This is a genomic window from Sulfitobacter sp. HNIBRBA3233, assembly GCF_040149665.1.
Taxonomy (GTDB): Bacteria; Pseudomonadota; Alphaproteobacteria; order Rhodobacterales; family Rhodobacteraceae; genus Sulfitobacter; species Sulfitobacter marinivivus.
On the sequence record NZ_JBEFLP010000001.1, the window covers coordinates 56,639 to 113,427 of the forward strand.

Here is a 56,789-nt window from a genome sequence, read left to right on the forward strand (position 1 = left end):
GCCACAGAAATGAAACCGCCCGTGGAACAGGTCACGTGAGTGAAACCGGCCAGGGGTAAGGGTGAAACGGTGGGGTAAGAGCCCACCGCGCCGCTGGCAACAGGGGCGGCAGGGCAAGCCCCACCGGGAGCAATGCCAAATAGGGACCGCGCGCCCGATGCCTTCGGGCTAAGGGCGGGGCCGCTTTCGCCCCAGCAGGTCCGGGTTGGCAGCTAGAGGCGCGTCGGTAACGGCGGGCCAAGATGAATGACCATCCAGAGAGGTCTTCGGGCCTTTTGGACAGAATCCGGCTTACAGGCTTTCCGCACGCTTCACGCCCGAAGGGCGTGGTTTTGCGCGGGTTCGGGGGGCGAAACCGTAAATTTCGCACGGCTTGCGCCTTTGCGGGCGCCGACAGGGGTTGACTCGGCCCTTGGCAGCGGTAGAACGCAGCTTCAAAGGATTTCGGGCGTGTGTGCCACATCGGGCCGCCGCCGCACAGGAGAAGATAAGATGGCAAAGCCAACCACGATCAAGATCCGTCTGAACTCGTCCGCGGGCACAGGCCACTTCTACGTCACAAAGAAAAACGCGCGTACCATGACCGAGAAAATGGTCATCAAGAAATACGACCCCGTCGCGCGCAAGCACGTGGAATACAAGGAAGGCAAGATCAAGTAAGATCGCCTTTCGACCGGAGTTTTGAAAAGCCGCGCAGCTCTGCGCGGCTTTTTGCTTTTTGGGGGATGTGGTGCCGGACGCCGGCCGTGGTTCTGGTGGCGATGGCGGATATGAGTTTAAGGGCAAAATGGAGAAGGGCGCGGCGGGCGGGGGGCGCCCTTGCTGGCGGGGTCAGCGATGCTCCGGGGGCACCTCGCGCAGCTGTGCGCTGAATGCCGCGATCTGATCGGCGCTCCATCTGAGGCTGCGCCGCCTTGTGCCAGCGGGATCGTGGCCGAGGCCGGTGGTCGGGCGGTGGGCGGTCCTGGGGCGGATCGGGCGCGGGGCGAAGCCGCCGCCGCAATTGGGGCAGACATTGTGCAGGACCTGCGCCACGCAATCGGCGCAGAAGGTGCATTCATAGCTGCAGATACGCGCAAGATCGCTGTCAGGGGGCAGATCGCGGTCACAGCTTTCACAATTCGGTCTGAGTTCGAGCATCTGGGTACCTTCTGTGGATTAACGAAAAAAGCCGCCCGGTGAGGGGCGGCTTTGGCTGTCTTTACTCCGCTGCGAGGTTACTCGCGATTGCCAAGCAGCTGCAGCAGGAACATGAACATGTTGATGAAGTCCAGGTAGAGCCGCAGGGCGCCCATGATGGCAGCCTTGCCCAGCCATTCGCTGTCACCGTGCTGCGCATGGGCGATATACTCTGTCTTGATCTGCTGCGTGTCGTAGGCGGTCAGGCCCGCGAAGATCAGAACACCGATCGCCGAGATCGCGAAGGTCAAGGCGGGGTTGGGGAAGAAGATGCTCACGATGGAGGCGATGATCAGCCCGATCACACCCATGATCAGGAAGCTGCCCCATGCGGAGATATCCTTCTTCGTGGTGTAGCCCCAGAGCGAGAGGCCCGCGAAGGCGATGGAGGTGATCAGGAACACCTGCACGATCGAGAAACCGGTATAGACCAGGAAGATCGAGCTGATGGACAGGCCCATGACCAGCGCGAAGGCGTAGAATACGACCTGCGCAGTGGCCGCCGACATGCGGTTGATCGCGGCACCGAAGCCGAAGACGAACGCGAGAGGTGCGAACATGATGACCCACTTCAGCGGCGACGCGTAGATCGCGTAACCGAGGGACGTCAGATATTGCCCTTCACGCAGCTGTACCGATGCGGCAGCAGGATCCGATGTCACTGCAAGACCGGAAATCGCCCAGGCGGCGGCGAAGGTAATCAACATGCCTACGGACATCGTGCCGTAGACTTTGCTCATATGTGCGCGCAGGCCCTCATCAATCGCGGCTGTGCGGCTTCCGGCACGCGTCCGGATTGTATTCACGTCTGCCATCTAGTTCTCCCTAAAGCTGGACCGCAGGCGGAACGCACTGCGGCTTCGCCTAGTATATCGGAAGAGACCCCTGTCTTTTCAAGCCTCTTCGGTGTGGTTTCGCCCCGGTGCTGGCACCGCGAATGGACGGGTGGGGCCCGCATAGTCCGCTTTGCCTGTTTTCGGGGCTGTTCCGGGGCCGATTGGACGCCTCGACTGCAATCGCGGCGCAGAGCGGCCACGGTGCATCTGCTGCGGGCAAGCGATGCCTGATCACTGTCCATGATGTGGTTTATTTCTTTGAAAACAAGCCGTTTCGACGCATGTGCCGTGGCAGGCCCTCAGACATCCGTCATATTTTCGACCGGATGCATGCGTCCGATTGATCTCTGGCACCGGTCAAAACATAATCAAATCGAATGTATATTGCGAAAGAAATCACGGGTTTTGATGAATGCGGAATCTTGATCTTGCGACCCTGCGCTCTTTCGTCGCTGTCGCCGAAACAGGCGGTGTGACCCGCGCGGCGCGTTTCCTGCATCTGACACAGTCGGCGGTGTCGATGCAGCTCAAGCGGTTGGAAAACGTTCTGGACGCGGAACTGCTCGACCGCAGCGGTCGCACGATCGCGTTGACCACGTCGGGAGAGCAGCTGTTGGCCTACGCGCGGCGGATGATTGCGCTGAACGACGAGGCGATCACTCACCTGTCCACCCGCAGCCATAGCGGCACGCTTCGTCTGGGGGTTCCGCATGATATCGTCTATCCCGCTATTCCGCGCGTTCTGAGGCAGTTCAACGCGGCATTCCCGGGAGTTCGGGTGGTTCTGGAAAGCAGCCACACCCGCGTCCTGCAGGAGATGTTCGGCCGGGGCGAGTGTGACATCATCCTGACGACGGAAACCGACATCGGCAACGGCGGGCGAACGCTGGCCAAGCGTCCGCTCGACTGGGTCGGGGCACCGGGTGGCGCGGCGTGGCGCCAGAGGCCGCTCAACATCGCGTTCTGGCGCATGTGCCTTTTCCGGTCCTCGGTGATCGGTGCTCTGGATGCGGAAGGGATCGCTTGGCAGGTCGCGGCCGAAGCGGATAACGACAGCACGATCCACGCGACCGTGGGGGCCGACCTTGCGGTGCACGCGATGATCGAGGGGACGCAGCCGCCGCATCTGGCCCGGATCGAACACGACGGCACATTGCCCGATTTGCCGGTGCAGTACATCAACCTCTACAGGCGCGCCGGTGAGCTCGCCGCGTTCGAAACCCGTATGGTAGATTTGCTGGGGGAGGCGTTCACGTCTGGGTAGAGACGGATCCGCGCTAAAACCCTATCGGCGGTTTTTCGCCTATTGCCGGTGGGCCAGCGGGCGTTGGCGCCAGAGGCGCAGGCGCGACGAAAACGCACGAAGTCCGGATTCGCGATTGGCGGGAAATTTTATTGATAATCTGTGTGATGCCGGGAAAAAGCGGACGCTTTCCCGCTTGGATATGCGGATAAAACAACGCCCGATCATGGCGTCTGGTTCCCGGATTTTAGTATTTTTTCGGGCTGCTGCCGATTTTCTCACAAAATTAACACATTGATGAAGGTGCATGGTATATTATCTACGAAAGGAATTGGGGTGGAGGCGTGGCAAGCAGAGCTGGACATGCAAACACCAGCCGAGGCTGGCCGCCTATTTTTGAAAGTGAAAGTGAAGTACGAATGCCCCATATCGTTGATACCCATGTTGGTAAGAAGATACGTCAGCGCCGCTGGCTTATCGGTATGACCCAGCAGAAACTGGCAGAGCTTGTCGGCATCAAGTTCCAGCAGATCCAGAAATACGAGACTGGCGCGAACCGCGTCAGCGCATCCCGGCTCTGGGATATCTCCGAGGCGCTTGGCGTACCTGTCTCTTTCTTCTTCGATGGGGTGAATGCCGGCGACGCCGGTGTGGCGCCGAAATCGGACAACCTGCCCGAAGACCTGATCGCGGACAAGGAAGCGATGGATCTGGTGCGGTCCTACTACGCGATCCCCGAAAACCAGCGCCGCCGTCTGTTCGAACTCGCACGGGTGCTCAGCGACGTCGCCTGACCCCCATGCACATCATCTGGTCAGACCGGCACACCCCTGTCCTTTCGGGCGGGGGTTTTGCGTTCGGCCACTTGCGCGACCGGCACTGTGGTGACACCACTTCGGGATGAAAATTGATCCTGACCTTCTGGGCGAGTTGGAAACAGTCGCCCATCAGATGGCGGATGCAGCCGGTGCTGTGATCCTGCCGTATTTCCGTGCGCCGTCTCTCGACGCTGAAAACAAGCTGAGCGAGGGTTTCGATCCCGTCACCGTCGCCGATCGCGCGGGCGAGGAGGCGATGCGCGAAGTGCTCGCCCGCCACCGTCCCGACGACGCGATCTTCGGGGAGGAGGCGGGGCATACACCCGGCAGCAGCGGCCTGACCTGGGTTCTCGATCCCATTGACGGGACGCGGGGGTTCATCTCGGGGACGCCGACCTGGGGGGTATTGATTGCCGTTGGCGACGCATCCGGGCCGGTGCTGGGCATCGTGGATCAGCCCTATACGGGCGAGCGGTTCATCGGCACCCCTGCCGGTGCGGCACTGCTGCGGGCGGGCCAACGCAGGCCCATCCACACGCGCCCGGCGCGCCCGCTGCGCGAGGCGACGGTTTTCACCACCTTCCCCGAAGTCGGGACCGACATCGAAGGGTCGGCGTTCCGCGCCGTGGCAGAGCGCGCGAATCTGACCCGCTATGGCATGGATTGCTACGCCTACGCGCTGGTTGCATCGGGGCAGGTGGATCTGGTGATCGAGGCGGGATTGCAGGCCTATGACATCCAGGCCCCCCTGGCGCTGGTTCGCGCGGCGGGAGGCATTGTCACCGATTGGCAGGGTGGACCGGCGCACGATGGCGGCCGCGTGATCGCGGCGGCGAACCCACAGATCCACGCCGAGGCGCTGGAGATCCTGCACACCACGCCGGACGGCGCGGCGTGAGCGCGATCCTGATCAGCAAGGCACAGCTGATCCTGACAATGGACGATGCCCGCCGCGAGATCGCGGATGCCGACATCCTTATCGAGGCCGGCAGGATCGCGGCCCTTGGGCCGGATCTGCCGGTGCCGGAGGGGGCAGAGGTTGTCGACGCCACGGGCTGCCTCGTGACGCCGGGGCTGGTCAACACACATCACCACCTCTTCCAGACGTTGACACGGGCGGTGCCTGCGGGGCAGGACGCGCCGCTGTTCGGCTGGCTCGGCGCGCTTTACCCGATCTGGTCCCGGCTCACGCCGGATCACATCTTTACCTCCGCCCAGATCGGCCTTGCCGAACTTGCGCTGTCGGGGTGCAGCCTGAGTTCGGATCACCTGTATCTCTATCCCAACGGCACGCGGCTGGAGGACACCATCGAAGCGGCGCGCGAGATCGGGCTGCGGTTCCACCCCACGCGGGGCGCGATGAGCATCGGCCAGAGCGCGGGCGGGCTGCCCCCCGATGCGCTGGTCGAACGCGAGGCGGACATCCTGAAGGATTGCATCCGCGTCATCGACGCCTTCCACGACCCCGCCGAAGGGTCGATGTGCCGTGTCGGGGTGGCACCCTGTTCGCCCTTCTCGGTCAGCCGCGAACTGATGCGCGATGCCGCGGTGCTGGCACGGGACAAGGGCGTGATGATGCACACGCATCTGGCTGAAAACGACGAGGACGTTGCCTATAGCCTTGCCACCTTTGGCTGCCGTCCGGGCGAATATGCGCAAAGCGTGGGCTGGGTCGGGCGCGATGTGTGGCACGCCCATTGCGTCAAGCTTGATCCGGCAGAGATCGACCTTTTCGCGAGTACCGGCACCGGTGTCGCCCATTGCCCGTGCTCGAATTGCCGCCTTGGCAGCGGGATCGCGCCGGTGCGTGCGATGCGTGACGCGGGCGTGCCGCTGGGCCTCGGTGTCGACGGATCGGCCAGCAACGATGCCGGAAGCCTCGTGGCCGAGGCGCGGCAGGCGATGCTGCTGCAACGGGTGGCGCGGGGCGCAGATGCCATGAGCGCCCGAGAGGCGCTGGAGATCGCCACCCGCGGCGGTGCCGATATTCTGGGCCGCCCCGATTGCGGGCGGCTCGAAGTGGGGAAACGTGCCGATATTGCCCTGTGGGACACCCGAACGGTGCAAATGGCCGGATCATGGGATATTGCATCCATACTGCTCGCCGGGCCGGGCGTTGTGCGTGATCTCTTTGTAGAGGGCCGCGGCGTGGTGCGGGACGGGCAGGTGACCGGTGTCGATCTGGCCACACTGGCCGCCCGGCAGAGAGCATACGCAAAGGCCCTTATGGATACATGATACGTATTGTTGCAATTTTTGCAGTGCTTGCCGCGCTGTCCGCCTGCGGCGACATGCCTGCGGCAACCTCGCCAAACGGGCCGGTCCCGGCACCGGAGAATGCGACAACCGCCCGCCTGAAAGGCAAGAGCCCCAGCGCGATCGTCAGCGCGATCCGCGCGAAAACCGGGCTCGGGCCGGTGCGAAGGTCGGCGCGGCTCGACCGTGTGGCACTGATGCAGGCGCGCGATATGGCGCAGAACGACTTCTTCTCGCACAGCGGCAGCGACGGATCGAGCGTGGGCAACCGGGCAAGGCGCGGTGGATACGACTGGTGCGTGATCGCCGAGAACATCAACAAGGGCTACCCCGACATCCGCTCCGCGATTCTCGCATGGGAAACATCGCGCAGCCACTACCGCAACATGACGCTGCGCGGCGCGAAGGAGTTCGGCATCGCCTCGGTCGGCAGCTATAACGTGATGGTGCTGGGCGCGCGCGACTGCTGACACAGCCGGGGTGGGTCAGACCTCGTCGGCCTGTCGCCCCGCGATCCACGTGGCCCGCACGGCGCGGTCGTCCCCCATCATCACGGTGGTAAAGATGTCTTCCCAGATGTCGTGCGCCCGGTTGGCGCGCTGGGCGATGTCCGGTGTCGATTTCAGGTCCAGCACCGTGATATCGGCGAAATATCCACGTCGCAGCGATCCGATTTCATCTTGAAGATGCAGCGTCCGGGCCGAACCGGCCGTCGCCAGCCAGATCAGCTGCGCCGCGTGCAGCGGCCGGCCGTGATGCTGCGCCGCCTCGTAGGCCGCTGCCATGGTGCGCAACATCGAAAACGACGATCCGCCGCCGGTGTCCGTGGCAAGCCCCACGGGGATGCCGCGTTCGGCCAGCGCGGGCAGGTTCATCCGCCCAGATCCGATAAAGGCGTTCGAGGTCGGACAATGGATCGCCGCCCCCTGCACATCGGCCAGCCTGTCGATCTCGCGCGGCTCCAGATGGATCGCATGACCGTAGAGCCCGCGTGGCCCCAGAAGCCCGTGCGCCTCGTAGGTGTCCAGATAATCGCGCGCCTGCGGAAACAGCTCGCGCACCCATGCGACCTCGTCGGGCTGTTCGCTCAGGTGGGTCTGCATCAGGCAGTCGGGGTACTCGGCCCAGAGCGCTCCGAGCGCGGAGAGCTGATCGGGCGTGGAGGTGGGCGAGAACCTTGGCGTGATCGCGTAGCGCGCGCGCCCATGCCCGTGCCATGCCTCGATCAGCGTCTTGCTGTCGTCATAGGCCGATTGCGCCGTGTCCAGCAACGCCTCGGGGGCGTTGCGGTCCATGCAGGTCTTTCCGGTGACGATGCACTGCCCGCGCGCGGCACCCGCTTCGAAGAGGGCCGCGGCGCTGTGCGGGTGGATCGTGGCAAAGGACGCGACCGTCGTGGTGCCGTGCGCCCGTGTCAGATCGAGGTAGCGCGCCGCCAGCTCTGCGGCCCAATAGGGGTCGGACAGGCGGATTTCCTCGGGGAATGTATAGGTCTGCAGCCAGTCGATCAGCCGTTTGCCCCAGCTCGCGATCATGGCGGTCTGCGGAAAATGGACGTGGGCATCTACGAAGCCGGGGCAAATCAGATTGTCGCCGTACATGAACTCGGTGGCCTCGGGATGCGCCTCGCGCAGGCCTTCGGCCGGGCCGACCGCCGCGATCCTGTCTCCCAGAAGCAGCACGCCACCGGAGCTGTCGACATGCACGCAGTCCTCCCACGGAAGGACCAAAGGATCCCCCGAAAAGAGAAGTGTCTGGCCGGTAAGAAGCGTTTTCTGGGTCATGCACGCCGTTATGAATATCTTCACCGAAAGGCGCAATGGGGGCATCTGTCTTCGACAGGGCGGGCCGCGTATTTCGCGCCATTGTGCCTGACGGCAGGCACGATTAAGGTCCGCTGAAACAGGGGGCGCGCGCGATGTCAGAACAGCTTTTGGACGAAAAAACCGAAGAGCCGGACACCGAGAAGGAAGCCTACACCCTGTCGCAGCGGGACGTGTCGGCAATTCTCTACGCGGTCGAAATCGACGACCGCGAAAAGCTGGTCGAGCTGATGGAGCCGCTGCACGCCGCCGACATCGCAGACCTTCTCGAACAGATCAGCGGGTTCGAGCGGATGCGCCTGATCCGGCTCTACGACCGCGAATTCGACGGCGAGATCCTGTCCGAACTCGACGAATCGATCCGTAACGAGGTGGTCAGCCTTCTGACGCCCTCGGTGCTGCAGGATGCGGTGCGCGAACTCGACAGTGATGATGTGGTCGATATCATCGAGGATCTCGAGGACGCGCAGCAGGAAAGCATTCTCGGCGCGCTCGAAGACAGCGACCGTGCGGCTGTCGAACAGGCGCTGACCTATCCCGAATATTCCGCCGGTCGCCTCATGCAACGCGAGGTCGTCATGGCGCCCGAGCACTGGACCGTGGGCGAGGCGATCGATTTCCTGCGTGCCACGCCCGAAGAGGATCTGCCGGACCAGTTCTACCATATCATCATGGTCGATCCGCGGCTGCATCCGGTTGGCAACATCACTCTGGGCAAGCTCATGCGCTCCAAACGCGCGACGCCGCTGAAGGATCTGCTGGAAAGCACCTTTCAGGTCATTCCGGCCATGCGGGACGAAGGCGATGTCGCCTATGCGTTCAACCAGTACCACCTGATCTCGGCGCCGGTTGTGGATGACGAGGGCCGCCTGATCGGGGTTATCACCATCGACGATGCGATGGCCGTGCTTGACGAGGAACACGAAGAGGACATCCTGCGCCTCGCCGGTGTCGGCGACGGGTCCTTGTCGGACCGCGTGATCGAGACGACGAAACAGCGTCTGCCGTGGCTTGCCGTGAACCTCGTGACCGCCATTGCCGCGTCGCTGGTGATCGCTCAGTTCGAAGTCGCCCTTGCGCAAATCGTGGCGCTGGCGGTGCTGATGCCGATTGTCGCATCCATGGGCGGCAACGCCGGCACCCAGAGCCTGACAGTGGCCGTGCGCTCACTCGCCACGCGCGATCTGACCGGCTCCAACGTCTGGCGCGTGATCCGCCGTGAAGTGCTGGTCGGGTTGATCAACGGGCTGATTTTTGCCGTGGTCATGGGCATAGTCGGTCTGATCTGGTTCGGCTCGCCCGCGCTGGGCTACGTCATCGCCTCGGCGATGGTGATCAACATGGTGGTGGCGGGGCTGGCGGGCACCGGCATCCCGATCATCCTCGAAAGGATCGGGATCGATCCGGCGCTGGCCTCGGGCGCATTCGTGACGACGGTGACCGATGTGGTCGGCTTCTTCGCGTTTCTCGGGCTTGCGGCACTGGTGCTGCTGTGACCCTTGCCGCGCGCAAGGACGCCGCGCGCAAGGCGGCCTTTGCACGGCGCAAGCCGCTGTTCGATAACGCCCCTGCGGCGCAGTCTGGCTACCTCAGCGAGGTGCTGGCAGGATACCGCGGCGTGCCGCTGTCGGGCTACATGCCGATCCGGACCGAGATCGACCCCCGCGATGCCATGGCCGAAGCGGCGGCACGCGGGCCAGTCGGAGTGCCGGTGATCGTTGGTGCGGGCCAGCCCCTGCGCTTTGCCCGCTGGGAGCCGGACATGCCCATGCGCGACGGGCCGTTCGGAGCGTCCATCCCGCAAGAGCCTGCGTATTTCGAACCGGAAATCCTGATCGTGCCGCTGCTGGCCTTCTCGCGGGCGGGGGGGCGTCTGGGATACGGCGGCGGGTTCTACGACCGTACCCTCGAGGGGCTGCGCGCGAAACGCGCCACGCTGGCCATCGGCTTTGCCTTCGCGGGACAGGAGGATCCGTCGCTGCCGCTCGAACCTCTGGACCAGCCGATGGATCTGATCGTGACCGAAGCGGGCGTGATCGAGGTTGCCTCCGCCGCCGCGCGATGAGCTCTTTGTCGCGGCCAAAGCGGCCTGCGCGGGGGTTGCCGTCGGGGGCGGGACACCGTACCGCTTGAACCTATGAAAATTCTGTTTCTTGGGGATGTGATGGGCCGCGCGGGGCGTCGGGCGATCACTGAAAATCTGGCACGGCTGCGCGACGAGTGGAAGCTCGATTTCGTCGTGGTCAACGGTGAAAACGCGACCTCGGGCATGGGCCTGTCGGGCGCACATGCGAAAACCCTGCTGGACGCGGGGGCCGATTGCCTGACGCTGGGCGATCACGCGTTCGACCAGAAGGACATGCTGGCCTTCGTCGAACAGGACAGCCGCATCGTGCGACCGCTCAATTTCTCGAAAACCGCGCCGGGCAAGGGCGCGCGCATCTTCCAGACGCGCACCGGCAAGAAAATCCTCGTAACACAGGCGCTGGGCCAAGTGTTCATGAAACGGCCCTACGACGATCCTTTCTCGGCGCTCGATCAGGTGCTGAAGACGCATCCGCTGGGCGGCATGGTGCAGGCAATCGTTGTCGATATCCATTGCGAGGCGACCTCCGAAAAGATGGCGGTCGGGCATTGGTGCGACGGGCGCGCATCGCTTGTCGTGGGCACCCACACCCATGTGCCCACCTCGGACGCGATGATCCTGCCGTCGGGCACCGCCTATCTGAGCGATGCGGGCATGTGTGGCGACTATAACTCCGTCATCGGTATGGAGAAAACCGAGCCGATGCGCCGGTTTATCACAGGCATGCCGAAGGACCGGTTTACCCCTGCGACGGACGAGGCAACCCTGAGCGGTGTCTACATCGAAACCGATGACCGCACCGGTCGCGCCACCCGGGTACAGCCGGTCCGCGTGGGCGGGCGGCTTCAGCCCAGCCTGCCATGACAAGGGCTGACGTCCTGTTTTTCAGCGCCATTCTGGTGCTGATGGGGGCGGGGTGGGGGTTGTCCCAGCCACTGACAAAGATCGCGGTCAGCACCGGCTACGGCCATTTCGGCCTGATCTTCTGGCAACTGGTGCTTGGTGCGGTCCTGATGGGGGCGGCGTGCCTTCTGCGGCGCAGGCCCCTGCCGCGCGGACGGGACGCCCTGCGCGCCTACATCGCCATCGCGCTGATCGGCACCGTCTTTCCCAACACGATCTCCTACCAGTCGGCGGTGTATCTGCCGTCCGGCATCATGTCGCTTCTGCTGAGCGTCATTCCCATGTTCGCCTTTGCCATCGCGCTGGTTCTGGGAACCGACCGGTTCGCGTGGCGACGGCTGATCGGGCTGGGGTTCGGGCTGGTCGGTGTGCTCATCATCGTCGCTCCGTCGGTCGATATGGGGGCGGATGTACCGGTGGGCTGGGCAGCCTTCTATGTTCTGGTCGCGCTCTTTTACGCGTTCGAGGGAAATTACGTCGCCCGCTGGGGCGTGGCGGGGCTCGATCCGTTCCAGCTGATGCTGGGGTCGTCCATCGTGGGGCTTGCACTGGTGCTGCCGCTGATGCTGTGGAGCGGCCAGACGATCGCGCCGGTCTGGCCGTTGCCGCCGGCGCAGGCGGCCCTGATCGGCAGCAGCGTCGCGCATGTTCTGGTCTACGCGACCTATGTCTGGGTCGTGGGCCGCGCGGGCGCGGTCTTCGCCGTGCAGGTCAGCTATCTGGTGACGGGGTTCGGCCTCTTCTGGGCATGGGCCATCCTGGGCGAGGCGTTTTCGTCGGCGATCTGGCTGGCGCTTGCGGCGATGTTCGCCGGCATGTACCTCGTACAGCCCCGCCCCAAGGCGGCTCTTGCCGCAGAGCCGCCGATGCGCGATAGCTGATCGGACGGGGCCTGTCGGGGGATACCATGGCGCTATTCGAATTTTCGCAACTGACGCAATCGCTTCTGGCGCTGGGTGTTGTGGGTGCGATGTTCGCATTGTTCCTGCGCGAGACGCTGCCGACCGAAGTGGTCGCGCTGGCCGGCGCGGCGGTGTTGCTGGCCCTGGGGCTTTTGCCCTACGAGGACGCCCGCGCGGTTCTGTCCAACTCCGCGCCCTGGACGATTGCGGCGATGTTCATCGTGATGGGGGCACTGGTGCGTACCGGTGCGCTCGAGGTTCTGACCCAGCTTGCCGAACACTATGCCCGCACCAACCCCAGACTGGCTGTCATCGGTGTGATCCTGTCGGTCATGGGCGCCAGCGCGATCATGAACAACACGCCCGTTGTGGTGGTGATGATCCCCGTTGTCGTCCAGCTGAGCAAGACACTGGGCACCGCCGCCTCAAAACTGCTGATACCGCTCAGCTATGCGGCGATCATGGGCGGATCCCTGACCCTCATTGGCACCTCGACGAACCTGCTGGTTGATGGTGTCGCCCGGTCGCAGGGGATGGAGCCTTTCGGCATTTTCGAGATCCTGCCCATCGGTCTGGTCGTCTGCGCGTGGGGGCTGATCTATATGGCCACCATTGGGCGGCGCCTGCTGCCGGTGCGCGACAGCCTCGCGGGCCGGCTGGGCGACAGGTCGCGGATGAAATTCTTTTCCGAAGCGGTGATCCCGCCCGACAGCAACCTGATCGGGCGCGAAGTGCTGGATGTGAAGCTGTTCAAGCGTCAGGGCGTGCGGCTGGTCGACGTGATCCGCGGCGATGCATCGCTGCGGCGCGACCTCAAGGGGGTGACCCTGAAAGTGGGCGACCGCGTGGTCTTGCGCACCCAGATGGCGGAATTGCTGAGCCTGCAGGCCACGCCCGAGCTCAAGCGCGTCGATCAGGTATCGGCGGTCGAGACGGTGACCGTCGAAGCGCTGATCTCGCCCGGGTGCAAGATGGTCGGGCGCAGCCTGGGGTCGCTGCGTCTGCGGCGGCGCTACGGGGTCTATCCGCTGGCCGTCCACCGGCGGAACCAGAACATCGGCCTGCAACTCGATGAGCTGGTCGTGCGGGTGGGCGATACGCTTTTGCTGGAAGGGGCAGAGGCGGATATCCAGCGCCTTGCCACGGACATGGACCTGGTCGACGTCAGCCAGCCCTCGCAGCGCGCCTACCGCCGCGGCCACGCGCCCATCGCGATTGCAGCGCTGGGCGCGATCGTGGTGCTGGCGGCCTTCAACGTGGCACCGATCCTGATGCTGGCGGTCATCGCGGTGGCGGTGGTGCTGGTGACGGGGTGTATCGACGCGGACGAGGCGTTTTCCTTTGTCGACGGGCGGTTGCTGGCGCTGATTTTCTCGATGCTGGCGGTGGGGGCCGCGTTGCAACACACGGGCGCCGTGCAACTGATCGTCGACAGTATCTCGCCCGCGCTGGGGGAGTTGCCGCCGGGTGCGGTGATCTTCTGTGTGTTCCTGCTGACCACGCTGTTCACCGAAATCGTGTCAAACAATGCGGTCGCGGTCATCATGACGCCGATCGCCATCTCGCTGGCTACCGCACTGGGAATGGATGCCCGCGCGCTGGTGGTTGCGGTGATGATTGCCGCGTCCTGTGCCTTTGCCACTCCCATCGGGTATCAGACCAACACGCTGGTCTACGGTCCGGGCGGGTACAAGTTCACCGACTTCATTCGGGTGGGGATGCCGCTCAACCTTTCGATGTCGGTCATCGTCAGCCTTGTGATCCCGCTGATCTGGTAGGGCAGGAAGGCCCGCAAGCGGCCCTTTGGAGGCGCTGCCTCCAAACCTCCGGAGTTTTCCGGCAAAATGGAGACAGGGGGCGGGACGTAAAAAGGGGGCGACATTTGCCGCCCCCATCTGCCGGAGTGCCGTTGCGTGACGAGGTTTCACACGCGCGGGCGCTGCGGATTCAGAAGCCCAGAACCAGCGACACGCCGATGGTGTTGTCGGTCGATTTCAGACCGGCCACCGGATCGGTGTTGTAGTCGGTGCGGTAGCTGACCCGGGTCGACAGGTTGTCGGACACCTTGAAGTTCACGCCCGCGTCGTTGGTCAGGACGGTGTTCACATCCGAGCCGAGGATTTCGGTATCCATCGTGAAGGAGACTGTCTCGCTCATCGCGATGTAGTACCGCGAGGAGACGATGAAGCCGACTTCGGTGTCGGAATTGCCGTTCACGTCCTTGAAGTAGCGCGCACCCGGGCCGCCCTGCACACGCCATGTGTGGTTGGGCTGGTTCAGGACGCGGTAGCCGGGGCCGAAGCCGAGGAAGGCGTCGGTTTCCGAGCCGTCGATTTCGTTGCCCGCGTTGTCTTCGAGGTAGCCGTCATACTGGTAACGGGCGAGGCCGAAGGCGTAGACATTGGGTGTGAAATACCGGCTGCCTTCGTAGGTTGCGAAGAATTTCTCTTCGCTGGTGTCACCGTTGTCTTCGCCGTATTCGGCAGCGAGGCCGACAAGGTGGTTCCACGCGCCCACGCCGTAGGTCAGGCGACCCGCGGCCGACAATGCGCCGGTGTCGGTGTTGCCATTGGTCCCGGAGGCCGACAGCGCCATCGATCCACGGAAGCCCTGTGCCACGCCATTGGGGCCGAAACGGGCGTCGTCGTCGCCTGCGGTCAGGTCGTCGTTCACGTCATCTGTGATGTCGTCGATCTGGTCGTTGAGGGTTTCGACACCTGTGATGGTAGATTGCGCGAAAACCGGTGCTGCGGCCATCAGTGTGACCACGGAGGCGGCTGTGAGTGTCTTTAGAGTGTTCAAGGGTCATTCCTTTCCCGAAGGTGACCCGATCCGGAAAGCGGATCGGAAGCATCTCTGCTGCGCTCTCTCTACGCCTTTCAGTTGTATGAGGGAAATTCTAAATAATCATGTTTGAGTTGATATTTTCTCAATCAAAGGGGGCGGTGCGGTGGATCGCTCGCACACAGCCTTTGGGTGCTGTCCGCAGGCCGCGCTAGAGCGGCCAGAAGAACAGGATCGCGGGTATCGAGACGACGATGACGATGATCTCGAGCGGCAGGCCCATGCGCCAGTAGTCACCGAACCCGTAGCCGCCGGGGCCGAGGATCAGCGTGTTGTTCTTGTGCCCAATAGGGGTGAGAAAGGCCGACGAGGCCGCGATTGCCACTGCCATCAGGAAAGGATCGGCAGACACGCCCAGCGTGTTGGCCATCTGGATGCCCACCGGTGCTGCCACGATCGTGGTTGCGGTGTTGTTCAGCACATCCGACAGCGACATCGTGACCACCATCAAAACCGTCAGCACCGCCCAGGCGGGCATGCCGAAGGTCAGGTCGACCAGCGTGCCCGCGATCAGTTCGGTGCCGCCCGATTTCTCCAGCGCGGCGCCCAGCGGGATCATCGACCCCAAGAGCACGATCACCGGCCATTCGATGTGGGTATAGAGTTCGTTCAGCGGAACGATCTTGACCAGCACATAGGCCACGACCACCAGACCCAGCGCCACGGGCAGATATACCAGCCCGAAGGACGCCGCGGACACCGCGCCCGCAAACAGGCCGATCGCGAGCCAGACCTTGCGGTTCTCCGTCACGGCCAGCCCCCGGTCCGCCAGCGGAAGAACGCCCAGCCAGTCGGCGACATCGCGTGCGGTATCGCGCGGCACCAGCAGCAACAGGATATCGCCGGTCTTGAGCGGGGTCTTGCGCAGGTGTTCGGTGATCTTGCGGCCGCGGCGTGAAATGCCCAGCAGCACGGAGCGGCGCCGCCATGCCAGACCCACCGATTGCGCCGACCGCCCGTTGAGCCGCGAGGCATCCGTCACCACGACCTCGATCACCTCGACGCCGTCACCATCCGCGCGCAGGGTCTCCTCGCGCCCGGCGTCGGCCACGGCCAGATCCAGCGTCGAGCGGAATTCGTCGAGCGCGTCCGGTGTCGCCTCGATCACCAGCGCGTCACCGGCCTGAAGCGCGGTGTTGCGGGCGCGGCCGAAGCGGCGCTTGTTGTCGCGGACAAGGCCGAGAATGGCGACATCGGACGCCTCTGCGACCTCCTCGTGTTCGTAGAGCCGCGTGCCGATGAGCTTGCTGTCTTCGGGCACCACCAGTTCGGCGATATAGTTGGAGACATCCTCGGCCCTGAGGGTCGCGTCGGCGCGTTGCGGGATCAGCCGCCAGCCGACCAGCGCCACGAAGGTCAGGCCGGCAATCGCCGCGATCCCGCCCACGGGCGCGAAATCGAACATGCGGAAAGGCTCTCCCAGCGCGTCCTGCCGGATGCTGGCGATGATGATATTGGGGGGTGTGCCGATCAGCGTGACCATGCCCCCCAGAATCGTCGCAAAGCTGAGCGGCATCAGCGACAGGCCCGGCGCGCGCCCCGCCTTGCGCGCGGTCTGGATATCCACGGGCATCAGCAGGGCAAGGGCCGCGACATTGTTCATGAAAGCCGACAGGATACCGCCCACCGCCCCCATCAGGGTGATATGTGCGCCCAGACTGCGCGAGGCATCGACCAATGTGCGGGTGATCAGCAGCACGGCGCCGGACCGCACCAGCCCCGCGGACACCACCAGAACCAGCGCCACCACCAGCGTTGCGGGATGGCCGAACCCCGAGAACGCGTCCTTGCTGTCGACCACGCCCAGCACGACCCCCAGCATCAGCGCCGAGAATGCCACGATGTCGTAGCGCAGCCGCCCCCAGAGCAGCATCCCGAAGACTCCGCCGAAGAGAGAGAAGAGAATGATCTGTTCGCTGGTCATGTTCCGCGTTCCTTGTCTGGTGCTCATCTCGCTCGGGGGAGGGGGCGGATGCAAGCGGAATGAAAGGCGCGCGAGGGGGGATTGCCCTTGCCCGTGGCGCTGCCATATAGACGGGACAAGCACGACATATCCGACGGAGACACCACATGGCCGGCCATTCCAAATGGGCAAACATCCAGCACCGCAAGGGGCGGCAGGACAAGCTGCGCTCCAAACTCTTCTCCAAGCTGAGCAAGGAGATCACGGTCGCCGCCAAGATGGGCGATCCCGATCCCGACAAGAACCCGCGCCTGCGGCTTGCGGTGAAAGAGGCCAAGGCCGTGTCGATGCCCAAGGACAACATCGAACGCGCGATCAAGAAGGCGACCGGCGGTGACGCGGAGGACTACGAGGAAATCCGCTATGAGGGTTACGGCCCCAACGGCGTTGCGGTTATCGTCGAGGCGATGACCGACAACCGCAACCGCACCGCGTCGACGGTCCGGTCCACCTTTACCAAGAACGGTGGCAATCTGGGCGAAACCGGTTCGGTCGGCTTCATGTTCGACCGCAAGGGCGAGGTCGTCTATGCGGCAGAGGTCGGCGATGCCGATACCGTCATGATGGCCGCGATCGAGGCCGGTGCCGAAGACGTGGAAAGCTCCGAAGACGGTCACGTGATCTATTGCGCGGATACCGACCTGAACGAGGTGTCAACGGCGCTCGAGGCCGAACTCGGCGAGAGCGAAAGCACCAAGCTGATCTGGCGTCCCACCACCACGACGGAGATGGACCTTGAGAGCATGCAGAAGCTGATGAAGCTGATCGACGCGCTGGAGGATGACGACGACGTGCAGCGTGTGACCGCGAACTTCGAAGCCTCCGACGAGGTCATGTCTCAGCTCGACGCGTGAGGCAGGGCAGGCGGCGCGCGCCGGGGCAACGCACCGGGCGCGCGCGGCGCAGCGATATCGAGCCCGACGAGAGGGCCGGCGGCCCGCTCAGGCGTCTTTGGCGCCGATATCCCACCACAGGCCCGTCATCACCTGCAGCGCGTCGGCGCAGAGCGGGGCCAGAACATGTTCGTCCGGCGCGTGCTGCGAACATCCCCTGTAGGAATGCGGCACCCAGACCGTGGGCAGGCCCAGGATCTCGCTGAAAACCTCGTTCGGCAGCGAGCCCGCGAGATTCGGCAGCACATGGGGCGCCTTGCCGGAAGTGTCGGTTATCGAATCGATGACGCGCGCGACCCACGGATGGTCCGGCGCGTGGCGGGTGGCCTGAAACGCGCCTTTCTCGTCCGGAACGATCTCCACCGCTTCGAATCCATGCGCGTCGAGATGGGCGCGCAGCGCGGGCACGATGCGATCCGGGTCCGTTCCAACGACAAAGCGCAACTGGCAGGTCGCGCGGGCGCTGCCCGAGATCGCGTTCACCGGTGCCTCCGGTGTGCCGCTGGTCATCGCCAGAACCGCAAAGCTGTTCCAGCCGTAGGCGCGCTCGGCCGGGCTGAGCGATGCTTCGCCCCAATCTTCGTCCACTGTCGGGCCGTCCGGCCCGGTGACAGGCAAGTCGCGCAAGAGCGCGCGCACCGCGTCCGTCAGGCTGTCAGGGCGCCAGTCGGCGATGGCGATCTGCCCGCGGGCATCGGTGATGCACGAAATCGCCTGCGCCAGAATGATCGCGGGATCCGCCAGCAGACCGCCCCAGTTGCCCGAATGATGCGCGCCCTCGCGCAGATCGACACGCAGGTCAAAGTTGCGCGCCCCGCGCGCACCCAGAAAGACAGTCGGCACATCCGGTTGCAGCCGCGGTCCGTCGGAGGCGATCAGCACATCCGCCGCAAGCGCGTCGCGATGGGAGGCGGCGAATTCCGCCAGACCGGGTGATCCGGTTTCCTCGGACATCTCGATGAGGAACGTCGCGTTGAACCCCAGCCTGCCGCGCGTGGAGATCACCGCCTCCATCGCGGCGAGGTTGATCAGATGTTGCACCTTGTTGTCCGCGCTGCCGCGCCCGTAGAGCCTGTCACCGTCCCGCGTCAGCCGAAAGGGATTGCGCCCCTGCGCCCACCGTCCCTGCATTCCCAGAACCGTATCGCCGTGGCCGTAGACCAGGACCGTGGGCGCGTCGGCATTTTCTACGCGGCGCGCCACGAGGAACGGCCCGCCGCGCGGGTCCGGATTGTCGTGGATCTGCGTCTCGAACCCTGCGGCGGCAAAGCGCGGTGTCATCGCCTCTGTCAGATAGCGCATGAGGGCGGGCGCGGCCTCGGGGTTCTGGCTTTCGCTCGGGATCGCAACCAGTTCGGACAGGTCCTGTTCAAACCGGTCGGTGGCATAGTCGGCAATGGCGGCGAGGGCGGAGGTGCGGTCGGACATGGATTTCCCCTGATGGCTTTGCGGTCACGATGGGTAAAGCCCGGTCAGAGTTCAAACGAAAAAACCGCCCCGAGAGGGGCGGTTTCAACGGTCTGACCAGAAGGCCGGCAGAGGTGTTTCGCGTCAGGTCGTCTGGCCCATCATCCGCAGGAATCCGGTCCACGACCCACCACTGGCGCGGCGGCTGCCCGTGTCGCGGTCGCGCTGTGCCGATACCGTGGCCAGCACCCGTTTCACTTCGTTCAGTCGGTCCGTCGCATCGCGGCCTCCGGCAGAGGCTTCGACCCGCAGGATTTTCGATTGTGTCTCGAGGGCGCGCTCAATCAACGCGACATCATCGGGGCTGATTTCCAGCTTCTTTGTTGTGTCGAACATCTGTCTCGTATCCTTCATATCTGCGCATCAGATAGGTGCTTGCAATGAGATACGCCAGTGGGGGGCGATCAGTTTCATATGAGATCCGCCTAAATTTTCACATCAATGTGAACTTTCGGATATCGGTCTGTTATTTCTGTAACTTTCGGGGTCGTCCGGCCTTGAAGAAAGCTAACCCAAGCACCCACACACGCGCAAAACGCATTGGCGTGAACAATTTGTGAGCGTTTCGCGAACGCTGCCCCGCGCAGTCGCGCGTGTACAAGTGCCGTTCCCGGCGCTATCCACGCGCGACACCCGCCTGAACAGGACAGTCCTGCATGCTCGCCTCGCTCGTACCCGGTTTCCTGCTCAGCCTGTCGCTGATCCTCGCCATCGGGGCGCAGAACGCCTTTGTGCTGCGGCAGGGATTGCGCCGTGAGCATGTGTTCTGGGTCTGCCTGACCTGTGCGCTGTCGGATGCGTTGCTGATCTCTGCCGGCGTTGCGGGTTTCGGCGCGCTGGCCACGCAGCTGCCGTGGTTCGAGACGGTGATGCGCTACGGGGGGGCGGCGTTCCTGCTGGTCTACGGCTGGCGCAACGCGCAGAGCGCGTGGCGCGGGGGGGCGGTCCTCGATGCGGGCGGGCGTGGGGGCGCCGTGCTGGGCCGGACGCTTCTGACGCTGCTGGCGCTGACGTGGCTCAACCCGCACGTCTATCTGGACACTGTGGTGCTGATCGGCTCGATCTCGGCACAGTACCCCGACCGGCTGGCCTTCGGCATCGGGGCGGTGGCCGCCAGTTTCGTGTTTTTCTTCGCCCTGGGCTACGGCGCACGGCTGTTGCAGCCGCTCTTCGCGCGCCCGGCCAGCTGGCGCGTTCTGGATGCCGTGATCGCGCTCACGATGTGGGGGATCGCGCTGTCGCTGATCCTTCATTAGGCAATTATTTCGCGACGGCCCTTGCCAGTCCTTCGGACATGGGGTCAAGTCCGGTCATGGCTTCCAAAATCCCCCAACGTCCGGTTCTCGGCGTTTTCTGGATGCTCGTTACCGGCATCTGTTTCGTTATGGTCACCGCATTGGTCAAAACGATGGGCCCGCGGATTCCGCCGGGCGAAGCGGCGTTCATCCGCTATGCCATGGGTCTTGTGTTCCTGCTGCCCTCGATCCGGGCCCTGCGCGAGGCGCATCTGACCAAAAGGCAATGGGGATTGTTCGGATTGCGCGGCTTTTGCCACGCGGGCGGGGTGATCCTGTGGTTCTACGCCATGGTGCGCATTTCCATCGCCGAGGTGACCGCGATGAACTACCTCGCGCCGATCTATGTGACCGTGGGGGCCGCTTTGTTTCTGGGCGAACGTCTGGCCGGGCGGCGTATCGTGGCGGTCGTGATGGGCCTTCTTGGGGCCGTCATCATCCTGCGGCCGGGATTTCGCGAAGTCAGCCCCGGCCATATCGGCATGCTCGTTGCGGCGGTGGTCTTTGCGGGCAGCTATCTGGTTGCCAAGGTTCTGGCGGACGAGGTCAAGCCCACTGTCGTCGTGGCCATGCTGTCGGTTTTCGTGACCATCGGCCTGTTCCCCTTTGCCATCGCCGACTGGATCACGCCCACCCCGCGGGAGCTTATGTTCCTCTTCGGTGTTGCCTGTTTCGCCACCGCCGGACACTACACCATGACGCTGGCGTTTTCGGTGGCACCCCTGACGGTGACACAACCGGTCACCTTTCTGCAACTTGTCTGGGCGACGGCGCTGGGCGCGATATGGTTCTCCGAACCTATTGATATCTGGGTCATTATCGGTGGTGCGGTCATTTTGGGATCGGTCACCTTCATCACCTGGCGCGAGGCGATGATGAAGCGCCAGATCACCCCGCTGAGCCACGCGCCGAAGACCTGATTTTTTATTGATTGACGGATCAGTCAAAGGCTGGCACCCCTAGCGTCACGCAATAGGGGGAACGATTCGTATGCCGAAAGTCGGGATGGAACCTATGCGCCGCGCCTCTCTGGTGCGCGCCACGATCGAAGAACTGGGCCGTGCGCAGTCTCTTGACGTGACAGTGGGCCAGATCGCCAAGACGGCGGGCATGTCGACGGCGCTTGCCCACCACTATTTCGGCGGCAAGGATCAGATATTCCTCGCCGCGATGCGCCATATCCTGACCGAATACGGGGCTGAGGTGCGTCAGGCACTGGCCCGTGCCACCACGCCGCGCGAACGCGCCGAGGCGATCCTGAAAGCCAGCTTTGCCAAGACCGGATTTGCCCCCGGTGTCGTCAGCGCGTGGATGACGCTTTACGCGGGCGCGCGTACCAATCCGCAGACGAAACGCCTGCTGACGCTCTACCAGTCGCGGCTGCGGTCGAACCTGACCCACGCGCTGCGGCCCATCAGCCCGACACCCGAAGCCCATGCCGAAGCGCTCGCCGCGCTGATCGACGGGTTGTACCTGCGCGCCGCGCTGTCCGACGAAGGATCGAGTGCGACCGCGCTCGACACCGCGCTGGGCGCGCTCAACCTGCTACTGAAGAGGGACGTATGAGCCAGCCAAACATCTTGATCCTGATGGTCGACCAGTTGAACGGCACGCTGTTTCCAGACGGCCCCGCCGACTGGCTCCACGCGCCCAACCTCAAGAAGCTCGCGGCGCGCTCCACGCGGTTTCGCAACGCCTATACCGCCTCGCCGCTCTGTGCGCCGGGGCGCGCGGCCTTCATGTCCGGGCAGTTGCCGTCGGCCACGGGTGTCTACGACAACGCCGCCGAATTCCCGTCATCCGTGCCGACCTTTGCCCACCACCTGCGCCGCGCGGGCTATCAGACCTGCCTGTCGGGCAAGATGCACTTCGTCGGCCCCGACCAGCTGCACGGCTTCGAAGAACGCCTGACCACCGACATCTATCCGGCCGATTTCGGCTGGACCCCGGACTACCGCAAGCCGGGCGAGCGGATCGACTGGTGGTATCACAACATGGGCAGCGTCACCGGTGCCGGCGTGGCCGAGATCACCAACCAGATGGAATACGACGACGCCGTCGCCTTCGAGGCGACGCGCAAGATCTACGATCTGTCGCGCGGTCTGGATCCGCGTCCGTGGTGCCTGACGGCCAGCTTCACGCATCCGCACGATCCCTATGTCGCGCGCCGCAAGTACTGGGACTTCTACGAGGACTGCGAGCATCTTCTGCCACAGGTGCCGGCGATGGACTACGACGACCACGACCCGCATTCGCAGCGCATCTTCGACGCGAACAACTGGCGCGAATTCGACATCTCCGAAGAAGACATCCGCCGCTCGCGCCGCGCCTATTTCGCCAACATCAGCTATCTCGACGACAAGATCGGCGAGATCCTCCAGACGCTGGAAGACACCCGGCAAGAAGCGATCATCCTCTTCGTGTCGGATCACGGGGACATGCTGGGCGAGCGGGGACTGTGGTTCAAGATGAGCCCGTTCGAGGGATCGTCACGGGTGCCGATGATGATCGCGGCGCCGCAGATGGCGCCGGGGCTGAACACCACGCCGGTCAGCAACATCGACGTCTGCCCGACGCTGTGCGACCTCGCCGGCGTCGACATGTCCGAGATCATGCCGTGGACCACGGGCCAGAGCCTCGTGCCGCTGGGGCAGGGCGGCGAGCGCATGGAACCCGTCGCGATGGAATACGCAGCCGAGGCATCCTATGCGCCGCTGGTCACGCTGCGCTACGGCAAATGGAAATACACACGCTGCGCGCTGGATCCCGATCAGCTGTTCGATCTCGACGCCGATCCGCACGAGTTGATCAACCTCGCCCAAAGCCCCGAGCACGCGGGCACCCTGCGGACGCTGCGCGCGAAATCGGAGGCGCGCTGGGATCTCGATGCCTTCGACGCGGATGTGCGCAAAAGCCAGGCCCGTCGCTGGATCGTCTACGAAGCGCTGCGCAAGGGGGGCTATTACCCGTGGGACTACCAGCCGCTGCGCGATGCCTCCGAAGCATACATGCGAAATCACATGGACCTGAACGTTCTGGAAGAAAACAAGCGCTTTCCCAGAGGGGAATGATAAGCTTGCGACTGCCCAAGAGTGCGGGGCACCTGATGCGAAACAGCACTCGAACCAATCGATAGGGACAACAACATGCTAACCTCCATCATCTCATTCGGGGTGATCCTTGCCTTCGCGCTCGTGATCTTCGCCACGATCCGGTACTGGAACCTCGAACTGACAGGCACCCAGCCGCAATCGCTTTTCGTGTTCATCGCGATCCTGTTCACCTCGGGCCTCGATGTGGGGCTGATCATGTTTCCGCTGGCCTTCGACTATCCGCTCTACGCCGACACGGCCGCCGAACCCGCCTATGGTTTCACCAACCCGCTGGCGCTCGAGTTCGGTTTCTGGGGCTTCCTGATCTGGGCGTTCTACTTCCTGACGACGTTCTATTTCTGCGCGATCGAACCCCGCACGCGGTTCTTTGAAATCCCCGCGGTGAAGATCCTCAACAACATCGTCATCATCACGACCTGTGCCTTCACCGGCGCGCTGTTCCTGATCTACATGCCCTATTACATCGCCGAAGTCGGCGACGGCGAGACGATCCTGCCGGTCTTCTACCTGATCTGCTTCCTCGTCATCCTGATCGCGGCCTTCAGCTCCACGGATATCAAGTTCGTTCGCGTGCTGTCCGTCAGTTCGACCGTGCTGTTCGGCGTTCTGATCGCCTATATGTGGATCAATGCCGGCATGACCTTCGGTGAGTTCGCGGCCACGGGCAGCGAAATCGGCGGCTACTTCGCCAATATCCACAAGTTCGTCGTCCCCCTGACCGAATACCACGAATTCTACCTGTTCTGGTGGTTTGCGTGGTCGATCATGATCGGCCAGTTCGTCAGCCGGTTTGTCAGCGGCCTGAAGACATGGCAGTTGCTGGCGTCGCTTCTGGTGTTCCCGTCGATCCCGCTCGCGCTGTGGTTCACGGTTCTGTACTACTACCACCTGAACGGCATCGGTACGGCCGGCTTCCCGAACTGGGCGATGACCATCGTCGGCATCGTGTTCGTGATCAACAGCTTCGACAGCCTGATCCGCCTGTATACCGACAACCTGAACCTGACCAGCGAACGCTTCGGCACGGTGCGCTACGTCTTTGGCAACGCCATTGGCCTCTTCGTGCTGACGCTCCTGTTCCAGAGCCAGTGGCTCCAGATCCAGTGGGTCGGCACGGTCGTGATCGTGATCTACCTTCTGGCGCTTGCCTACATGTTCTTCGGACGCAACCACTCGTTGAAAAAGCTCGACGGGCAGGCGTCGCCGCTGAACTGAACCCTTCAATTTGAAACCAGATGCACCGCCCGGACAGGCCGGGCGGTGCGCAACCGCAGAAAGAGAACGACATGCAGACCCAACCCCAAGCGAGCCATTTCATCGACGGTGCCTATGTCGAGGACACCAACGGAACCCCGATCGAGGTGATCTATCCCGCGACCGGAGAGCGGATCGCGACCGTTTACGCCGCGACCCCCGAAATCGTCGATCGCGCGCTGGATGCGGCGCGCCGCGCGCAGGCCGAATGGGCGAAGATGACCGGCACCGAACGCGGCCGCATCCTGCGCCGCGCCGCAGACATCATGCGCGAGCGCAACCATGACCTGAGCATTCTGGAAACCTACGATACGGGCAAACCCTATCAGGAAACCTCCGTGGCCGATGCGACCAGCGGTGCGGATGCGCTGGAATATTTCGGCGGTCTTGCCGGATCGCTGACCGGAGAGCACATCCCGCTGGGCGAGGATTGGGTCTATACACGCCGCGAACCGCTGGGTGTCTGCGTCGGCATCGGCGCGTGGAACTACCCCACGCAGATTGCCTGCTGGAAAGGTGCTCCGGCGCTCGCCTGCGGCAATTCGGTGGTGTTCAAACCCTCCGAAACGACCCCGCTCTGCGCGCTCAAGGTGGCGGAAATCCTTGTCGAGGCGGGCCTGCCCAAGGGGCTTTACAACGTCATTCAGGGTCTGGGCGAGGTCGGCGCATCGCTGGTCACCGATCCGCGCGTGGACAAGGTGTCGCTGACAGGGTCGGTGCCCACGGGCCGCAAGGTCTATGCCGCCGCCGCCGAGGGCATGAAGCACGTCACCATGGAACTGGGCGGCAAATCCCCGATGATCGTGTTCGAGGATGCCGATATCGAAAACGCCATTTCCGGTGCGATCAACGGCAACTTCTACAGCTCCGGTCAGGTCTGCTCGAACGGGACACGGGTGTTCGTGCACAAGGACATCAAGGAGAAATTCCTCAGCCGTCTGGCCGAACGTCTGGACACGGCGGTCATCGGCGATCCGATGGATCCCGACACGAACTTCGGCCCGATGGTGTCGGAGCGGCAGATGAACATCGCGCTCGACTACGTCGCCAAGGGCGAGGCCGAAGGTGCGCGTCTGGTCTACGGCGGTCGCCGGATCGACCGCGACGGGTTCTACATGCAGCCCACCATTTTTGCCGACGTGACCGACGACATGACCATCGCGCGCGAGGAGATCTTCGGCCCCGTCATGGCGGTGCTGGATTTCGAGGACGAAGCCGAGGTGCTGGCCCGCGCCAATGACACGGAATACGGTCTGGCGGCGGGTGTATTCACCAACGATCTGACCCGCGCGCACCGTATCGCCGCGGGGTTCGAAGCCGGAACCTGCTACATCAACACCTATAACGACGCGCCGGTCGAGGCGCCTTTTGGCGGGGTGAAAGCCTCGGGCGTGGGGCGTGAGAACTCGAAGGCCGCGATCGAGCACTACAGCCAGTTGAAATCTGTCTACGTGCGCATGGGGGATGTAGAGGCGCCCTTCTGACCGGGGCGTGATCTGATCGGGCGCTGGCCGCGCACGCCATTTCTGGCGTCCGTGGCCGGCGTTCCCCCCGGAAAGTTTGAGGGCCCGCCGGGCCGAACGTCCGGACCGGCCCGCCGCGAGGTGTCAGGGCGCGCAGCACGCGCGAACACACCTTACCGAAAATGGATGCGATCTCGTGACGCCCCAAGGACCGAACCGGCCAACGCCGGATCGCGAGGGGGCGGCTGTGAGCCTTCGTGGATTGACGACGATGTGGAGAGAAAAGATGGAAGCGGATTATGTAATCATCGGTGCGGGCAGCGCCGGATGTGCGATGGCCTACCGGCTGGGCGAGGCGGGCAAGGATGTGCTGGTGATCGAACACGGCGGGTCGGATGCGGGGCCCTTCATCCAGATGCCCGCCGCGCTGAGCTATCCGATGAACATGAAGCGCTACGACTGGGGCTATAACTCGGAGCCCGAGCCCAACCTCGGCGGGCGGCGGCTGGTCGTCCCGCGCGGCAAGGTGATCGGCGGATCCTCGTCGATCAACGGCATGGTCTACGTGCGCGGCCACGCCATGGATTTCGACCACTGGCGCGATCAGGGCGCCGACGGCTGGGGATACGCGGACGTGCTGCCCTACTTCCGCCGGATGGAGAACTGGCACGACGGCGGGCACGGCGGCGATCCCGCGTGGCGCGGCACCGACGGCCCCTTGCACGTCAGCCGCGGCCCGCGCGTGAACCCGCTGTTCGAGGCCTTCGTCGAGGCGGGCAAGCAGGCCGGCTATGAGGCGACCGACGACTACAACGGCGAAAAGCAGGAAGGCTTTGGCCCGATGGAGCAGACCGTCTGGAACGGGCGGCGCTGGTCGGCGGCCAATGCCTATCTGCGGCCCGCGCTGAAGCGCGCGAACGTCAAGCTGACCCGCGCATTGGCGCAGAAAGTGGTGGTCGAGGACGGGCGCGCCACCGGTGTCGAGGTAAAGCGCGGAGGCCGGACCGAGGTGATCCGTGCCCGCCGCGAGGTGATCGTGGCCGCGTCCTCCATCAATTCGCCCAAGATCCTGATGCTGTCGGGCATCGGCCCTGCCGCGCATCTTGCCGAGCACGGCATCGACGTGATCGCCGACCGCCCCGGTGTGGGCGGCAATCTTCAGGACCACCTCGAAGTCTACATGCAGGTGGCGTCGAGCCAGCCGATCACGCTCTACAAGCACTGGAACGTCTTTTCCAAGGCCGTGATCGGGGCGCAGTGGCTGTTCTTCAAGAAAGGGATGGGGGCCTCGAACCAGTTCGAAAGCGCCGCCTTCATCCGCTCGAAAGAAGGGATTCCCTATCCTGACATCCAGTACCATTTCCTGCCGATGGCGGTGCGCTATGACGGGCAGGCCGCCGCCGAAGGGCATGGCTTCCAGGCCCATGTCGGGCCGATGCGCAGCAAATCGCGCGGGCGGGTATCGCTGACCTCGGGCGATCCGGACGCCGCGCCGAAGATCCTGTTCAACTACATGTCCCACGAGGAGGACTGGCAGGAATGGCGCCGCTGCGTGCGGCTGACACGCGAGATATTTGCACAGGACGCTTTCAAGCCCTACGTCAAACATGAGATCCAGCCCGGCGCGTCGGTCCAGAGCGACGACGAGATCGACGATTTCGTGCGCGAGCACGCAGAGAGCGCGTATCACCCCTGCGGGACCTGCAAGATGGGCCGCCGCGACGACCCCGATGCCGTGGTGGACGCAACGGGGAAGGTGATCGGCGTGGACGGGCTGCGCGTGGCGGACAGCTCGGTCTTTCCGCGCATCACCAACGGCAATCTCAACGCGCCGTCGATCATGGTGGGCGAGAAGGTTGCCGACCATGTGCTGGGCCGCGACCCGCTGGCGCCGTCGAATGATACGCCGTGGATCCATCCGGACTGGAAAACCGCGCAGCGCTGACCCCGTCCCGGGCAGAAAAAGCGGAATTGGTTAACGAAATTTTAACCTTTTCCGCTTTTCTCCTTAATTCGCGACGCATTCCCGTGCCATGGTGCAACCATGGCGGTTGTTCGTTTTCAACAGAAGCGCAGATCGGGGCGGGCGGTGCTCCTGGGCATGGCTGCGTTGCTCGTGCTTGCGGCAGGGGCGATGGCGGTCACCGTCGAGGGCCGAATCACGGGGCCCGTGCGCGTGATCGACGGCGATACGCTCGACGTTGGCGGCACGCGGATCAGGCTGCATGCTGTGGATGCGCCCGAAGCGGCGCAGACCTGCGAGACGCCGCAGGGGACCGAATGGGCCTGTGGCGGATGGGTCACCAAGGTCGTCGCCGACCGGCTGGACGGCCTGCGCGCGGATTGTACCAAGCTGGACACGGACCGCTACGGCCGCACCGTCGCGCGCTGTGCCGTGTCGGGCGAGGATGTGGGCGCGTGGCTCGTGCGCGAGGGGCTGGCCTTTGCCTATGTGGAATACGGGCGCGACTATGCCGCCCTCGAGCGCGTGGCGGAGGACCGCAAGAAGGGCCTGCATGCCAGCCGCGTGCAGCGGCCCAACGCCTATCGCGCGGAACAGCGACAGGGGCAGCAACGGCAGGCGGCGCAGCCGCAGGACTGCGTGATCAAGGGCAATATCGGCCGCTCCGGCGAGCGGATCTATCATCGTCCGGGCCAGAAATACTATGACGCCACGCGGATCAGCCGCAGCCGCGGCGAACGCTGGTTCTGCTCGGAAGGTGCAGCACAGGCGGCGGGCTGGCGCGCGGCGCGGCGATAGCGGCGCAGGCTCGTCGAGGGCTGTGCGCCCTCTGCCTCGCAGGGCTCAATCCACACGGTAGGGCAGGATATCGCGCCGGTCAGGGTCCACCACCAGATGCCGTTCCAGGGGGGGAACCGCGCGCTGGTGGCAGGATTTGCGCGTGCAGATGCGGCACGAGATCCCGATAGGTTCGAAGGCGGTGTCGCGGCTGAGGTCCAGCCCATCGGCATAGACCAGCGCCGAGGCATGTTTCACCTCGCACCCCAGCGCAATCGCGAAGCGCCGGACCGGCGCGCCGAAACGCCCGGGTGATTTGGAGATATCGCGCGCGATCGAGATATAGCGCACGCCGTCGGGCGTTTCGGCCAGCTGCCGCAGGAAACTGCCGGGTGTCTCGAACGCGCGGTGTACGTTCCACAACGGGCAGGCGCCGCCAAAGCGTGCGAACTGCAACCGCGTGGCCGAATGGCGCTTGGTGATCGTCCCTGCCTGATCCACGCGCACGAAAAAGAACGGCAGCCCCTTCGCGCCGGGGCGTTGCAGCGTCGACAGGCGGTGCGCGATCTGTTCGATCGACGCGCCGAAATGCTGCGACAACGCCTCCAGATCGTGGCGGTAGGACTGCGCCTGCGCCAGAAACGCGCCGTAGGGCAGCAGCGCCGCACCGGCAAAGTAATTCGCCAGCCCCATCTTGGCGATCTGCCGCGCGGCAGGGGAATGGAACCGCGCCAGATCCAGCGTCGCCTCCAGCAGAGGGTCCTGACGCCGCAGCGCGACCTGAAGCAGGATCTGGAAGGTCTGCGTCTGCGACGTGGCCCTCGAAGAGATGTGCAACACCTGGGTTTCGGGATCGAAAAGCCGCAGCGAATCCATATCGGTGAACGACACCGAGACCCCCGCCTCGGCGAGCGCGTCGATCGCCCGCGCGCGGATCGGACCGGCGTCACGGGTGGCGAAACGTTCCGCCGCGCGGTCAACGGCATCGATGTAGTTGTCGCAATAGTGGAAGAAATCGCGCACCTCTTCCCAGGGCGAAGGGGTCGCGCGGGCGTCTTCGCGCCCCAGCGCCTCGTCGAGCGAGGCCAGCCGTTCGTGCGCCTGCCGGTAACTCTGGTGCAGCTTGATGAAGGCCCGCGCGAGCGACGGCGCATTGGAGGCCGCAAGCCGTATATCCGCCACCGGGGGCATATCGCCCTCGAACAGCGGATCGGCCAGAAGCTCCTGCATGTCCGACACCAGCCGCTCGCCGTCACCCGCCGACAGCTCTGTCACATCCATGCCGAATTCGCGCGCCAGCGCCAGCACCACCGTTGTGGACACGGGCCGGTTATTGTTCTCCATCTGGTTGAGATAGGGCAGGGACACGCCCAGCCGCTCGGCAAAGAGTTTCTGGGTCTGCCCCAGCTTCAGCCGCTGTTCCCGCAGCTTCGCACCGGCGTAGAGTTTCTGTGTCGCCATTGCGCGGCCCTTTGCAGATTAGCAGATACCGCAAAGTATCTTTGCAAAGGTCGGGCGGCAAGCGCTACTCGGCGGGCTTTCCGGCCAGCATCAGCGCGCGTTCGCGGCGCACGACCATCGCGATCGACAGGAAGCCGAGGATGGCGGTGATCAGCATGATCCACAACAGCGGGAAGGCCCCCGATTGCGGCGTCAGCAGCGCGCCCGCCAGCGCGCTCAGCCCGGCACCGCCGCCGATCATGAGCGCGCCGCCAAGCCCCGATGCCGTGCCCGCAAGATGCGGGCGCACCGACAACATCCCCGCCGTCGCATTGGGAATGCACAGACCGTTGCCCAGACCGACCAGCGTCATCATCCCGAAGAAGCTGAAGGGCGATCCGTAGCCTGCCATGAAGATCAGCAGCGAAATCGTGCTGCCGACCGCATTGGCGATACAGCCCCAGAACACCATCGCGTTGATCCCGAACCGCACCGAGAAGCGCGCGGTAATGAAGTTGCCCAGAAAATACCCCACCGCCGGCGCACCGAAGAAAAAGCCGAGCGTCGAGGGCGACATGCCGAAGACCTCTTTGCCGACGAAGGGCGCACCGCCCAGATAGGCGAAAAACGCCCCCGACGAAAATCCGGCGGCCATCGCGTAGCCCCAGAACCGCGGGCTGCGCAGAAGTTCGGGGTATTCGCCGAACTGCTGTGTCAGCGTCTTGCCCGAGCGGATCGCCGTCTCGCCCATGTCGAACCATGCCAGAACCAGCGTCAGCGCACCGGCGACAAACAGCGCCCAGAAGACCGCCTCCCAGCCGAACCATTCATCCAGAATGCCGCCCAGTGCGGGGCTGATCATCGGCACGACAGCCATGCCCATCGTGACATAGCCGATCATCGATGCGGCCACGTCCTGGCTGTACATATCGCGCACCGCCGCACGGCTGAGCACCATCGCCGTGGCGATCGCGGCTTGCAACATGCGGAAGAACAGGAAGACCTCGATGGTCGGGGCAAAGATACATCCCACGGTCGCGATCAAGAAAATCACCAGCCCCAGCAGAATGACGGGCCGGCGACCGAATTTGTCCGACAGCGGCCCCACAAAGATCTGCAAGACGCCCGACACGGCCAGATAGACCGCCACGGACAGCTGCATGACGCTGTAGTCCGTGCCGAAATGGTCCGCCATCTTGGGCAGGCTGGGCAGGAACATGTTCATCACGCAGGCGGACATGCCAGCCAGCAGGATCAGGGTAAGAATGTGGGGCGGGGACCTGCGGTTGCCAAATTGGACAGGGGGCAGATCATCACGGATCTTGTTCATGAACGAGAAGTAGACCGATCAGTTCAGGTTGTCCATGTTTCGCGAGGATTATTAATAACGCGATTTGCTTTTTTCGTGTTTTGCAATTTGCTGCGCGGGCCGTGAAAACAATTTGCAAATTTGCTAAATCGGCCTTTGTCTCGTCGTGCCGCTCCGATACAACACCTCAAAGTCCTTTGGGAGGAGCCCTGTCATGAAAGATATCCTGCAACAGCTCGACGATCGCCGCGAAACCGCGCGGCTGGGCGGCGGACAGGCGCGCATAGACGCGCAGCACGGTCGCGGCAAGCTGACCGCACGCGAGCGGGTGCAGCTTCTGCTCGACGAGGGATCTTTCGAAGAATTCGACATGTTCGTGACCCACCGCTGCACGGATTTCGGCATGGACGCGCAAAAGCCCGCAGGCGACGGCGTCGTCACCGGCTGGGGCACGATCAACGGCCGCCTCGTCTATGTGTTCAGTCAGGATTTCACGGTTCTGGGCGGGTCGGTGTCCGAAACCCACGCGCGCAAGATCTGCAAGATCATGGACATGGCCGTCCAGAACGGCGCGCCGATCATCGGTATCAACGACTCGGGCGGCGCGCGCATCCAGGAGGGCGTCGACAGCCTTGCGGGCTACGGCGAGGTCTTCCAGCGCAACATCGAGGCGTCGGGCGTGGTGCCGCAGATTTCCGTCATCATGGGGCCCTGCGCGGGCGGGGCGGTCTATTCGCCCGCGATGACCGATTTCATCTTCATGGTCAAAGACAGCTCCTACATGTTCGTGACCGGCCCTGACGTGGTCAAGACCGTGACCAACGAACAGGTCACCGCCGAGGAGTTGGGCGGGGCCAGCACGCACACGCGCAAATCCTCCGTCGCCGATGCCGCCTTCGAAAACGATGTCGAAGCGCTGGCCGAAGTGCGCCGTCTGGTGGATTTCCTGCCGTCGAACAACCAGTCGAAACCACCCGTGCGTCCTTTCTTCGACGACCCCGAGCGGATCGAGCCATCGCTCGACACGCTGGTGCCCGAGAATGCGAACACCCCCTACGACATGAAAGAGCTGATCCTCAAGCTTGCCGACGAGGGTGATTTCTACGAGATCCAGGAAGAGTTCGCCAAGAATATCATCACCGGCTTCATCCGGATCGAGGGGCGGACCGTGGGTGTGGTCGCCAACCAGCCGATGGTGCTGGCCGGCGTGCTGGACATCGACAGCGCCCGCAAGGCCGCGCGCTTTGTCCGCTTCTGCGATGCGTTCGAAATCCCGATCCTGACCCTTGTGGATGTGCCCGGCTTCCTGCCCGGCACCTCGCAGGAGTACGGCGGCGTCATCAAGCACGGGGCGAAACTGCTCTATGCCTACGGCGAGGCAACCGTGCCGACGGTCACCGTGATCACGCGCAAGGCCTACGGCGGCGCCTATGTGGTCATGGCGTCCAAACATCTGGCGTCGGATTTCAACTATGCCTGGCCCACGTCCGAGATTGCCGTGATGGGCGCCAAGGGCGCGACCGAGATCATCCACCGGTCCGACCTCAAGAACCCCGAAAAGCTTGCCAAGCACACGGCGGATTACGAGGCGCGGTTCGCCAACCCCTTCGTCGCCGCCGAACGGGGCTTCATCGACGAGGTGATCCAGCCGCACACCACGCGCAAGCGCATCGCCCGCGCCTTTGCCAGCCTGCGCAACAAGAAGGTGACACGCCCCTGGAAAAAGCACGACAACATTCCGCTGTGAGCCAGACCAGATGTGCCTGACTGCCCAGATCACGAATTGCCCTTGCCCCGTCCGGGGCCGCGTGCCGGGAACTTCCCGGCCCGCCGGGCTGTTCTGTGACAAAGGAGACAATCATGGCCAAGCAACATTCGAACTCGATCAAGGACGAGGATACCTACGAAGCGCTGCGCGAGGATGGCGCATCCAAGGAAAAGGCCGCGCGCATCGCGAATGCGCAGGCCAGCGACAGCCAGGAGCCGGGCAAGAAGGGCGGCAAGCAACCGCCCTACGAGGAGTGGACCAAGGACGAGCTCTACGAGCGCGCGCAGGAACTGGACATCGACGGACGCTCGGAGATGGACAAGGACGCGCTGATCGAGGCCTTGCGCAACCACTGACGCGCGGAGGCCGGGGATGAGCCTGTTCAAGACCCCCGGCTTTACCATCAGCCACGCCGACGCGGGCCAGTTCGAGGGCGCAGGCCTGCGGCCGTTTTTCGAATATCGGCAGCTGGGCATCGACACGGCCACGGACGGCGCGTTCGGCGCACATGTCATCCGCGCCGTACCCGGCGCGGAAAGCCCCGGCACATGGCACACGCACGATCTGGCTTTCCAGATGGTCTATGTCACCAAGGGCTGGGTCGTCTTCGAATACGAGGGCGAGGGCGAACATATCCTGCGCGCGGGATCCTGCGTGCTGCAACCGCCCGGCATTCGCCACCGAGAGCTGCGCCATTCCGACGACATGGAACTGATCGAGATCGTCTCGCCGGCCGAATTCCGCACCGAGGAGGCCGCAGCCCCATGAGCCGCATCGCTCTTCTTCTCGCCTTTGTCGCCACGCCACTCTGGGCGGCGGATGTCCCGTCGGGGCAGTCCGTGACGCTGCACGAGGTGCTGGTGGACGAACATCCCGGCACCACCTATCTGCGGTTCCGCTTTCTGGCGCCGATGATCGGCGCATCGCCCGATGGTGTGGATTACGAGGTGACCGGCGCGGACATGCTGTTTCTGTGTGAAACGCTGGCACTGCCCTACATCTCCGACTTCCAGCTCGAGGGCGACCGGATCATCATCTCCATGATGGACCGGGTCACCGAATTCGCCGTGCCCGACCCGGATGCGACCCAGGTTTTCGAGGCTTTCCGCCCTGTGGACGGAACCTGTATGTGGGATGATTTCTGATGGCTACACAATATCTTGCGGCTCGATACTCATGTGGACAGATTTTTGCGGCTTTGGCGTCACAGAATGCCGTTACGATTTTGTCCACATATCCACACCGCCCGGTCTGCGGTATGATGCGCGGTGGCGACACCTGCGTGTCGCCGAACCAGAAAACGGGAACAATCGGACGTGCCAAGCGTCAGTCCCGTGTAACACGAGACAGGAGAAACAGATGTCCAAGAGCATCAAACTACTCGCAGCCCTCGGCCTTGTCGCCGCAGTCGCTGCTTGTGCGAAAGAGCAGCAGGTCGAAGAATTCGTCGTGGTTGATCCAGAACCGATCAGCCAGGAACCCGTCTACACCGGCAAGTACAAATAATGCGACTTCAGGGCGGGCGATTGCGCCCGTCCTGAATGCCCCTGTCGCGGGGGGCACGGCATGGCACTAGATTACATGCTCAAACACCGCGGCTTCCCCGGCCGTCTGCCGGGTACCGATTTCCAGTTCACCCTCCGCCGCGCCAATCCCAAGGGGGCGACAGCGCTGACGCGTCGCGAACGCCGCTCCGACCGCCGTGCGCCCGACCGCCGCGCGGACGAGGCCTTCATGAAGGCCCTGTGGGAGCATTTCGGCGAAGAGCCGTTCGAGCGCGGCAACCTCGACGCGGGCCGGCTGTCGTGGCTCTTCGAGCGCGAGGTGATCCCTGCGACCGACCCCTTCGATCCCGCCGATTACGAAGCGATGCTTGTCATCGACGCACGGGTCGCGCGCGCCTCCTTCCCTGACGTGTTCAAGGATTGATCGGCAGAATGTTGCGCAGCACTTCCCGCCATAAGCAAACTCTGGCCGAGGTTCCGGCAGGGCCCATTCCGGGCTTCCCAGCGGGCCGTCGCGCGGTCAGGGTGACAGGTGCGACACGCCCGGCCCAAACCCCGGTGCGCTCATCGCCTCATGACCATACCCCTTCCTCGGACGGGTGGCAGGCCTGTCCCTTTTCCCTGCTGCCCGTCTTTTTTTGGTCGTCGGCGCAGGGGCGGCAGGGGCCGTGCGTGGCGCGATCGACACCAGCGGCGCGGCCATCGCCCAGGGCAGCCTTGTCACCGTCGCTGCGGCCCGCAACAACCTTTATAGCGAACTCAACCCGGGCAAGTGTCGCTGACACCCCCCGTCTGACCAGCGCGGCCAAGGCCGCTTCAAAGCCATCGTCCCGCATCTGCCGGGCCGGGGGCTTTTTCCGTTTTCAATTACCAAAAGGGACATCGCCATGTTCAACAAGATCCTGATCGCCAACCGCGGCGAAATCGCGTGTCGGGTCATCAAGACCGCGCGCAAGATGGGCATCCAGACTGTTGCGATCTATTCCGACGCGGATCGTTCCGCGTTGCACGTCCAGATGGCGGACGAGGCGGTGCACATCGGCCCGCCCCCCGCGAACCAGTCCTACATCGTCATCGACAAGGTGATGGAGGCGGTCAAATCCTCCGGCGCGCAGGCCGTTCACCCCGGCTATGGCTTCCTGTCGGAGAACGCCAATTTCGCCGATGCGCTGGACGCCGCCGGTGTCGCCTTTGTAGGACCGCCCAAAGGGGCCATCGAAAAGATGGGCGACAAGATCACGTCCAAGAAGATCGCACAGGACGCCGGTGTCAGCACCGTGCCGGGCTACATGGGCCTGATTTCCGATGCCGACGAGGCGGTAAAAATCTCCAAGGAGATCGGGTATCCGGTGATGCTCAAGGCCTCTGCCGGCGGCGGCGGCAAGGGGATGCGCATCGCGTGGAACGACGCCGAAGCGCGCGAGGGCTTCCAGTCGTCCAAGAACGAAGCCGCCAACAGCTTCGGCGACGACCGTATCTTTATCGAGAAATTCGTGACCCAGCCGCGCCACATCGAAATCCAGGTGCTCTGTGACGCGCATGGCAACGGCATCTATCTGGGCGAGCGTGAATGCTCGATCCAGCGCCGCAACCAGAAAGTCGTGGAAGAGGCCCCGTCGCCCTTCCTCGACGAAGCGACGCGCAAGGCCATGGGCGAACAGGCCGTCGCCCTCGCGCAGGCCGTGGGATACACCAGCGCGGGCACGGTGGAATTCATCGTCGACGGCGACAAGAACTTCTATTTCCTCGAGATGAACACCCGCTTGCAGGTGGAACACCCCGTGACCGAGCTGATCACCGGTGTCGATCTGGTCGAGCAGATGATCCGCGTGGCGAACGGCGAGAAGCTGACGATCACGCAGGACGATGTGAAACTGACCGGCTGGGCCATCGAAAACCGTCTCTATGCCGAAGATCCCTATCGCGGTTTCCTGCCGTCCATCGGCCGTCTGACCCGCTACCGCCCGCCGCAGGAACAGGCCGCAGGCCCGCTGCTGGAGAAGGGCACATGGCAGGGCGACGCGCCGAGCGCGGACATGGCCGTGCGCAACGATACCGGCGTCTACGAGGGCGGCGAGATCTCGATGTACTACGATCCGATGATCGCCAAGCTCTGCACATGGGCGCCCACGCGCGCCGAGGCGATCGAGCGGATGCGCGTCGCGCTCGACAGTTTCGAGGTTGAAGGGATCGGCCACAACCTGCCGTTCCTCAGCGCGGTGATGGATCACCCGATCTTCATCGACGGGACCATGACAACCGCCTTCATCGAGGAACAGTATCCCGACGGGTTCGACGGTGTCGAACTGCCCGAGTCCGAGCTGCGCCGCATCGCGGCGGCCACGGCGGCGATGCACCGCGTCGGCGAAATCCGCCGCGCGCGGGTGTCGGGCCGTATGGACAACCACGAACGCAAGGTCGGCAGCGACTGGAACGTGACGCTGCAGGGCCACAGCTTTGACGTGAAGATCGACGCCGATCAGACCGGCGCGAGCGTGACCTTCGACGACGGCGCGACACTGCGCGTCTCGGGGGCGTGGACGCCCGGCATGCCGCTGGCGGAAATGACGGTCGAAGACGCGCCGCTGGTGCTGAAGGTCGGCAAGATTTCGGGCGGTTTCCGCATCCGTACCCGCGGCGCGGACCTGAAAGTGCACGTGCGCACCCCGATCCAGGCCGAAATGGCCCGCAAGATGCCCGTCAAGGTGCCGCCGGACACCTCCAAGATGCTGCTGTGCCCGATGCCGGGTCTGGTGGTGAAAATCGACGTGGCCGAGGGCGACGAGGTTCAGGAGGGGCAGGCGCTCTGCACGGTCGAGGCGATGAAGATGGAAAACATCCTGCGTGCCGAACGCAAGGGCGTCGTGTCCAAGATCAACGCCAGCGCGGGCGACAGCCTGGCGGTCGACGATGTCATCATGGAGTTCGAGTGATCCGGGCAGACCGGATCAGGACACTAACCCGTCCCGGTATCCGGGGCGGGCGCTTTGCGCGTCAATTGCGCGCCGCTTCTTTCGCTTCGCGGATCTCGCGCTGCCGCATCGGCATCTTGTCGATGCTCGCGGTGATTTCCCGCACGTCCTGCGGAAAGGGTTTGCGGATTTTCAACTGTCCGTCCTTGCCGACGAGCGTCAGCATGAAGCCGCGCGGGCGCATGCGCAGCCGGATTTCGCTACGCGCGTCGGGGTCGGTATCGGTGATCACAACCACATCGCGCTCGACCAGCCGGTCGGCCTCGGACACGATCAACTCCATCTGCTCGACGAAGGCCGGGTCGAATTCGCTGTCGGCAAAGATGACGACAGGGCGTTTAATCCACTTGAATTCGTTTAAATCCGTATCAACAGCGTTCAGAATGGCCAGCGGTTCGGTTGGCTCCGCGGCCGTCTGCGCCTGTGCCATGGTCGCGAATGCGCCAATGAAAACAGCGGATAAGATAGATTTCATATGCTCTCCTTCGGGACCCAATATAAGCGCTTTGGCCCCGATTGCGAATGTTCGGACACCGTTTTCGGCCATTAAGCCCGTTGCAAGGGAATTTGTCGCATGACCGTAGGGATTTCCCTTCCACGGTCGCGCTCAGCGGCCCTTTGGCAAAAAGGCATGGCGAGCTTCATGGACATTATCCTGCACGTCGGCGCGCATCGCACCGGCACCACCAGTTTCCAGCACTATCTGCGCCACAACCGCGACAGGTTGCTGGCCGACCGTACCGTCATCTGGGAGCCATCGCTGCTGCGCCGGGGCATGTTCGACGGATTGTTCCCGCGCGAAAGGGTGCTGAACGGGCGCAACCTTCAGCGGCGCGCCATGGGACGGGTCCGGCTGCACGCGGTACAGGCCCTGCGCGCGGGTGCCGACCGGCTGGTGATCAGCGAGGAAAACATCATCGGCGCGCCGCGCGCCTGTCTGCGCGCGACGACGCTCTATCCCGCAGCGGGCGAACGTCTGGCGCGCCTCGGCATGGCGCTGGAGGGGCGCGTGCGACGGGTCGTGATCGGCGTGCGATCGCAGGATCTGTGGTGGGCCTCGGTGGCGGCCTACGCGGTGGGCAAGGGGCACGCGGTGCCGCATCCCGCGCGCCGTGCCGACATCGCACAGAACCCGCGCAGCTGGCGCGACGTGATCACCGACATGGCCTGCGCCTTGCCGGGGGCCGAGATCGTCGTGGCCCCGTTCGAACGGATGGCGGGCCGCAGCGACCGGTTGCTGGAAATCGCGACGGGCCGTCCGGCCCCGACAGAGGCTGCCGATGTCTGGTTGAACCGCTCGCCCGACCGGCGCGGATTGGCCGACCGGCTGGAGCAGGCCGCCATGCCGGGCGACGACCTGTGGCAGGGCCGCTGGCAACCCTTCGATGCGGCACAGGTCAGCGCCCTGCGCGAAGCCTATGCCGACGACATGATGTGGCTCACCGCAGGGGCGGACGGGCTGGCACGACTGACAGAGGAAACACCCCGTGACAGAGCAGGCCGAAGCCTGCCGGACGGGACATGGATAAAAGGACATCACGATGACCGACACCCCCAAGGATACATGGCGCACACTGGCTGAGGGCGAGCTGCGCGGCCGCTCTGTCGACGATCTGACGTGGAAGACGCTCGAGGGGATCGACGTCCAGCCGCTCTATACCGATGCCGATCTGGAAGGGGTGGATCACCTCGGCTCCATCCCCGGGCAGGCGCCCTATACGCGCGGTGTGAAGGCCACGATGTACGCGGGCCGTCCGTGGACGATCCGCCAGTACGCGGGATTCTCCACCGCCGAAGAATCCAATGCCTTCTACCGCCGTGCCCTTGCGGCGGGGCAGCAGGGCGTGTCCGTGGCCTTCGATCTCGCGACGCACCGCGGCTATGACAGCGACCACCCGCGCGTCGAGGGGGATGTGGGCAAGGCCGGCGTGGCCATCGACAGCGTCGAGGACATGAAGATCCTCTTCGACGGTATCCCGCTGGAAAAAGTGTCTGTTTCCATGACGATGAACGGCGCGGTCATTCCGATTCTCGCCAGTTTCATCGTCGCCGGAGAAGAGCAGGGCGTGGATCGCGCGGCGCTGTCGGGGACGATCCAGAACGACATCCTCAAGGAATTCATGGTCCGCAACACCTATATCTACCCGCCCGAACCCTCGATGCGGATCATCGCGGACATCATCGAATATACCGCCAACGAGATGCCGAAGTTCAACTCCATCTCGATCTCCGGCTACCACATGCAGGAAGCGGGCGCGAACCTCGTGCAGGAGCTTGCCTTTACCCTTGCCGACGGACGCGAATACGTGCGCACGGCGATTGCCGCGGGCATGGACGTGGACAAATTCGCTCCGCGCCTCAGCTTCTTCTTCTGCATCGGCATGAACTTCTTCATGGAGGCGGCCAAGCTGCGCGCGGCGCGGCTGCTGTGGAGCCGGATCATGGACGAGTTCAAGCCGAAGAACCCGAAATCCTCGATGCTGCGCACCCATTGCCAGACTTCCGGCGTCAGCCTTGCCGAACAGGACCCCTACAACAACGTCGTCCGCACCGCCTATGAGGCGATGAGCGCGGTTCTGGGCGGGACGCAATCGCTGCACACCAATTCGCTGGACGAGGCGATCGGCCTGCCCACGGACCATTCGGCCCGCATCGCCCGCAACACCCAGCTGATCCTTCAGGAGGAAACCGGCGTGACCAATGTGGTCGATCCGCTGGCGGGCTCCTACTACGTCGAGAAACTGACCGCCGATCTGGCCGACGCCGCGTGGAAGCTGATCGAGGAGGTCGAGGAAATGGGCGGCATGACCAAGGCGGTTGCCTCCGGCATGCCGAAACTGCGCATCGAGGAGGCCGCAGCCCAGCGTCAGGCGGGCATCGACCGCGGCACCGAGGTGATCGTCGGTGTCAACAAATACCGCCGCGACAAGGAAGACGAGATCGACATTCTGGACGTCGACAACGTGAAGGTGCGCGACAGCCAGGTGGCGCGGCTGAAGACCGTGCGCGCCGGGCGCGACGCGGCTGCCTGTGAGGCGGCGCTTGCCGAACTCACCCGCCGCGCGCGCGAGGGGGGCAACCTGCTGGAGGCTGCGGTAGAGGCGGCCCGTGCGCGGGCATCGGTAGGAGAGATCAGCATGGCCATGGAAAAGGAATTCGGACGCCACCGCGCCGAGGTGAAGACATTGGCGGGCGTCTACGGCGCCGCCTACGAAGGCGACGAAGGCTTCGCCACGATCCAGAAGTCGGTGGAGGACTTCGCCGAGGCCGAAGGCCGCCGCCCGCGCATGCTGGTGGTGAAGATGGGGCAGGACGGGCATGACCGCGGCGCCAAGGTGATCGCGACGGCATTTGCCGACATCGGGTTTGACGTGGATGTCGGCCCGCTGTTCCAGACCCCCGCCGAGGCCGCGCAGGATGCGGTGGACAACGATGTGCACGTCATCGGGATCTCGTCGCAGGCCGCCGGCCACAAGACCCTTGCACCGCAGCTGGTCAAGGCGCTGAAAGAGGCGGGTGCCGAGGACATCATCGTGATCTGTGGCGGCGTCATTCCGCAGCAGGATTACCAGTTCCTCTACGACGCGGGCGTAAAGGCGATCTTCGGGCCCGGCACGAATATCCCGGCGGCGGCGCAGGATATCCTCAAGCTGATCCGCGATGCGCGCGGCTAGGATCGAGCGGCGCTCCTCGCTGCCCGTCGGGCGCTCCTCGCGCGCGGAGCGCCTGCAGTGCTGATCCGTCCAGCCACCCCGCAGGACCTGCCCGCCGTGCAGGCCCTGTGGAACCGGATGATCGAGGAGACGCTGGCGACCTTTACCAGCGATCCCAAGACCCTGCAGGATCTGCAGGACCTGCTCGCCGCGCGGGCCGGATCGTTCCTTGTGGCCGAGGACGCGGGCGTGCAGGGCTTTGTCACATGGGGGCCGTTCCGGCCCGGTCCGGGCTACGCGCGCACCGCGGAGCATACGATCATCACCGCCACCCCCGGTCGCGGGACGGGTCGAGCGCTGCTGGAAGCGGCCTTTGACAGGGCAGCCGGCCAGGGCCTGCTGACCCTCGTGGCCGGGATCAGCGCCGAAAACCCGGCCGCCATCCGGTTTCATGCCCGATTGGGGTTTGCAGAATCCGGACGTTTACCGCAGGTAGGGCAAAAGTGGGGGCGGCGGCTGGACCTGGTCCTGATGACGCGCGCGCTTGCACCACGCTGACACCGCCGCGCCGAAGGGCTACACTACCGCCATGTCGATCTGGACACGCATATCAGAGGCGCTGTCGGCGCTGACCAAAGGGGAGGGGCTTGCAGCGGTCTTCGACCGTTTGCGCGCGCCGCCCGAACGGTCGGTCGCCTTCACCATCGCCGTGATCGCGCTGGGCGCCAAGATGGCGAAAGCCGACGGGCAGGTGACCCGCGACGAGGTCACCGCCTTTCGCGAGGTCTTCCAGATTGCCGACGCCGACGCGGCAGGGGCCGCGCGCGTGTTCAATCTGGCCCGCACGGATGTCGCCGGCTTCGACGATTACGCCCGCCGGATCAAGGACATGTTCGGCAACGACACCTCGCTGCTGACCGACCTGATGGAGGGGCTGTTCCATATCGCGATGGCCGACGGGACATATCACCCGATGGAGGATGCCTTTCTGGAAGAGGTCGCGCGGATTTTTGACCTGCAGGAGGGCGATTTCGAGAGCCTGCGCGCCCGGTTCGTGCCCAACACATCGCCCCTGCCGCATACGGTGCTGGGCATCGCGCCCAATGCGAGCCTCGACGAGGCGCGCGCCGCCTGGCGCAAGCTGGTACGCGCCAACCACCCCGACGCGCTCGCCGCGCGCGGTCTGCCGGAAGAGGCGGTGCGCCTTGCCGAGAAGCGCATGATCGACATCAACCGCGCGTGGGAGACGATCTCGGGCAAGGCGGCATGAGCCTGCGCATCGCGACCTACAACGTGGAATGGTTCGCGGCCCTTTTCGACGACGACAACCGGCTGTTCGACGATGGCGCGTGGTCGGCGCGCTGGAACATCACGCGCGGCGAGCAGACCGCCGCGCTGGGTCACGTGTTCCGCGCCCTCGACGCGGACGCGGTGATGGTGATCGAGGCCCCCGATACCAGCCGCAAACAGAACGGTGTCGCCGCACTCGTGCATTTCGCCGAAGTCTTCGGCCTGCGCGCGAGGGCCGCCGTCATGGGATTTGCCAATGACACCCAGCAGGAGATCGCGCTGCTTTACGATCCCGATGTGCTGCGCGTCCAGCACGCCCCGAACGGAAACCCCAGCGGCCCCGACGGCGCGCGCGGTGCCCCGCGTTTCGACGGGGTGCTGAGGATCGATCTGGATGTGGACGCGGTGGAGGACCAGGTGGTGTTCTCCAAACCGCCCCTGGAACTGTCGGTCGAGACGCGCGGCGGCTTTGTCTTTCACATGATCGGCGTTCATCTGAAATCGAAAGCCCCCCACGGGGCCCGCAACGAACGCGACGCCATGCGCATCGCGATCGCCAACCGCCGCAAACAGCTGGCGCAGGCGATCTGGCTGCGCCGCCGGATCGAGGCGCATCTCGACGCGGGCACGCCGCTGATGGTACTGGGCGATCTGAACGATGGTCCGGGCCTCGACAGTTTCGAGGACCTTTTCGGCCGGTCCTCGGTCGAGATCGTGCTCGGGGAGGAGGGGCCTCGCGGGCTTTATGATCCCCATGCCGCGGTGGCCCTGCGCCAGCGCGTCGGCGCGCAGCCCAGCACCTCGCGGTTCTTCATCCGGCCCGAAGGCCGGTATCTGCAAGCGCTTCTGGACTACATCATGCTCAGCCCCGATTTGCGCGCCCACAATCCGCGCTGGCGGATATTCCACCCCATGGACGATCCCGAATGCTGGACCGATCCTGTGCTGCGCGACGCGCTGATCTATGCCTCGGACCATTTTCCGGTCCTGCTGACGATCGACCTCTAGGGTAGATTCGTCGCGCGTGCGCCCTATATCAGGGGGATGAGACAGATCATTGCCGCCCTTCTTGCCCTTGCCCTCCTTGCCGCGCCTCTCCACGCGCAGGACGACCCGCCCTCGCTGATGGAGCGGGGCGCGCAGATGTTTCTCGAAGGGCTGCTCGACGAAATGTCACCGGCGATGGAAGATGTGGCGCGCCTGCTGGAAGAGGCAGGCCCGGCGCTTCAGGAGTTCGTGGCCGAGATGGGGCCGAAGCTGAAAGCCGTGCTGGACGAGGTCGAGGACTGGAGCGTCTACGAGGCCCCCGAGGTGCTGCCAAACGGCGACATCATCATCCGCCGCAAACCGCGGGCGCCGGACCTGCCGGAGGCTGGCCCCGAAGGCAGCCCCGACAGCGGGGAACCGATCGACCTCTGACGGCGGCCTGTTCTAGCGGCGCGCGGTCTTGATCACCGCCTGCGCCTCCAGCGAGGCGGCGAGCGACTGGAAACGCGCCTCGGCGACTTCGCCGAAGAGCGGCATCATGTCGGCGCTGAGCCGCAGGTGAAGCTCTTTCTTCTTGGGATACCAGCGCAATTCGCCCAGCTCGCCCAGCCGGTCCATCCACAGCATCGCCCCGAAGCGCATCGCCTTGCCGAGGATCTCGGCTTCCTGCTTGGCGCGGTCGTCGATCATTTCGATCAGATCGGCGAAACGGCTGTTCTCGCGCTTGTTGGAATAGCGGTGCAGCAGCGCCAGCCCCAGAAAGATCCGCTCGGAATGCTTGATCGCGCCCATATTGGCGCGGGTGGCATTGTCGAAACAGACCTCGGCACGGTAATCGGGGTGGGCGCGCCAGCTGACGTCGTGCAGAAGGCAGGCGGCCTTCACCAGCCTGCGGCGCTGGGGCGACGAGGATTTATAGAGCGGCAGGATGAAATTATAGAGCGTGCGCCCGAAACCCGGCGCGCGGGCGTCCTTGGCCTCGGCAAAGCGGCAGGCCTCTATCAGCGGATCGCGGTCGCGCAGGCGCTGGGGCATCTGTTCATAGAGCATGCCCTCGCGGATCCCGTAGCTGGAAATGGCGATATCCTTGGGCTTGAAGGTCTTGACCAGACGGCTGAGGACTTCGGCGGCCAGCGGCACGAGGGCGGCGCGGGCCGAGGACACACCGGCCTCGACGCGCAGCGCTTCGAGATCGGATTTCTTGATGAATTTCAGCGTCTCGCGGACGGATTCGCGGGTCATGCGGTATTCGTGCAGCACCATCAGCGGATAGCCGCGCCGCACCATGTCGATGCGTGCGATGGCCCGCCATGAGCCGCCCACGAGAAACAGCCGGTCGCGCTGCTTGCCCATCCGCTCGGCCAGATCCTGCATCGTCTGCTTGATCAGCGCATCGCGGGCCTTGGCGCCGCCCTTGATGTCGCGCAGCTTGAGCGGGCCCAGCCCCGATGTCACCCGGCGCCCGACCCGCCCGCCGGAGATTTCGGCCAGCTCCATCGACGAGCCGCCGATGTCGCAGACCAGCCCGAAAGCCCCCGGCCAGCCCAGCAGCACCCCCTGCGCCGACAGCCGGGCCTCTTCCTCGCCGTCGATCACCCAGATGCGCAGGCCGGTCTCGCGGCGCACTTCCTCGCAAAAGGCGGGGCCGTCGCTGGCGTCGCGCACGGCGGCGGTGGCCACGACGCTGAGTTCCGACAGGCCCATACCGTCGGCGAGCTTCTTGAACCGGCGCATGGCCGATAGCGCGCGGACCCGCCCCTCGGGCGACAGATGGCCGGTTTCGGCCATACCCGCACCAAGCGCGCACATGATCTTTTCGTTGTAGAAATAGGCCGGCGACCGCGCGGCCCCGTCGAAAACCACCATCCGGACCGAGTTCGAGCCGACATCGACAACACCCACGCGGCGGAGCTTGCGCGCGCCGGGATCCTCGAACAGAGGTTTGCCGAACAACCCCAGATCGGCAACGCCGGTTTCGGGCACCTCAGGGGCTGATGGCGATTGAGTGGTCATGCAGGCTCCGGTCACGGTGTCGGGTGAAACTGGCCCACGGCGGGCCCGAGGTCAATGCCGCGCGGCCCGTTCCGTAGGGGCCAAGCGGCGCTCTTCATTGGCTTTCAGCCGTTCATCGCTCGGGCGGCCGGACGCGGTCAGTCCTCTGTATGGGTCAGCTTCGGGACATCCGACGCCCCGGCGGATCCGCGCCCCGACAGGGACGGGTTTTCCATGAAGAACCGGTGGCAGTTGAACGCGAACTGCCCTTCGGGCAGGGGCGGGCGGGTGCAGCTTCCGTCCGGCGCCATGACCCAGCTTTGCGCCACATCCGCAAGATTGGCGGCCATGATCTGGCTGGTGATCTGCGCCTGCACCGTGGCATTGCCGATCTCGACCAGCGTTTCCACCCGCCGGTTCAGATTGCGCCCCATCCAGTCCGCGGAGGAGATGAACACCCGCGCCTTCTTGTGTGGCAGGCCGTGACCGTTGCCGAAACACACGATCCGCGAATGTTCGAGAAACCGGCCGACGATGGATTTCACGCGGATGTTATCGGACAGGCCGCGCACGCCGGGGCGCAGCCCGCAAATGCCACGGATCACGAGGCTGATCTGCACGCCTGCCTGGCTGGCGGCGTAGAGCGCGTCGATCACCTCGGCGTCGACGAGCGCGTTCATCTTGGCCCAGATCACCGCAGGCTTGCCGTTGCGCGCGTGCTCGGCCTCGGCTGCGATCATCTCCAGAAGGCGCGGCTTCAGCGTGATGGGGGAGATCGCCAGATTGTCCAGCCCGTCGGGCGGCGCGTAGCCGGAGAGGAAGTTGAACACCTTGGTCGCGTCGCGCCCCAGTTTGCGGTCGATGGTGAACAGCGACAGATCCGTATAGATCCGCGCCGTAATGGGGTGGTAATTGCCGGTCCCGTAATGGGTATAGGTCACCAGCTCGTCACCCTCGCGGCGCACCACGGTCGAGATCTTCGCGTGCGTCTTGAGGTCGATGAAGCCGTAGACCACATGGGCGCCCGCCCGCTCCAGCCGCCGCGACTGGCGGATGTTGGCGGCCTCGTCGAAACGCGCCTTCAGCTCGACCAGCGCGGTCACCGATTTTCCGTCTTCCGCCGCCTCGCACAGCGCCTCGACGATGGGGCTGTCGCGTGAGGTCCGGTAGAGCGTCTGCTTGATCGCCACCACATTGGGATCCCGCGCCGCCTGTTGCAAGAAACGCACCACCATATCGAATGTCTCGTAGGGGTGGTGGAGCAGCATGTCCTTCTGGCGGATCGCGGCGAACATATCGCCGTCGTGGTCGGTGATGCGTTCGGGAATGCGCGGCGTGAAGACCGGCCACAGCAGATCGGGCCGCTCGTCGGTGACCAGCTGCGCCAGATCGTCGATGCCGATCATGCCGTCGATCTCGATCACATCCTGCGGTTTGGTGCCAAGCTCTTCCATGACCACGCGCATCAGCTTCTCGGGGGCACCCGCCGAATGGGTCATGCGCACGACCTCGCCGCGGCGGCGGCGTTTCAGCGCCACCTCGAATTCGCGGACCAGATCCTCGGCCTCGTCCTCGACTTCCAGATCGCTGTCGCGCAGCACGCGGAATTCGAAATGCGCCTTCAGCTTGTAGCCCGGAAACAGGTCCGGGATCTTCAGCACCAGCAGATCCTCCAGCGGCAGATAGCGGCGGCACCCGTCCGGCGCGGGCAGACGCACGAAGCGGTCGATTTGCGCGGGGATCGGCAGCAGCGCCTGCAGGGGGCGCTTGTCGCGGGTCCGCTCAAGCTGCATCGCGATGGCAAAGCCGGTGTTGGGGATGAAGGGGAAGGGATGCGCGGGGTCGATCGCCAGGGGCGAGAGCACCGCGAAGACCCGGTTCAGAAACACGTCGTCCAGCGCGTCGAGATCCTCCTTGGACAGGTCGTCCGGTCCTTCGAGCATGATGTCCTGCGCGTCCATCTCGCGCAGCAGGTCCACCAGCACGCGCTGTTGCGACATCATCAGCGCACGTGCGTTTTCGTTGATCAGCACCAGTTGTTCTGCGGGGGTCAGCCCGTCGGCGGCAGGGGTGGTGTTGCCGGCTTGCGCAAGCTCGCGCAGGCCCGCAACGCGCACGGTGTAGAATTCATCGAGGTTGTCTGCAGAGATCGACAGGAACCGCAGCCGCTCCAGCAGCGGCACGCGCTGGTTCTCCGCCTCTTCCAGCACCCGCCAGTTGAACCCCAGCCAGCTGAGTTCGCGGTTCTGGAACCGGCCCGGCCCTTGAAGGTCGAGACCGGGCAGGTCCACGGCATCGGGAAAGGGGGCGTCAAGAAAGTCTGCGTTGCTCATGGGGCGTCCATCGCTGAGGGATGTAACAGGCGTGTGACATCCGCGCTGTCAGGCAAGGGGCACTATCGCGCAGAGCCGCCCAGTTTGTCCAGAACCTCGGCCGCGAGCGCCCGGGTGACGGGGCGTTTGCGCGCAAGACTATGGGCATCCAGCGCCTCGATCACCTCGGTTGCGGCGGCAAAGGAACGGTCGATGCGGCGCAGCAGGTAGGGCACCAGATCGGCGGGAGGCGTCAGCTGCCGGTCGGCCAGAAGCTTGACCAGCAGCGCGGCCAGCAGCGCGTCGTCGGGGGCGGCGATGCTGGCCTCCAGCGTGCCGCGCATCCGGCTTTGCAGGTCCGGCAGGCCCAGATCCCAATGCGCCGCACTGCCGGTGCCGGTCAGCAGCAGCGGGTGGCCGTTGGCGAGGGTCAGGTTGTGCAGGTGGAACAGGGCGGTCTGGGCGGCGTCGTCGCGCGCGATCAGCGGTACGTTCTCGACCGCGACCGGCCCGTCGGCCAAGGCGGGCACATCCGCATCGCCCAGTGTCGCGGCCTCAACGATCCGCGCGCCGGTGGCATCGGCCCAGACGTGGACCAGATGGGTCTTGCCCGCGCCTTCGGGGCCGCTCAGCACCAGTTTGCCCGAGGTCCAGTTGCGCCAGTTCTCGATCATCGCGACGGCCATGGCATTGCACGGCGCGACAAGAAAATCGTCCCGCCCCCGTGCGGTGCGCACGGGAAGATCAAGGCCCAGTTGTTCGGCCATGTTACTCTCCGGTCTGGGTCTGGTCGGCGGTGATGTCGGTGCCGCGATAGAGGAGGCTCTGCTGGTAGCGTTCGACGATGAAACGCGCGATCACGCCGATGGCAGCCGCCAGCGGCACCGCGACCAGCATGCCCACGAAGCCGAACAGCGTGCCGAATACCGACAGCGACAGGATCAGCCAGACCGGGTGCAGCCCCACGCTGTCGCCCACCAGCTTGGGCGTCAGGACGTTGCCCTCGACGACCTGACCCAGCACGAAGATACCGCCGACCATGCCGATGGAGACCCAGTCCCCCCAGAACTGGAACAACGCCAGCCCCAGCGCCAGCGCGCCGCCGATCAGCGCGCCGAGATAGGGAATGAAGGTGACCAGACCGGCGATGAACCCGACAACGAGGCCGAAATTCAGCCCCACCAGCATCAGCGCGATGGCGTAATAGCTCCCCAGGATCAGGCACACCGTGCCCATCCCGCGGATGAACGATGCAAGCGTCTGGTCGATGTCCCGTGCCAGACGGCGGATCGTCGGCGCATGATCGCGCGGCAGCATCGTGTCGATCTTTGCCACCATCCGGTCCCAGTCGAGCAGCATGTAGACCGCCACGACAGGCACGATCACGAACAGCATGATCACGTTGATCAGCCCCGCGGCCGAACTGAGCGCGGTATTCAGAAGCTCGCCGCCGCGTTCCTGCACCACTGTCCCCAGCGAGGTGATGGAATTGCGCAGCGTCGATCCCTCGATCAGGATCGACGGAAAGCGTTCGGTCAGGAAATTGCCCAGACGGCGGGTGACGTCGGGGGCGATCTCGAACAGGTTGATCGCCTGTCCCACCAGCGTCGGCACCACCAGCAGCGCCATCAGCACGAAGATCACCACCGCGATGATGGTGATCACAGCGGTCGCCAAGGCACGGCTGAGGCCGAGCCGTTCCAGCCGGTCGGCGACAGGATCGAGGAAATAGGCCACCGCGCTGCCCAGCACGAAAGGCAACAGCACGTCGCCCATGAACCACAGCAGCACGAGGAAGAATGCGGCCACAAGGCCCCAGTATTTCAGCTGGTCTCGGATCGGCAGGCCCATGGCGAACTCCACATAGAGGGTCCCGCTACATCGCCCATGGCGGGTATCGTTTCAAGGGGCAAGGCGCGTGGGGCCTGTTTTGAACAGACCGCGAAAGAGCATCGTCCAGAGGGCCACGGCGACCACGCCCGCGCAGAGCAGCGCTTTCGTGACCGGCTCCATCGTGCCCTCGATCTGCAAGGCGTGGACCACGCTGCCCGCCACGATCACGAGGCCCAGCGTGTTGTGCAGCACCCGCCAGACCCGTGTGGCGATCCAGCGCCGCGCCGCCGCCAGCAGCGCTGTGGCGATCACCGCCACCAGCGCCAGAACGCCCCAGACCGAAAAGGGCGTGGGCGACACCAGAAGCAGCGCGTCCAGCGTGTCGGGCGGGCTGGTCAGGTACAGGCCGCCGATATGCAGTGCGACACCCAGCACGATCAGTCGCCCGACGCCCAGATGCCACCGCCGCGCGCGTGCCGGGCGCAGGCCGGGCAGGGCGCGCCGCGCCAGCAGCGGCTGGAGCAGCAGCAGCGCCAGCGCCGCGATGCCGCCGAAACCGGCAACGACATATGGCGCGTCGCGGTAGGCAAGGTAGGGGCTGAAGGCGGCCAACCCCAGCGGCACCGCCATCGCAAGGACGACGGCGCCCCAGAGGGCCGCCGCGCGCGGGGAAGGGCGGGCCGGCACCGGCGTCAGGCGGGGGCCAGAACGAAATCCGCGCTCAGCCGTGTGTCGCTGGGCGAGGGCATGACGGGGCGCAGGAAGACGGTCTCGTACCCGGGATCGTCATAGGCCAGATGCGCGTGGGGCTGGCCGAAATTCGGCACGATCTGCTCCATCTCCAGCCGGTAGCGGCCCTGCGCATCGGTCAGCACCGATCCGTGGTTGCGCGGCTCGCGCTCCCCGCCCAGCGTGGTTGCGGCCCAGATCTGGATGCGCACGCCCTCCAGCGGTGCGCCGTCGGTGGACCGGCGCACCAGACCGGACATCTCGAAACCCGATCCGAGGCGGTCCACCAGCGGCGCACCGGGGCGGTAGTTGTTGGCCCCGCCGCGCATGGTCTGTGTGGGCGCCAGTGCGCCGGAGGCATGCGCCAGATGTGGCAGGCCGCCCGCGTAGAAAGCCGAGACGAGCCCCGCGCCAATCAGGAAACCGCGGCGGTTGTATGTAGGTGTCTTGAGCATTTGCGTATCCTTCCGGTTGCGCCGCATTCCACGGCGAAGAGGTGAAGTCTGCGGTATGATCGCCGCAACCCGCGCGGATGTGTACGTTGCAGATCGACGCATCTGCGAAAAACCGCCGATGTGCCGGGAGGCACGGTGCGCGCGGGCGGCGCAAGCGGTGGTTGACACCGGACGGGACATTCCCACCTTTGGCACAGAGCGCAAAGGAGACCCACATGCGAACCCCCTTCGACACGGAACTGCAAGACCGCCTGATGCGCTATGCCGCCGTCGACACCCAGAGCAACGCGCAGAGCGCCAGCCAGCCAAGCACCGCGCGCCAGCTCGATCTCAGCCGGATGCTGGTGGACGAACTGGAGGCGATGGGCGCATCGGATGTGCGGCTGACCGACTACGGCGTGGTGCTTGCCACCGTGCCCGCCACGACCGAGGGGCCGACAATCGGGCTCTGTGCCCATGTCGATACCGCGCCGCAATATAATGCGACCGGGGTCAGGCCACGGCTGATCGAGGGCTACAACGGCGGCGACATCAGCTTTCCCGACGCGCCGGATCTGCGGCTCGGCGCCGATATCTCGCCGCATCTGGCCGACTGCGTGGGCCACGACATCATCACCGCCTCCGGCACGACGCTGCTGGGGGCCGACGACAAGGCGGGGGTGGCGATCATCATGACCGCCGCGCGCCACCTGCTGGAGACTCCCGATATCCCCCACGGCGAGCTGCGCATCGCCTTCACCCCGGACGAGGAAATTGGGCGCGGCGTGGACGAACGGCTGCCGCGCGACATGGCCTGCGATTTTGCCTATACCTTCGACGGCGCGAGCCCCGGCGAGGTGGAATACGAGACCTTCTCGGCCGATGGCGCCGTGGTGACGGTCACGGGCGTGTCGATCCATCCCGGCTGGGCGAAGGACAAGCTGGTCAACGCGCTGCATCTGGCCGCCCGCATCGTGAACACGCTGCCGCAGGCCACGATGACACCGGAAACCACCAGCGGCGACGAAGGGTTTCTGCACGTCACCGACCTGTCGGGGGACGCGGCGCAGGCGCGCATCGGCCTGATCCTGCGCGATTTCGAACGCGAGGGGCTGGCCGAGAAGGGGGCGCTCTTGCAAAAGGTCTGCGACGCCGTCGCCGCCACCGAGCCGCGCGCGCGGATCCTGTGCGAGATCACCCCGCAGTACCGCAACATGCGCTACTGGCTCGAAAAGGACATGACGCCGGTGCATCTGGCGCAGGAGGCCGTGCGCGAGACTGGCCTTGCGCCACGCTCGGTGCCGATCCGCGGCGGCACCGACGGGTCGCGCCTGACGGAGATGGGGCTGCCCTGTCCCAACATCTTTACCGGCATGCAGGAAATCCACGGCCCGCTCGAGTGGGTGTCGGTGCAGGACATGGGGGCCGCGACGCGGGTGGCCCTGACGCTGGTAGAGCGCGCGGCGCGGAGCTGAGCGCTGCGGGCCGCGCGGGCGCGCGGACGAATTGAGAGGGCGAGGGGCCAGCCCCTCGCGCTCCCCGGAGTTTAGCCGGCAAAATGGAGAAAACCGCCCCGTCCCGCGGCGTGATGGTGATTGTCATGGCACGGGCTTTGGCTTAGGCAGCGGGTAACTGTTTCAAGGAGTGAGCCATGCGGCTGAGCCGATATTTTCTGCCCGTTTTGAAAGAGACGCCTTCGGAGGCACAGGTCGTGTCGCACCGCTACATGCTGCGGGCCGGGATGATCAAGCAGAACGCGGCGGGGATCTATTCCTGGCTGCCCCTGGGGTTCAAGGTGCTGCGCAAGCTGGAAAATATCGTCCACGAGGAGCAGATCCGCGCGGGCCACATCCCGATGCTGATGCCGACCCTGCAATCTGCCGATCTTTGGAAGGAATCGGGGCGCTATGACGCCTACGGCCCGGAGATGCTGCGCATCCGCGACCGGCAGGACCGCGACATGCTCTATGGTCCGACCAACGAGGAGATGATCACCGACATTTTCCGCAGCCATGTGGGATCCTACAAGGATCTGCCGATGACGCTCTATCATATCCAGTGGAAATTCCGCGACGAAATGCGTCCGCGCTTCGGCGTCATGCGCGGGCGCGAGTTCTTCATGAAGGACGGCTATAATTTCGACCTGACGAAGGAAGACGCGCTGCACGCCTACAACCGCCATCTGGTCAGCTATCTGCGCACCTTCGAACGCATGGGCCTTCAGGCGATCCCGATGCGGGCCGACAGCGGCCCGATCGGCGGCGATGACACGCACGAGTTCCTGGTGCTCGCCGAGACCGGCGAGTCGGAAGTCTTCTATGACAGCGCCGTGACGGACCTGAAATTCGGCGACCGCGACATCGACTATGACGATGAGGCCCAATGCGCGGGGGTGATGGAGGAATTCACCAGCAAATACGCGCGCACCGACGAGACCCACGACGAGGCGCTTTTCGCGCAGGTGCCCGAAGACCGCCGCCGCGTGGCGCGCGGTATCGAGGTCGGGCAGATCTTCTATTTCGGGACCAAGTATTCCGACGCGATGGGCGCCACCGTGCAGGGGCCCGACGGCAAGGTCGTCCCCGTCCACATGGGCAGCCACGGCATCGGCGTCAGCCGTCTGGTGGGCGCGATCATCGAGGCGAGCCATGACGACAAGGGCATCATCTGGCCGGAGGGGGTCACGCCTTTCCACTGCGGGATCGTCAACCTCAAACAGGGGGACGCCGAGGCGGATGCCGCCTGTCAGAGCCTCTACGACAGCATCACGGCGCTGGGTCTGGAGCCGCTCTATGACGACCGCGACGAGCGTGCGGGTGGCAAGTTCGCCACCATGGACCTGATCGGCCTGCCGTGGCGGATCACCGTCGGTCCGCGCGGCCTGAAGAACGGGGTCGTCGAACTGACCTGCCGCCGCACCGGCGAGAGCGAGGAGCTGCCCCCCCGCGAGGCCGTGGCGCGGATCGCCGAGATCTATGCCGGAATGGAGGTGCGTGGGCTCTAGTCCGCGCATCGCGCCGCGCGGGGCTGGACAGCGCCGCTGACTGCACCAGTTTTTCTACCACGACCGTAGGAGAGGAGACTGGTGATGAAATGGATGATCCCGCTGACAGCCGCCCTGTTCGGGGCGAGCGCTGCCTGCGCGCAACCTGTCGAACAGGGCGCGAAGAACGCACCGCAATTCACCCCTGCTTGGGACACGCAGACCCGCGCGCCTGCCTCTGACAGCGGTGTGACGCTGGCGGTGAGTGAGCTTGCCACCGGGCTCGACACGCCCTGGGGTGTCGCGGTGCTGCCCGAGGGGGGGTACCTGATTACCGAGCGGCCCGGACAGTTGCGCCTGTTGCAGGGCGGCGCGCTGGGCGATCCGATCGGCGGCGTGCCCGACGTGCTGGCCCAGCGGCAGGGCGGGCTGCTGGACGTGGCGCTGGCCCCCGATTTCGCGCAGAGCCGCGTGATCTATCTGACCTACGCCAAGCCGATGGACGGCAACCGGTCGGCCACCGCCGCCGCCCGCGCGCGGCTGAGCGAGGACGGCACCATGCTGACCGAGGTGTCGGACATCTTCGTGCAGGATCCGCCGTCGCCCAATGCCATGCACTACGGCGCGCGCGTGATCCCCATGGCCGATGTCGTCTATGTCACCACGGGCGAGCATTTCACGCAGGCCGAGCGCCAGTTCGCACAGGACAGCGACAAGACCTACGGCAAGGTCGTGCGGGTTTTGCCGGAGGGCGGGGCGGCGCCGGGCAATCCATTCGGCAACGAGGTCTGGACACTGGGTCACCGCAACGTGCAGGGCGCGGATATCCGCGCCGACGGGACGTTGTGGACGCTGGAACACGGGCCCGCGGGCGGTGACGAGTTGAACCTGATCGAGCGTGGCGCGAATTATGGCTGGCCGGTGGTCAGCTACGGCATCAACTACGGCGGATCGCCGGTCGGATCGGGCGAAGCCCGCGCCGAAGGCTTTACCGAACCGCGCTATTACTGGGATCCGGTGATCGCGCCGGGCGGCTTTGCCTTTTACGAGGGTGATATGTTCGCCGGGTGGCAGGGCGATGTTCTTGCCGCCTCGCTCAACCCCGGCGGGCTTGTGCGGCTGGAGCTCGACGGTGATCGCGTGGTGGGCGAGGAACGTTTCTTCGACGGAGAGATGCGCGTGCGAGATGTCGAGATCGACCGCGACGGCGCGATCCTGATCCTCGACGGTGCGGGGGGGCGGCTGTTGCGACTGACGCCGGGCTGACCGGGGGCTTTGGCGCGCAAGCTTGTATCCCGGGGGGCGTCCGTGTCATGTGGCGGCGATACCGCAAGGCTGACGACAGGACAGATGGAATGAAACCGACCGCGCAGGCCATATCCGTCCGACCGGCGCGCGCACCACGCTGCAGGGGTGCTGCGCTACGGGCGGCGCACCGATGAGTTTCGAGGACAGCTATCTGGGCCGCCTGCGCCGCTTTGTCGGGTCCGATACGCTGATGAGCGGCGGCGTGCGCCTGCTGGTCGAGGACAATGAGGGCCGGTTCCTGACGATCCGGCGCGCCGATGACGGAAAATGGGGGCTGCCGGCGGGCGCGATGGAACTGAGCGAAAGCCTGATGGACGCCGCCGCGCGCGAGCTTTTCGAGGAAACGAACCTGCGCCTTCACGACCCGGTCGCCTTCGGCCTCTGTTCGGATCCGGCGACAGAGACCCACGAATATCCCAACGGGGACCGGGTGCAATATATCTCGCTTCTGGTGCACAGCGGTGTCGACGATACCGCGCCCCTTGCCAACGACGGCGAAGCGCGCGCGCTGCGCTTTCACAGCCTTGCCGAAATCTCGGCACTCGATTTCACCGAAGCCGAGCGGCCCGCCTTCGACCACTGGAAGCGGTTTTGCGCCACGGGGATCTTCCAGATCGCCTGAGCGTGGCGCGCGCCCTTGACCCCACCTGCGCCAGACGCCACGTTGCGCGCCAGAGCAGAACAGGAAATCCGATGTCAGCCCGCACCGCCCCCTTTGCCCCGTTCGAATGGATGATCGCGTGGCGATACCTGCGGGCGCGCCGCGCCGAGGGCGGGGTCAGCACGATGACGTGGATCAGCCTGATCGGGATCACGCTGGCCGTGTTCGCGCTGATCGCGACACTGGCGGTGCGGTCCGGGTTCCGGGCCGAATTCGTCGATACCATTCTTGGCGCGAATGCGCATATCACCGTCTATGACATGGGCACCGTTCAGCCCAACGGTGCCGTCGACCGGTCGATCCTCGACTATGACGCGCTCGCGGCAGAGGTGGCACAGGTGCCCGGCGTCACCCGCGTGGCTCCTCTGGTGCGGGGACAGGTCATGGCGTCCTTCCGGGGGGACAATGCAGGGGTCGAGGTCTACGGCATCGCCCCCGAAGACCTGCTGACCATCCCGCGGATTGCCAACCCCGATGCGTCCTCGGGCGATATTAACCGCTTTGCCGAAGGCATCGCAATCGGATCAGGTGTCGC

54 protein-coding genes and 1 other RNA gene (2 of these 55 running past the window's edge) are annotated in these 56,789 nt (G+C 64.8%); 39 read left to right on the forward strand and 16 right to left on the reverse strand.

The genetic code is table 11. The annotated features are described in order from the left end of the window. Both rnpB and rpmG read left to right on the forward strand, forming a co-directional pair. Positions 1-310, forward strand: an RNA gene (gene rnpB / locus ABMC89_RS00270) — RNase P RNA component class A (it extends 117 nt beyond the left edge of the window). 182 nt (positions 311-492) lie between these two features. Beyond that, on the forward strand, positions 493-660 hold the full coding sequence (gene rpmG / locus ABMC89_RS00275) for a 50S ribosomal protein L33 (protein ID WP_007119221.1): 168 nt from the start codon (positions 493-495) through the stop codon (positions 658-660). 171 nt (positions 661-831) lie between these two features. On the opposite strand, the gene ABMC89_RS00280 is transcribed toward rpmG, so the two are convergent. Next, positions 832-1,140, reverse strand: coding sequence for a DUF1272 domain-containing protein (locus tag ABMC89_RS00280; RefSeq protein WP_349564013.1), 309 nt, complete (start codon positions 1,138-1,140; stop codon positions 832-834). A gap of 77 nt (positions 1,141-1,217) precedes the next feature. Beyond that, complete coding sequence (locus ABMC89_RS00285) at positions 1,218-1,994, reverse strand: Bax inhibitor-1/YccA family protein (RefSeq protein ID WP_349564015.1); 777 nt, start codon at positions 1,992-1,994, stop codon at positions 1,218-1,220. Positions 1,995-2,427: 433 nt separating this feature from the next. On the opposite strand from ABMC89_RS00285, the gene ABMC89_RS00290 reads away from it, so the two are divergent. The 5 genes from ABMC89_RS00290 to ABMC89_RS00310 all read left to right on the forward strand — a co-directional run bounded on the left by ABMC89_RS00290 (position 2,428) and on the right by ABMC89_RS00310 (position 6,802). Then, a complete protein-coding gene (locus ABMC89_RS00290) occupies positions 2,428-3,279 on the forward strand; it encodes a LysR family transcriptional regulator (protein WP_349564017.1) in 852 nt (283 codons plus the stop codon). 398 nt (positions 3,280-3,677) lie between these two features. Then, entirely contained in the window at positions 3,678-4,052 is a 375-nt protein-coding gene (locus tag ABMC89_RS00295; RefSeq protein WP_349564019.1) for a helix-turn-helix domain-containing protein, read from the forward strand. Positions 4,053-4,158: 106 nt separating this feature from the next. Beyond that, positions 4,159-4,974 carry a histidinol-phosphatase gene (hisN, locus tag ABMC89_RS00300; RefSeq protein ID WP_349564021.1) on the forward strand — a complete coding sequence of 272 codons (816 nt, stop codon included), beginning with the start codon at positions 4,159-4,161 and terminating at the stop codon, positions 4,972-4,974. After that, complete coding sequence (locus tag ABMC89_RS00305; protein WP_349564023.1) at positions 4,971-6,314, forward strand: 8-oxoguanine deaminase; 1,344 nt, start codon at positions 4,971-4,973, stop codon at positions 6,312-6,314. The genes hisN and ABMC89_RS00305 overlap by 4 nt, the downstream gene beginning before the upstream one ends. Beyond that, positions 6,311-6,802, forward strand: coding sequence for a CAP domain-containing protein (locus ABMC89_RS00310; RefSeq protein ID WP_349564025.1), 492 nt, complete (start codon positions 6,311-6,313; stop codon positions 6,800-6,802). The genes ABMC89_RS00305 and ABMC89_RS00310 overlap by 4 nt, the downstream gene beginning before the upstream one ends. A gap of 15 nt (positions 6,803-6,817) precedes the next feature. Here the strand turns inward: ABMC89_RS00310 and guaD are convergent, their stop codons facing one another. Further along, positions 6,818-8,116, reverse strand: a complete 1,299-nt coding sequence (guaD, locus tag ABMC89_RS00315; protein WP_349564027.1) for a guanine deaminase — start codon at positions 8,114-8,116, stop codon at positions 6,818-6,820. Positions 8,117-8,250: 134 nt separating this feature from the next. Between guaD and mgtE the strand changes: the two genes are divergently transcribed. From mgtE to ABMC89_RS00340, 5 genes are all read left to right on the forward strand, one after another. Further along, positions 8,251-9,651: a magnesium transporter gene (mgtE, locus tag ABMC89_RS00320; RefSeq protein ID WP_349564029.1), complete on the forward strand. Its 1,401-nt coding sequence runs from the start codon at positions 8,251-8,253 to the stop codon at positions 9,649-9,651. Continuing rightward, positions 9,648-10,220, forward strand: a complete 573-nt coding sequence (locus tag ABMC89_RS00325; RefSeq protein WP_349564031.1) for a 5-formyltetrahydrofolate cyclo-ligase — start codon at positions 9,648-9,650, stop codon at positions 10,218-10,220. The genes mgtE and ABMC89_RS00325 overlap by 4 nt, the downstream gene beginning before the upstream one ends. A 72-nt stretch (positions 10,221-10,292) precedes the next feature. Next, a complete protein-coding gene (locus ABMC89_RS00330; protein ID WP_349564033.1) occupies positions 10,293-11,105 on the forward strand; it encodes a TIGR00282 family metallophosphoesterase in 813 nt (270 codons plus the stop codon). Then, the gene (locus tag ABMC89_RS00335; protein WP_349564035.1) at positions 11,102-12,025 is read left to right on the forward strand and encodes a DMT family transporter; all 924 of its coding nucleotides are present in this window, start codon (positions 11,102-11,104) and stop codon (positions 12,023-12,025) included. The genes ABMC89_RS00330 and ABMC89_RS00335 overlap by 4 nt, the downstream gene beginning before the upstream one ends. 26 nt (positions 12,026-12,051) lie before the next feature. Continuing rightward, a complete protein-coding gene (locus ABMC89_RS00340; RefSeq protein ID WP_349564037.1) occupies positions 12,052-13,824 on the forward strand; it encodes an SLC13 family permease in 1,773 nt (590 codons plus the stop codon). Positions 13,825-13,993: 169 nt separating this feature from the next. Here the strand turns inward: ABMC89_RS00340 and ABMC89_RS00345 are convergent, their stop codons facing one another. Both ABMC89_RS00345 and ABMC89_RS00350 read right to left on the reverse strand, forming a co-directional pair. Continuing rightward, entirely contained in the window at positions 13,994-14,848 is an 855-nt protein-coding gene (locus ABMC89_RS00345) for a DUF481 domain-containing protein (RefSeq protein WP_349564039.1), read from the reverse strand. A 193-nt stretch (positions 14,849-15,041) separates the two neighbouring features. Next, positions 15,042-16,814, reverse strand: coding sequence for an SLC13 family permease (locus ABMC89_RS00350; protein ID WP_349564042.1), 1,773 nt, complete (start codon positions 16,812-16,814; stop codon positions 15,042-15,044). Positions 16,815-16,960: 146 nt separating this feature from the next. Here ABMC89_RS00350 and ABMC89_RS00355 point away from each other — a divergent pair, with 146 nt between their 5' ends. Beyond that, complete coding sequence (locus ABMC89_RS00355) at positions 16,961-17,707, forward strand: YebC/PmpR family DNA-binding transcriptional regulator (protein ID WP_349564044.1); 747 nt, start codon at positions 16,961-16,963, stop codon at positions 17,705-17,707. Positions 17,708-17,794: 87 nt separating this feature from the next. Here ABMC89_RS00355 and ABMC89_RS00360 read toward each other — a convergent pair whose 3' ends face one another. Together ABMC89_RS00360 and ABMC89_RS00365 are read right to left on the reverse strand one after the other, a co-directional pair. After that, positions 17,795-19,174 (reverse strand): M20 family metallopeptidase, encoded by a 1,380-nt coding sequence (locus tag ABMC89_RS00360; RefSeq protein ID WP_349564046.1) that lies wholly within the window; start codon positions 19,172-19,174, stop codon positions 17,795-17,797. A gap of 123 nt (positions 19,175-19,297) precedes the next feature. Then, positions 19,298-19,549: a hypothetical protein gene (locus tag ABMC89_RS00365; RefSeq protein WP_349564048.1), complete on the reverse strand. Its 252-nt coding sequence runs from the start codon at positions 19,547-19,549 to the stop codon at positions 19,298-19,300. A gap of 320 nt (positions 19,550-19,869) precedes the next feature. On the opposite strand from ABMC89_RS00365, the gene ABMC89_RS00370 reads away from it, so the two are divergent. From ABMC89_RS00370 to ABMC89_RS00405, 8 genes are all read left to right on the forward strand, one after another. Then, complete coding sequence (locus tag ABMC89_RS00370; RefSeq protein ID WP_349564050.1) at positions 19,870-20,469, forward strand: LysE/ArgO family amino acid transporter; 600 nt, start codon at positions 19,870-19,872, stop codon at positions 20,467-20,469. A gap of 56 nt (positions 20,470-20,525) precedes the next feature. Beyond that, positions 20,526-21,428: a DMT family transporter gene (locus tag ABMC89_RS00375; protein ID WP_349564052.1), complete on the forward strand. Its 903-nt coding sequence runs from the start codon at positions 20,526-20,528 to the stop codon at positions 21,426-21,428. Positions 21,429-21,498: 70 nt separating this feature from the next. Beyond that, positions 21,499-22,074 carry a choline-binding transcriptional repressor BetI gene (gene betI, locus ABMC89_RS00380; protein WP_349564054.1) on the forward strand — a complete coding sequence of 192 codons (576 nt, stop codon included), beginning with the start codon at positions 21,499-21,501 and terminating at the stop codon, positions 22,072-22,074. Then, complete coding sequence (betC, locus tag ABMC89_RS00385; RefSeq protein WP_349564056.1) at positions 22,071-23,579, forward strand: choline-sulfatase; 1,509 nt, start codon at positions 22,071-22,073, stop codon at positions 23,577-23,579. Before betI ends, betC begins: the two co-directional genes overlap by 4 nt. A 75-nt stretch (positions 23,580-23,654) precedes the next feature. Continuing rightward, a complete protein-coding gene (locus tag ABMC89_RS00390; protein ID WP_349564058.1) occupies positions 23,655-24,836 on the forward strand; it encodes a BCCT family transporter in 1,182 nt (393 codons plus the stop codon). A gap of 71 nt (positions 24,837-24,907) precedes the next feature. Beyond that, complete coding sequence (betB, locus tag ABMC89_RS00395; RefSeq protein ID WP_349564060.1) at positions 24,908-26,359, forward strand: betaine-aldehyde dehydrogenase; 1,452 nt, start codon at positions 24,908-24,910, stop codon at positions 26,357-26,359. Positions 26,360-26,624: 265 nt separating this feature from the next. Beyond that, a complete protein-coding gene (betA, locus tag ABMC89_RS00400) occupies positions 26,625-28,283 on the forward strand; it encodes a choline dehydrogenase (RefSeq protein ID WP_349564062.1) in 1,659 nt (552 codons plus the stop codon). Between the two features lie 156 nt (positions 28,284-28,439). Next, positions 28,440-29,099 carry a thermonuclease family protein gene (locus ABMC89_RS00405; protein ID WP_349564064.1) on the forward strand — a complete coding sequence of 220 codons (660 nt, stop codon included), beginning with the start codon at positions 28,440-28,442 and terminating at the stop codon, positions 29,097-29,099. A gap of 45 nt (positions 29,100-29,144) precedes the next feature. On the opposite strand, the gene ABMC89_RS00410 is transcribed toward ABMC89_RS00405, so the two are convergent. Together ABMC89_RS00410 and ABMC89_RS00415 are read right to left on the reverse strand one after the other, a co-directional pair. Beyond that, entirely contained in the window at positions 29,145-30,539 is a 1,395-nt protein-coding gene (locus ABMC89_RS00410; RefSeq protein ID WP_349564066.1) for a helix-turn-helix domain-containing protein, read from the reverse strand. Positions 30,540-30,603: 64 nt separating this feature from the next. Beyond that, positions 30,604-31,848: a multidrug effflux MFS transporter gene (locus ABMC89_RS00415; protein ID WP_349564068.1), complete on the reverse strand. Its 1,245-nt coding sequence runs from the start codon at positions 31,846-31,848 to the stop codon at positions 30,604-30,606. A gap of 193 nt (positions 31,849-32,041) precedes the next feature. Between ABMC89_RS00415 and ABMC89_RS00420 the strand changes: the two genes are divergently transcribed. From ABMC89_RS00420 to ABMC89_RS00450, 7 genes are all read left to right on the forward strand, one after another. Then, positions 32,042-33,574, forward strand: coding sequence for an acyl-CoA carboxylase subunit beta (locus ABMC89_RS00420; protein WP_349564070.1), 1,533 nt, complete (start codon positions 32,042-32,044; stop codon positions 33,572-33,574). A 113-nt stretch (positions 33,575-33,687) separates the two neighbouring features. Continuing rightward, positions 33,688-33,951, forward strand: a complete 264-nt coding sequence (locus tag ABMC89_RS00425) for a DUF7218 family protein (RefSeq protein WP_349564072.1) — start codon at positions 33,688-33,690, stop codon at positions 33,949-33,951. A gap of 16 nt (positions 33,952-33,967) precedes the next feature. Further along, the gene (locus ABMC89_RS00430; RefSeq protein ID WP_349564074.1) at positions 33,968-34,363 is read left to right on the forward strand and encodes a cupin domain-containing protein; all 396 of its coding nucleotides are present in this window, start codon (positions 33,968-33,970) and stop codon (positions 34,361-34,363) included. Then, the gene (locus ABMC89_RS00435) at positions 34,360-34,740 is read left to right on the forward strand and encodes a DUF6497 family protein (protein WP_349564076.1); all 381 of its coding nucleotides are present in this window, start codon (positions 34,360-34,362) and stop codon (positions 34,738-34,740) included. Before ABMC89_RS00430 ends, ABMC89_RS00435 begins: the two co-directional genes overlap by 4 nt. Positions 34,741-34,954: 214 nt before the next feature. Beyond that, positions 34,955-35,101, forward strand: coding sequence for a hypothetical protein (locus ABMC89_RS00440; RefSeq protein WP_349564078.1), 147 nt, complete (start codon positions 34,955-34,957; stop codon positions 35,099-35,101). A gap of 75 nt (positions 35,102-35,176) precedes the next feature. Continuing rightward, complete coding sequence (locus ABMC89_RS00445; RefSeq protein ID WP_349568476.1) at positions 35,177-35,524, forward strand: hypothetical protein; 348 nt, start codon at positions 35,177-35,179, stop codon at positions 35,522-35,524. A 463-nt stretch (positions 35,525-35,987) separates the two neighbouring features. Beyond that, positions 35,988-38,033 carry an acetyl-CoA carboxylase biotin carboxylase subunit gene (locus ABMC89_RS00450; protein WP_349564080.1) on the forward strand — a complete coding sequence of 682 codons (2,046 nt, stop codon included), beginning with the start codon at positions 35,988-35,990 and terminating at the stop codon, positions 38,031-38,033. Positions 38,034-38,094: 61 nt separating this feature from the next. Here the strand turns inward: ABMC89_RS00450 and ABMC89_RS00455 are convergent, their stop codons facing one another. Further along, the gene (locus tag ABMC89_RS00455; RefSeq protein ID WP_349564082.1) at positions 38,095-38,502 is read right to left on the reverse strand and encodes a DUF4174 domain-containing protein; all 408 of its coding nucleotides are present in this window, start codon (positions 38,500-38,502) and stop codon (positions 38,095-38,097) included. A 213-nt stretch (positions 38,503-38,715) separates the two neighbouring features. Between ABMC89_RS00455 and ABMC89_RS00460 the strand changes: the two genes are divergently transcribed. Genes ABMC89_RS00460 through ABMC89_RS00485 form a run of 6 tightly spaced genes read left to right on the forward strand, consistent with a single transcriptional unit; the run spans position 38,716 to position 44,434 of the window. Next, positions 38,716-39,654: a hypothetical protein gene (locus ABMC89_RS00460; RefSeq protein WP_349564084.1), complete on the forward strand. Its 939-nt coding sequence runs from the start codon at positions 38,716-38,718 to the stop codon at positions 39,652-39,654. Next, the gene (scpA, locus tag ABMC89_RS00465; protein ID WP_349564086.1) at positions 39,614-41,746 is read left to right on the forward strand and encodes a methylmalonyl-CoA mutase; all 2,133 of its coding nucleotides are present in this window, start codon (positions 39,614-39,616) and stop codon (positions 41,744-41,746) included. Before ABMC89_RS00460 ends, scpA begins: the two co-directional genes overlap by 41 nt. A gap of 57 nt (positions 41,747-41,803) precedes the next feature. After that, the gene (locus ABMC89_RS00470; protein WP_349564088.1) at positions 41,804-42,283 is read left to right on the forward strand and encodes a GNAT family N-acetyltransferase; all 480 of its coding nucleotides are present in this window, start codon (positions 41,804-41,806) and stop codon (positions 42,281-42,283) included. A gap of 31 nt (positions 42,284-42,314) precedes the next feature. After that, on the forward strand, positions 42,315-42,995 hold the full coding sequence (locus tag ABMC89_RS00475) for a TerB family tellurite resistance protein (protein ID WP_349564090.1): 681 nt from the start codon (positions 42,315-42,317) through the stop codon (positions 42,993-42,995). Positions 42,996-42,997: 2 nt separating this feature from the next. Further along, complete coding sequence (locus ABMC89_RS00480; protein WP_349568478.1) at positions 42,998-44,023, forward strand: endonuclease/exonuclease/phosphatase family protein; 1,026 nt, start codon at positions 42,998-43,000, stop codon at positions 44,021-44,023. Between the two features lie 36 nt (positions 44,024-44,059). Then, the gene (locus ABMC89_RS00485; RefSeq protein ID WP_349564092.1) at positions 44,060-44,434 is read left to right on the forward strand and encodes a hypothetical protein; all 375 of its coding nucleotides are present in this window, start codon (positions 44,060-44,062) and stop codon (positions 44,432-44,434) included. A gap of 12 nt (positions 44,435-44,446) precedes the next feature. Here the strand turns inward: ABMC89_RS00485 and ABMC89_RS00490 are convergent, their stop codons facing one another. The 6 genes from ABMC89_RS00490 to ABMC89_RS00515 form a co-directional block, all read right to left on the reverse strand. Further along, complete coding sequence (locus tag ABMC89_RS00490) at positions 44,447-46,015, reverse strand: Ppx/GppA family phosphatase (protein WP_349564094.1); 1,569 nt, start codon at positions 46,013-46,015, stop codon at positions 44,447-44,449. A gap of 137 nt (positions 46,016-46,152) precedes the next feature. Then, on the reverse strand, positions 46,153-48,327 hold the full coding sequence (locus tag ABMC89_RS00495) for an RNA degradosome polyphosphate kinase (RefSeq protein WP_349564096.1): 2,175 nt from the start codon (positions 48,325-48,327) through the stop codon (positions 46,153-46,155). A gap of 62 nt (positions 48,328-48,389) precedes the next feature. Continuing rightward, entirely contained in the window at positions 48,390-49,073 is a 684-nt protein-coding gene (locus ABMC89_RS00500) for an HdaA/DnaA family protein (RefSeq protein WP_349564098.1), read from the reverse strand. Position 49,074: 1 nt separating this feature from the next. After that, the gene (locus ABMC89_RS00505; protein ID WP_349564100.1) at positions 49,075-50,157 is read right to left on the reverse strand and encodes an AI-2E family transporter; all 1,083 of its coding nucleotides are present in this window, start codon (positions 50,155-50,157) and stop codon (positions 49,075-49,077) included. Between the two features lie 51 nt (positions 50,158-50,208). Then, positions 50,209-50,826, reverse strand: coding sequence for a ferric reductase-like transmembrane domain-containing protein (locus tag ABMC89_RS00510; RefSeq protein ID WP_349564102.1), 618 nt, complete (start codon positions 50,824-50,826; stop codon positions 50,209-50,211). A 5-nt stretch (positions 50,827-50,831) separates the two neighbouring features. Beyond that, positions 50,832-51,323, reverse strand: a complete 492-nt coding sequence (locus tag ABMC89_RS00515) for a peptidase associated/transthyretin-like domain-containing protein (RefSeq protein ID WP_439655626.1) — start codon at positions 51,321-51,323, stop codon at positions 50,832-50,834. Between the two features lie 215 nt (positions 51,324-51,538). Here ABMC89_RS00515 and pepT point away from each other — a divergent pair, with 215 nt between their 5' ends. The 5 genes from pepT to ABMC89_RS00540 form a co-directional block, all read left to right on the forward strand. Then, complete coding sequence (pepT, locus tag ABMC89_RS00520; RefSeq protein WP_349564104.1) at positions 51,539-52,777, forward strand: peptidase T; 1,239 nt, start codon at positions 51,539-51,541, stop codon at positions 52,775-52,777. Between the two features lie 176 nt (positions 52,778-52,953). Next, complete coding sequence (gene proS, locus ABMC89_RS00525; protein WP_349564106.1) at positions 52,954-54,306, forward strand: proline--tRNA ligase; 1,353 nt, start codon at positions 52,954-52,956, stop codon at positions 54,304-54,306. 84 nt (positions 54,307-54,390) lie between these two features. Next, the gene (locus tag ABMC89_RS00530; protein WP_439655627.1) at positions 54,391-55,551 is read left to right on the forward strand and encodes a PQQ-dependent sugar dehydrogenase; all 1,161 of its coding nucleotides are present in this window, start codon (positions 54,391-54,393) and stop codon (positions 55,549-55,551) included. A gap of 172 nt (positions 55,552-55,723) precedes the next feature. Continuing rightward, complete coding sequence (locus ABMC89_RS00535; RefSeq protein WP_349564108.1) at positions 55,724-56,215, forward strand: NUDIX domain-containing protein; 492 nt, start codon at positions 55,724-55,726, stop codon at positions 56,213-56,215. A 71-nt stretch (positions 56,216-56,286) separates the two neighbouring features. Further along, on the forward strand, positions 56,287-56,789 hold the start of the coding sequence (locus tag ABMC89_RS00540) for a lipoprotein-releasing ABC transporter permease subunit (RefSeq protein WP_349564110.1). Its footprint extends 784 nt past the window's final position; only the first 503 of its 1,287 coding nucleotides appear in the window; its start codon is at positions 56,287-56,289; its stop codon lies off the right edge, out of view.

Excerpts from the sequence above, each read along its gene's own strand:
- rpmG (WP_007119221.1), top strand. The coding sequence starts at position 493 with ATGGCAAAGCCAACCACGATCAAGATCCGTCTGAACTCGTCCGCGGGC.
- ABMC89_RS00280 (WP_349564013.1), bottom strand. The coding sequence starts at position 1,140 with ATGCTCGAACTCAGACCGAATTGTGAAAGCTGTGACCGCGATCTGCCC.
- ABMC89_RS00285 (WP_349564015.1), bottom strand. The coding sequence starts at position 1,994 with ATGGCAGACGTGAATACAATCCGGACGCGTGCCGGAAGCCGCACAGCC.
- ABMC89_RS00290 (WP_349564017.1), top strand. The coding sequence starts at position 2,428 with ATGCGGAATCTTGATCTTGCGACCCTGCGCTCTTTCGTCGCTGTCGCC.
- ABMC89_RS00295 (WP_349564019.1), top strand. The coding sequence starts at position 3,678 with ATGCCCCATATCGTTGATACCCATGTTGGTAAGAAGATACGTCAGCGC.
- hisN (WP_349564021.1), top strand. The coding sequence starts at position 4,159 with ATGAAAATTGATCCTGACCTTCTGGGCGAGTTGGAAACAGTCGCCCAT.
- ABMC89_RS00310 (WP_349564025.1), top strand. The coding sequence starts at position 6,311 with ATGATACGTATTGTTGCAATTTTTGCAGTGCTTGCCGCGCTGTCCGCC.
- guaD (WP_349564027.1), bottom strand. The coding sequence starts at position 8,116 with ATGACCCAGAAAACGCTTCTTACCGGCCAGACACTTCTCTTTTCGGGG.
- mgtE (WP_349564029.1), top strand. The coding sequence starts at position 8,251 with ATGTCAGAACAGCTTTTGGACGAAAAAACCGAAGAGCCGGACACCGAG.
- ABMC89_RS00330 (WP_349564033.1), top strand. The coding sequence starts at position 10,293 with ATGAAAATTCTGTTTCTTGGGGATGTGATGGGCCGCGCGGGGCGTCGG.
- ABMC89_RS00335 (WP_349564035.1), top strand. The coding sequence starts at position 11,102 with ATGACAAGGGCTGACGTCCTGTTTTTCAGCGCCATTCTGGTGCTGATG.
- ABMC89_RS00340 (WP_349564037.1), top strand. The coding sequence starts at position 12,052 with ATGGCGCTATTCGAATTTTCGCAACTGACGCAATCGCTTCTGGCGCTG.
- ABMC89_RS00350 (WP_349564042.1), bottom strand. The coding sequence starts at position 16,814 with ATGACCAGCGAACAGATCATTCTCTTCTCTCTCTTCGGCGGAGTCTTC.
- ABMC89_RS00355 (WP_349564044.1), top strand. The coding sequence starts at position 16,961 with ATGGCCGGCCATTCCAAATGGGCAAACATCCAGCACCGCAAGGGGCGG.
- ABMC89_RS00360 (WP_349564046.1), bottom strand. The coding sequence starts at position 19,174 with ATGTCCGACCGCACCTCCGCCCTCGCCGCCATTGCCGACTATGCCACC.
- ABMC89_RS00365 (WP_349564048.1), bottom strand. The coding sequence starts at position 19,549 with ATGTTCGACACAACAAAGAAGCTGGAAATCAGCCCCGATGATGTCGCG.
- ABMC89_RS00370 (WP_349564050.1), top strand. The coding sequence starts at position 19,870 with ATGCTCGCCTCGCTCGTACCCGGTTTCCTGCTCAGCCTGTCGCTGATC.
- ABMC89_RS00375 (WP_349564052.1), top strand. The coding sequence starts at position 20,526 with ATGGCTTCCAAAATCCCCCAACGTCCGGTTCTCGGCGTTTTCTGGATG.
- betI (WP_349564054.1), top strand. The coding sequence starts at position 21,499 with ATGCCGAAAGTCGGGATGGAACCTATGCGCCGCGCCTCTCTGGTGCGC.
- betC (WP_349564056.1), top strand. The coding sequence starts at position 22,071 with ATGAGCCAGCCAAACATCTTGATCCTGATGGTCGACCAGTTGAACGGC.
- ABMC89_RS00390 (WP_349564058.1), top strand. The coding sequence starts at position 23,655 with ATGCTAACCTCCATCATCTCATTCGGGGTGATCCTTGCCTTCGCGCTC.
- betB (WP_349564060.1), top strand. The coding sequence starts at position 24,908 with ATGCAGACCCAACCCCAAGCGAGCCATTTCATCGACGGTGCCTATGTC.
- betA (WP_349564062.1), top strand. The coding sequence starts at position 26,625 with ATGGAAGCGGATTATGTAATCATCGGTGCGGGCAGCGCCGGATGTGCG.
- ABMC89_RS00405 (WP_349564064.1), top strand. The coding sequence starts at position 28,440 with ATGGCTGCGTTGCTCGTGCTTGCGGCAGGGGCGATGGCGGTCACCGTC.
- ABMC89_RS00410 (WP_349564066.1), bottom strand. The coding sequence starts at position 30,539 with ATGGCGACACAGAAACTCTACGCCGGTGCGAAGCTGCGGGAACAGCGG.
- ABMC89_RS00415 (WP_349564068.1), bottom strand. The coding sequence starts at position 31,848 with ATGAACAAGATCCGTGATGATCTGCCCCCTGTCCAATTTGGCAACCGC.
- ABMC89_RS00420 (WP_349564070.1), top strand. The coding sequence starts at position 32,042 with ATGAAAGATATCCTGCAACAGCTCGACGATCGCCGCGAAACCGCGCGG.
- ABMC89_RS00425 (WP_349564072.1), top strand. The coding sequence starts at position 33,688 with ATGGCCAAGCAACATTCGAACTCGATCAAGGACGAGGATACCTACGAA.
- ABMC89_RS00430 (WP_349564074.1), top strand. The coding sequence starts at position 33,968 with ATGAGCCTGTTCAAGACCCCCGGCTTTACCATCAGCCACGCCGACGCG.
- ABMC89_RS00435 (WP_349564076.1), top strand. The coding sequence starts at position 34,360 with ATGAGCCGCATCGCTCTTCTTCTCGCCTTTGTCGCCACGCCACTCTGG.
- ABMC89_RS00440 (WP_349564078.1), top strand. The coding sequence starts at position 34,955 with ATGTCCAAGAGCATCAAACTACTCGCAGCCCTCGGCCTTGTCGCCGCA.
- ABMC89_RS00445 (WP_349568476.1), top strand. The coding sequence starts at position 35,177 with ATGCTCAAACACCGCGGCTTCCCCGGCCGTCTGCCGGGTACCGATTTC.
- ABMC89_RS00450 (WP_349564080.1), top strand. The coding sequence starts at position 35,988 with ATGTTCAACAAGATCCTGATCGCCAACCGCGGCGAAATCGCGTGTCGG.
- ABMC89_RS00455 (WP_349564082.1), bottom strand. The coding sequence starts at position 38,502 with ATGGCACAGGCGCAGACGGCCGCGGAGCCAACCGAACCGCTGGCCATT.
- ABMC89_RS00460 (WP_349564084.1), top strand. The coding sequence starts at position 38,716 with ATGGACATTATCCTGCACGTCGGCGCGCATCGCACCGGCACCACCAGT.
- scpA (WP_349564086.1), top strand. The coding sequence starts at position 39,614 with ATGACCGACACCCCCAAGGATACATGGCGCACACTGGCTGAGGGCGAG.
- ABMC89_RS00475 (WP_349564090.1), top strand. The coding sequence starts at position 42,315 with ATGTCGATCTGGACACGCATATCAGAGGCGCTGTCGGCGCTGACCAAA.
- ABMC89_RS00485 (WP_349564092.1), top strand. The coding sequence starts at position 44,060 with ATGAGACAGATCATTGCCGCCCTTCTTGCCCTTGCCCTCCTTGCCGCG.
- ABMC89_RS00490 (WP_349564094.1), bottom strand. The coding sequence starts at position 46,015 with ATGACCACTCAATCGCCATCAGCCCCTGAGGTGCCCGAAACCGGCGTT.
- ABMC89_RS00495 (WP_349564096.1), bottom strand. The coding sequence starts at position 48,327 with ATGAGCAACGCAGACTTTCTTGACGCCCCCTTTCCCGATGCCGTGGAC.
- ABMC89_RS00500 (WP_349564098.1), bottom strand. The coding sequence starts at position 49,073 with ATGGCCGAACAACTGGGCCTTGATCTTCCCGTGCGCACCGCACGGGGG.
- ABMC89_RS00505 (WP_349564100.1), bottom strand. The coding sequence starts at position 50,157 with ATGGGCCTGCCGATCCGAGACCAGCTGAAATACTGGGGCCTTGTGGCC.
- ABMC89_RS00515 (WP_439655626.1), bottom strand. The coding sequence starts at position 51,323 with ATGCTCAAGACACCTACATACAACCGCCGCGGTTTCCTGATTGGCGCG.
- pepT (WP_349564104.1), top strand. The coding sequence starts at position 51,539 with ATGCGAACCCCCTTCGACACGGAACTGCAAGACCGCCTGATGCGCTAT.
- proS (WP_349564106.1), top strand. The coding sequence starts at position 52,954 with ATGCGGCTGAGCCGATATTTTCTGCCCGTTTTGAAAGAGACGCCTTCG.
- ABMC89_RS00530 (WP_439655627.1), top strand. The coding sequence starts at position 54,391 with ATGAAATGGATGATCCCGCTGACAGCCGCCCTGTTCGGGGCGAGCGCT.
- ABMC89_RS00535 (WP_349564108.1), top strand. The coding sequence starts at position 55,724 with ATGAGTTTCGAGGACAGCTATCTGGGCCGCCTGCGCCGCTTTGTCGGG.